Raw genomic sequence first — 57,671 nt, forward strand, 5'->3', positions numbered from 1 at the left:
AAAATTTTGTCTTCGTTAAAATACGAATGGAGGGCAACTGAACTGGTGGGATATAGCATGAGATATTACACCTGTCCTATCAGTAGCGCTCCATAGTGATACCCATTCTCGGTATACCTTCCACTTATCAATCCAGATAAGAAGCACTATGGCAGTGCTGCCTCTATTCGATGACAGCCCCAGCGGCAAGCCTTGATCAACTCCACCACTTCGGCACCAAATCCTTTCATATTCGCTTAACGGCATCACCCTAACGAATACTACTGATATTTAATGCACCTCTACGTCTCAGGACGCCTGCCAATGTCACTATCGGCAAACGTGAGGCACATAAAAACACAAGCGGCTTTAAGGACGCTACCTCAAAGCCGCTCCATGTGATCTATATCACACTATATTTTAGATGAACACCAAAGTGCTCACCAAGCATTTACATTTTATTAAAGAAGTTCGAGTAGCTTAGGCACTGCCTCGAACAGATCCGCTTCCAGACCATAGTCGGCTACCTGGAAGATAGGCGCTTCTGGATCTTTGTTGATCGCCACGATCACCTTAGAATCTTTCATCCCCGCAAGGTGCTGGATGGCACCCGAGATACCCACGGCGATATAGAGATCCGGCGCGACAATCTTACCCGTCTGACCCACCTGTAGATCGTTTGGCACGTAACCGGCATCAACCGCGGCGCGCGATGCACCCAGTGCCCCGCCCAGCTTATCGGCCAACTGCTCGAGAATCGCGAAGTTCTCGGCGCTGCCCATGGCGCGGCCACCTGAAACCACCACAGAGGCGGCGCCTAGATCGGGACGCTCTGACACTGACAGGGTCTGAGTCACAAACTCAACATCGCCGCTGTATTCGTTGTCCAGGGTCTGCACCGAGGCGCTACCGTCCTGGGCTACCGCATCGAAGGCGCTGGCGCGAACCGTCATCACCTTGATGTTGTCAAGGCTCTGAACCGTCGCCATGGCGCTACCGGCATAGATAGGACGCACGAAGGTGTCTTCGCTCACCACTTCGACCACTTCAGAAAGCTGCGCCACATCCAGAAGCGCCGCCACACGAGGCAGCACATCTTTACCTACGCTTGAAGCCGCAGCCAGGATGTGTTGATACTCGCTGGCCACTGAGACGATCAGCTGTGACAGGTTTTCGGCGATGGCATTGGCATAAACGCCGCTATCGGCAACCAGTACCTGACGCACACCGGCAAGCTGCTTGGCGCTTTCGGCCGCGGCGCCACAGTTATGACCGGCTACCAGCACATCGACTTCGCTGCCGATAGCCTGGGCACAAGCCACAACCTTGGCGGTATCGAGTTTTAAAGTCGCATTATCATGTTCTGCTATTACTAGAATCGCCATTTAGATCACCTTCGCTTCATTCTTTAGCTTTTCCACCAGCTCCTCGACAGAAGCCACCATAATACCCGCTTGACGCTCGGCAGGCGGTGTCACCTTGAGCACCTTCTGGTGCTGCTTCAGGGTCACGCCCAGGCTGTCTACCGTCACGGTATCGAGCGGCTTACGTTTCGCCTTCATGATGTTAGGTAATTTGGCATAGCGAGGCTCGTTCAGACGCAGGTCTGTGGTGACAATCGCAGGCAGTGGCATCTTAAGGGTCTGCAGGCCGCCGTCGATTTCACGGGTCACCACAAGTTGTTCGCCCTCAACCTTCACCTCAGAGGCAAAGGTAGCCTGAGGCAGTCCAGCCAACGCCGCCAGCATCTGGCCAGTCTGGTTGTTGTCGCCATCGATTGATTGCTTACCCAGCATGATCAGCTGAGCCTGTTCATTGGCTTGAATCGCATTAAGGATCTTTGCAATAGAAAGCGGCGCAAGCTCTTCGTCGGTTTCAACATGAATACCGCGGTCGGCGCCCAGCGCCATCGCCGTGCGTAGCTGCTCTTGCGACGCCTTAGGCCCTATGGTTGCTACCACAATCTCGGTCGCAATACCTGCTTCTTTCAAACGTACCGCTTCTTCTACAGCAATCTCACAAAATGGGTTAATGGCCATCTTCAGATTTGCGGTATCGACATTTGTATTGTCAGCGTTAACCCTGACCTTCACATTAGCATCGACGACGCGTTTAACTGGCACCAATACTTTCATAAGGCTTCCTTCTTACGTCTTTATTCTGGATAACAAATAGTGCATAGCGAAACTATCACCAACTTATGCCACTTTACGTGCTGTTGACGTTAACGTCAACAGGAAGTCATCAGCATCTTTGTATCAGATCAAAAACAGCGTGTTTAGGGGGAAGTAAAGGGTCAAAAAGGGGCGAAAATAGAGAAGCTGAAATAAAATTTACATTAAAGCGTCAAATATTCATTTAATTCGTTTGATAAAACCTTTTTTAGTTTCTATTATTAGCCCTGTAATCCTATTTACTATTTTATTTTTAAGCAGGACATAATTAATATGAGCGAATTTCTAGATATATTGACGCATGGTCGTCGCTTTAAAGCTGCTGTTAAAGATTTGTCGGTAGAAGATTTAAAAGATGTAGCGGTTAAGCTTGAAAAAATCATCACCGAGAAAGAGAAGCAAGCAGAAGAAGAAAGCGCGGTTATGGCCGAGCGCAATGCAAAGATAGAAGAGATTCGCCAACAAATGGAAGCTGTTGGTTTATCAATTGACGATTTAGGTACAGTGGCTGCTAAGCCAGCTCCTAAAAAACGTGCTCCACGCCCACCAAAATATAAAATTGAAGTGAATGGCGAAACGATCACTTGGACGGGTCAGGGTCGCACACCAACCGTATTTAAGAATGAATTAGATAAGGGTCGTTCACTCGAAGACTTCCTTATCTAAGCCTAAACGCCCCACTTAGGGCGTCGCAAGCAAAAGCCAACCTCAAGGTTGGCTTTTTTATTTCTACTCTTTATTTGTGATTAAGCGCGTTTTGCCCTTTATGTCGCTCATTTGCCTTGGCCATCTCTAGAGTATTTTATCTATCCTTATTTAGGTCATTCATTTAGGTCATGCTTCCGGCCATTATTCCTTGCAACTATTTCCGTCAAAGTTAGCCAATCAATAGCCTATCCTTTCGGATAACACCTGCCCTATGGTTTGACATAAACCGATACAGTTCCGCCCTTGGAAATTGTTCATGATATGGGATAATCTTGGGCTACTTTTGATCCCAGCCAATAATAATTAAACTCTATGCGAATCCATTTTCTCTCTGTGAGCGCGAATCTGGCGGCCTGTCTCTTGGCGAGTCCGTCCGCGATAGCGAATTCTCAATTAACTGATAACACGCCAAAATTAACAGCGCTGTCCCACGCCACCCTGATGATCGCCCCCGGCGAAACCAGGCAGGATGCCACACTGTTAATTGAAGATAATAAAATTAAAGCCATTATCCCCAGCGACAAAATACCCGAGGATGCCTATGTCATCGACATGACGGGTAAGTTGATATATCCCGGCTTTATCGATCCCTACACCAATTACGGTATCGACTTTAAATATGACCAGCAGAAAGTGGCTCGCCCGGTATATGAAATTAAGCGTATCGGTGGCAACGCCGATAATGGTGCCGTGCACGCAGAGAAAGAGTGGTTTAACTATATTTATCCCGACCAGGAAGCGGCGAAGCAATGGATAGATAATGGATTTACCAGCGTACAAACCGGCATGTTGGATGGGATATTCAGAGGCCGGGCGGCGACTGTCTCGCTGGCGCCGTTAAAAGCCAATGACATTATTTATCGCGCAAAATCCAGCCACCTGCTCGCCTTCGATAAAGGCAGTTCGATTCAGGATTATCCCAACTCCTTGATGGGCAGTATCGCCCTTATTCGGCAAACTCTGGCCGATGCCAACTGGTATCAGGCCAATATCGATAAAGCCGACTCGGCCACCCAAGAGAAGAACATAGAGTTTAATATCGCGCTCGAACGCCTGGGTGATATAAGCAAGGGCCCTACGGTATTTGAAACCAAGAATTTAAATAACTTACTGCGCGCCGCTCACTTATTAAACGAGTTTAAATTGCCGGCGACTCTGGTCGGCAGTGGCCGAGAATATGCGCGACTCGATGAGGTGAAAGCCAGCGGCTTTAGCATTATTGCGCCGCTCAATTTTCCTGCTGCGCCCAATATTAAAGATGGCGATAAAGAGAGAGAGATAAGCCTGGCTCATCTACGCCACTGGGAACGCGCGCCGAGTAATCCTCATGCACTGGAAAGCGCCGGTATTCCCTTTGCCTTTACCCAACATGGCATCAAGGCCGACGCCTTCTGGCCTAGACTCAGACAGGCGGTCAAGCAGGGGCTGAGCCAAGAGACGGCATTGGCGGCGCTCACCACAGAGGCGGCAGAAATTGCCGGCATCTCAGCCTTCAGCGGCAAGCTGAAACCCGGCTTCATGGCAGATCTTGTGGTCACCGACGGTGACATCTTTACCCAAGGCAAGATAGTCAGCGTCTGGCTGCAAGGCAGCGAGACCCAAAAGGTACCCCGCGACAGACACTGGCTAAGCCAGGGCTATCAGCTGACCCTGGGCGAACTCACCCTAGATCTGGACTTGGTCGATGACGACAAGCTGAGCGGCACCCTGGCCAGCGGCGAGCAGGAGATCAAACTTAGCGATCTTAAGTATGCCAAGGAGCGTCTCACCTTCAACGCCGATCTCGGCGAGGCGGGTTACCCTGGCATCAGCCGTTTCACCCTCTGGTTCGACACCCAGGGTATTCACGGCCGCATGCTGGATAAGGGCAATCGCCAACACCCCATAGCTGGTGTGGTGATAGCAAAAGAAACAGCCCCAGAAGATAAAGAGAGCGAGTCACCAGCCCCAGAACTTATCTCTAAGCTGACCAAACCCAACACCGCCTATGGCATCGCTAAGCAGCCCAATGCTGAGCGCCTGCATATCAAGAATGCCACACTATGGACCTCGAGCGAGCAAGGGGTACTGGAAGGCTATGATCTGCTTATCCGCGACGGCCGTATCGAAAAGATAGGCCAATCCCTCAAGACGCCATCTGGCTACCAAACCCTGGATGCCAGGGGTAAACACCTGAGCGCGGGTATTATCGACGAGCACTCCCATATCGCCCTTAACGGCGGTACCAACGAAGATACCGACGCCGTCACCGCCGAGGTGCGTATCGGCGATGTGATCAACCCAGACGATATCGCCATCTACCGCGCTCTGGCGGGCGGGGTGACCACGGCGCAGATCCTCCACGGCAGCGCCAACCCTATAGGTGGTCAGGCCCAGGTGATCCAGATGCGCTGGGGCGAGAGCGCCGAGGCGATGAAACTCAAACAGGCCCCCGCCAGCATCAAGTTTGCCCTGGGGGAAAACGTCAAGCAGGCCAACTGGGGCGACAACTACAACCGCCGTTTCCCCCAGAGCCGCATCGGGGTAAAGTCGCTGTTTGAGGAGGCCTTCAACGAGGCGCTCGCCTACGAGAAAGCCCTGGTCGACTATGATCGCCTACGCAGCAGTCAGCAACGCAAGCAGGTAGCGCCCAAGCCAAACTATCGACTCGAGGCGGTAGCCGAGGTGCTACGTGGCGATCGTCAGGTACACATTCACTCCTATGTGCAATCTGAGATCTTGATGTTCCTGCGCCTCGCCGAGGCGTACAAGTTTAAGGTCGGCACCTTCACCCATATCCTAGAGGGCTACAAGGTGGCCGAGGAGATGGCTAAGCATGGCACCTACGCCTCCACCTTCTCCGACTGGTGGGCCTACAAGTTCGAGGTCTATGATGCTATTCCGCAAAACACCTGTCTGATGCACAACAAGGGGGTGCTCACCAGCATCAACTCGGACGACTATGAGATGCAGAGACGCCTCAACCAGGAGGCGGCAAAATCCATGATGTATTGCGACATGTCGCCAACAGACGCCTGGAACATGGTCACCATCAACCCGGCCAAACAGCTGGGGATCGACCAGCTGACCGGCTCATTGGAGGAAGGCAAGCAGGCCGACCTGGTGCTCTGGAGCGACTCTCCCCTCTCCGTCTATGCCAAGGTGGAGAACACCTGGGTGGGCGGTCGTCGCTACTTCGACCGCCAGCAGGATAAACAGGCGCAACATGAGGTGGAGCAGGAGCGCGCCGCGCTGATCCAGGCGGTGTTGACCCGGGATAAACCCGAAGTCCCCGGCGAGACGCCAGAAGAGAAGAGCGAGCCCCAGTGGCACTGCGATACCCACTACAATGCCTGGGGCAATACAGCCCTAAGCGAAACAAAAACCAAAAACAGCGCCCACAACCACGCATTCATGGAGGCATTCTAATGAAGCAGACACTCTTTGCCCTTAGCCTAGGCCTCTTCTCCTGCGCTGCGCTTGCCCACGACATGGTACCCGCCAGTACCCAGAGTCAACCGATACTGATCCACAACGCCCGCGTGCACACCGCCCTTAACGGTGTGCTGGATGCCACCGACGTACTGTTCGACAAGGGCAAGATAGTCGCCATAGGTCAACAGCTTGCCCAAGCAGGTGCCAAGGTGATCGATGCCAGCGGGCAAGATCTCTACCCTGGGCTTATCGCGCTAGACACCTCTATCGGCATCGTCGAGGTAGAGATGATGCGCGCCAGCAACGACGCCTTCGAGGTGGGTGACAGCAACCCGCAGCTGCTGGCCGTCAGCGCCTTCAATCCCGACTCAGAGCTTATCCCAACCATCAGGGTCAACGGTATCACCCATGCCCAGGTGGTACCCCAGGGCGATGCCCTGGCCGGTCAATCCTCTCTGGTCTCCCTCGACAGCTGGACGATAGAAGATGCTCTGGTAGCTACCGCGCCCCAGTTCCATCTCTACTGGCCCGCCATTCGTTATCTCTCCAAAGATAAAGAGGTCGCCGCCAAGCAGCTCAAGGCGCGGGATGAACAGATGACCCGATTAGCTGAGCAGCTCGAAGATGGCTATCGCTACTATCTGGCGGACAAGGCTGGAACTGTGCAGAAACTGGATAACCGCTGGCAGGCGGCGCTGCCCCTGTATCAGGGCAAGGCGAGCCTGTTTATCCACGCCAATCGCAGCGAAGAGATAGAGCGCGCCATCGCCATGACCCGCCCCTACGGCTTCAAACTGGTGTTTGTCGGCGGCTATGACGCCTGGCGCCTGGCGGAGCAACTGGGTGAGATCGGCGCCTCGGTGATCTACAATCGCACCCTCAGCCTGCCGCTGCGCAAGGATGAGCCGGTAGAGATGAGCTTTAAGATCCCAGCCCTGCTGAAACAGGCGGGCGTCCCCTTCGCCATCGGGTTTAGCGGCGACTGGAACGCCCGTAACCTGCCCTTTGCGGCCGGTCAGGCGGCGGCCTATGGCCTGAGTAAGGAAGAGGCGCTTAAGAGCATCACCCTGGATGCGGCCAAGATCTTAGGCGTGGATGACATGGGTGCCATCGCCGTGGGCTACCGCGCCAACCTGGTGCTCTCCAAGGGCGACATACTCGACCCCGCCACGAGCAAGATAGATGCTGTGTTTATCGACGGTCGCCAAATAGATCTCAATAATCGCCAACAACAACTTTATCAAAAGTACCTAAAGCGTTAGACTTTTGCTTCTAAACGACTCAAAACTGGCCGGTTATTGGCCAGTTTTGAGCTCTCTTCCTAATACAGGCCCAAATCATGACTAATTCCGACCTGACCACTGCTTTGAAAATGGCTCCTAAGTCTATCCTGCTGCTCTCTGCCCTGCTGCTCGGTGGCTGCGCGGGCGAATACACCTTCAACAGCAATTTAGATGGTCAGGCCATCGACGACTACTTCAAGGCCGGTGAGGTCCAGCTGTTTCAAGAGACTCAGCCAAAGGGTCCTTATGAGCTCAAGGGAATGGTCGAGGGCGAATCTTGTCAGGAGCGCGCCCAAGATGTGCCGGCATCGATCAGCGAGGCCCGCACCATGGCCCGCCGCGCCGCCGCAGATAAAGGCGCCAACGGGCTGATCATCAAGCGCTGCGCCCTCATCGAGGAGCCGAGCAAGGCCTGTGTTAGCCAAGCCCTGTGCGTCGGTCAGGCCATATTGTTGCCCACCACAGAAAAGTAGTTTTAGCGCCCTGCGCAATAGCGTGAACATAAGTCTTTACCATGACACTCAAGCGTGAAATTGAGGCGGTGGCTATCTGCCGCACTCCCTATAAGCAGAAATTTGGTATTCCCAGACAGCCGGGGCTGGTCACCGCCGCCCGCGGCTTCGTCGAGCTGCAGCCTCCCTATAACCATATCGATACCGTGCGCGGCCTGTCCCAGTACTCGCACATCTGGCTGCTGTTTACCTTCCATGAAAACCTGAGCCAAGGCTGGAAGACCACGGTCAGACCGCCGCGCCTGGGCGGCAACGAGAAGCTGGGGGTATTTGCCACCCGCTCCACCTTCCGCCCCAACGGCATAGGTCAGTCAGTGGTTAGGCTGCACGCCATCCACCAGCGTAAGGGCAAGGTGGAGCTCGAGATCTCCGCCATGGATCTGCTGGACGGCACGCCGATCCTGGATATCAAGCCTTACATCCCCTTCTCCGACGCCATCGAGGGAGCCATAGGCGGCATTGCCCATGAGGCGCCTGTGCTGATCGATGTGCGATTTAGCGATGCGGTGCTGGGACAGCTAGACAAGCTTTCCAAGGACAAGTACCCCAACCTAAAGGCCATCATCGAAGGGGTGCTGGCGCAGGATCCCCGCCCAGCCTACAAGAAGGCCAAGGAAGATCCTAAGCATTATCAGGTCGCCCTCTATGATCTGGATATCCTCTGGCACGTGGATGAGACAGGGATCTTGGTCGATGCGGTGCGCCCGGTGCAGCCAGACGCCCTTAGGGAAGCAGATTAATCATGCAAACCCCATTAGCTAACCAAGTAGACTACCGAGAGCAACATAAGCAGCGCCTGGCCTACATGCCCTGGCTCTACTTCTCCTTGAAGCCCAAGCATCTTCTCTGGGCCAAGCCCTGGCAAGAGGAGATACAAGCGCAGTTGATGGCCGTTGAAACCGTGAGCATAGGCGACGAGTGCTTTGTTGCTCCCCAGGCGAAATTGTTTGCCGAGCCGGGCCGAGATATTCTAATCGGTGATCGCTGTATGATCGCCGCCGACAGCTTTCTGCACGGCCCTATCGTCATTGGTAACGAGGTAGCTATCAATCATGGCTGCTCCCTGGACGGCGGGCGCAGCAAGATAGTGATTGGCGATCAGACCCGCATCGCCAACAATGTCACCATCTACGCCTTCAACCACGGCATGCACCCAGACACCCCTATCTATCAGCAGAGCAGTCAGTCGAAGGGGATCGTCATAGGCAGAGATGTGTGGATCGGCGCCCAGGCGGGGATAGTCGATGGGGTGACCATAGGTGACTGCGCCGTGATCGGCATGGGCTGTATCGTCACCAAGGATGTCCCCGACTACGCCATCGTCGCCGGTAATCCGGCCCGCATCATAGGCGACAGGCGCGATAAGAAATAAACGGCCGCACTATTTAGTCGCACCATCACCGTGGATCAGCTTACCGGTACCATGGAAAATCACGTTGACGACTCCGCCGCCTAAGTCCTTATCTTCCACGCGATTATCCGGATTATTGGGCCGTGACTCGGCGCTTTTCTTAACCCCATCGTAAAAGGCCTGATCGAGAGATTTATTGCTGGCACAGCCGCTCATAAATCCTAAGCTGACACTTGCCATCAGCACGATTATTGTAGCCTTCATCGTCTTTTCCTTACCCCAAGTGACTTTCATCGTCATTCCCTGAATCCACTAACATGAATAGCGCCAAACAATGGCACACTTACATTCACCAATAGCTTAAAGCTAAAGCAGATTTTTTTAACAAGCAAACAAACTTAACAGATCTTTGCCCCGCTCACTCTGCCACGCTTGCATCTGCCTTTCTGATGCACATATGATGATAATACCAATCGTAGTAAATAACTGAACATGCTAGCTTGTTAAAACGTCCGATAACGGCGTTACTATTTTTGATTGTAGAATAACTACTTATCGAAAAATCATACCTTGTTCTCGAGCGTTTTTCCTAGGCTACTTCTGATCACTTACTTACCCTGATTGGTATTGATCGTTTGCCATTACCCATGGCAGCGAGCACCAGATAATAAAACAAACATCACAAAAGGAAGTCGTCTGTGAATACCCCACGCCTCTTGGGCTTACTCGGCCTGTTGCTCCTACCGGCCGCCAATGCCGCCCCCTTCGTCTTTGACCAACAAAGCTACCGTCAGGATGTGCAAACCCTCGCCAGCGATGAGTTTGAGGGCCGCGGCCCCCTCTCACAGGGCGAGACCCTCACGGTGGAATATCTTGAGAATGCCTTCAAGAAGATGGGGTTAGCACCAGGTTTTGGCGAAAGCTATCGCCAGAGCGTGCCCATGGCCAAGATCACCGCCGATCAGAATATGCAGCTAAAAGTAGGCGAGCTGGTGTTTAACAATGGCAGCGACTTCACCGCCCGCACCGAGCAGATCCAGCCGAGCATCACGCTGGATAACAGCGAAATCGTCTTCGTCGGCTATGGCATCAACGCCCCCGAATACGGCTGGAACGACTACGCCGGTATCGATGTGAAAGGCAAGACGGTGATCCTCATGGTTAATGACCCAGGCTTTGCCACCCAAGACCCAGAGGTGTTCAAGGGCAACGCCATGACCTACTATGGCCGCTGGACCTATAAGTATGAAGAGGCCGCCAGACAAGGGGCCAAGGCGGTATTTATCATCCATGAAACCGCTCCCGCCGCCTATGGCTGGAACGTGGTGCAAAACAGCAACACCAATACCAAATACACCCTGGTGGACAAGGAGAAGAACCGCTCACACATAGGCGTCATGGGCTGGATCCAACACGAGGTGGCGCAGAAGATCTTCAGCGCCGCGGGCCTGGATTACGACAAGCTCAAGCTCACCGCCGCCAAGCCAGGCTTTAAGTCGCGATCGCTAAAACTCAAGGCCAACCTAGAGGTGAAAAACGATATCGAACTGGCCACCTCCTATAACGTTGCAGGTCTGCTGCCGGGCAAGACGCGCCCGGACGAGTGGCTGGTGATGCACGCCCACTGGGATCACCTGGGTAAGACGGTCCATGAAGATCAGACCCGCATCTACAACGGCGCGGTAGACAACGCCTCGGGCGTGGCCGGTGTACTGCAGCTGGCGCGTCACTTCAAGGACCTAAGCGCTACTCAGCCGCCTGCACGCTCCATGCTGTTCAGCGCCTTCACCGCCGAGGAAACAGGCCTCATCGGCGCCCAGTATTTCGCCGAGAATTCACCTGTGCCCACCAAGCAGCTGGTCGCCTTCCTCAACATAGACGGCATGAATGTCGGCAAGGGAGTAGATTACATACTTCGCTATGGTGAAGGGGTCTCTGAGCTGGAAAACTACCTGGACAATGCTGCCAAAGCTCAAGGGCGCTGGGTCAAGGCCGATCCGCGGCCGCAAAATGGCCTGATGTTCCGCTCGGATCATTTCGCCCTGGCCAAGCAAGGAGTCCCCGGCCTGATGTTCATGAGCCTGGGAGATACCGACCCTGATTATATCGCCCACAAGTATCATCAGGGCGCCGATGATTATGATCCAAGTTGGACACTCGGTGGCGTCGAGCAAGATTTGGCGCTCATCAGCGATATCCTAGAGAAACTAGCCAACAATAACGACTGGCCAAAGTGGCTCGAGGCATCAGATTTTAAGACCCGCCGCGCCCAGGACGGCCGCTAGCCATAGCCGTGATACTTACCGACAAAAGGAGGCCACCGCCTCCTTTTTCATATTGTTTTTATTGAATAAAACTCTAGTTTCACCTTTCTATCTATCCCCCATTGCCACCTTAGTTCTTTAGTCTATAAACGCCATTCTTTGCTTGTGAGAAACCTCACACTTTGAGTAGTGTGTCTTCAGACCGCTATCGACACACCCTATGCACGGAGGCTCTATGTCTGCTGTAACGACATTTGCAACTGAGAACCAATTTCCCCTACAACTGAGCCAATTTGACGGCGACACCAGCACGCCGCTCATCGAACAAACCATAGGCGACTACCTGGATCAGATGGCCGCCAGCCACCCCGACCAACTCGCCATCGTCATGCATCATCAAGGGATCCGCTGGAGCTACCAGGAGTACCAGTCCCATATCGACGAACTGGCCGCCGGCCTGCTGGCCATCGGCATCAAGCCCGGCGATCGCGTCGGTATCTGGTCGCCCAACAATATCGAGTGGTGTCTGACCCAGTTTGCCACCGCCAAGATAGGCGCCATCATGGTGTGCATCAACCCGGCCTATCGCCCAGAGGAGCTACAATATGCCCTCAACAACGTGGGATGCCGCGCCATCATCTGCGCCGAGAAATTTAAGTCCAGCCACTACCTCTCCATGCTCAACGAGCTGGCCCCCGAGTTGAAGCAGTGCCTACCAGGACAGCTTGAATCGGCCAACCTGCCGAGCCTGGAGTTTGTGATCCGCATGGGCGATGAAGCCTCGCCCGGCATGCTCAACTTCAACCATCTCAAGCGTCCGCTCACCGAGAGCGATCGCAAGGCGCTCAAAGATACGGCAGCTCAGCTCTCCCCCTTCGATGCCATCAATATCCAGTTTACTTCGGGTACCACAGGCAGCCCCAAGGGCGCGACCCTGAGCCATCACAACATCTTGAACAACGGCCTGCTGGTCGCCAAGGCGATGCGCTTAGGGCTTGAAGATAGACTCTGTATTCCCGTGCCCCTGTATCACTGCTTCGGCATGGTGCTGGGTAACCTCTCCTGCATCTCTGTGGGCGCCTCGGCTATCTATCCGAGTGACTCCTTCGATCCTCTGACCACCCTAGAAGTCGTCGAGGCCGAGCGCTGCACCGCGCTGCATGGGGTACCGACCATGTTTATCGCCCAGCTGGAGCATCCCGAATTTAAGCGCTTCGATCTCAGCTCGCTGCGTACCGGCGTGATGGCGGGTGCCACCTGCCCCGAAGAGGTAATGCGCAGGGTGCAAGATCTCATGTATATGAAAGAGGTGTTGATCGGCTATGGCCAGACGGAATGCAGCCCCATCAACAACATGACGGAGATAGGCTCGTCACTGGAGAAACGCGTCACCACCGTAGGCCGCGCCCTGGCTCACACCCAGGTGAAGATAGTCGATGAGTTCGGCGAGGTGCTCCCCGTCGGCCAACCCGGTGAGGTGTGCAGCCGCGGCTACTGCGTGATGCAGTTCTACTGGAACGATGCCGAGAAGACAGCCGCCACCATAGACAGCGAAGGCTGGCTCCACTCGGGCGACCTGGGTGAGATGGACAGCGAAGGCTATGTGAAAATCGTCGGCCGCATCAAGGATATGATCATCCGCGGCGGCGAGAACATCTACCCGAGAGAGATCGAAGAGAAGCTCTACACCCACCCGGACGTGCAGGACGCGGCCATCTTCGGTGTGAAGAGCGAGAAATATGGTGAAGAGGTGTGCGCCTGGATCAAGGTGCAACCAGGCGCCAGCGTCACCGAGGAGGAGATACGTCACTTCCTCACCGAGAAATTTGCCTACTTTAAGGTCCCGAGATATATCAAGTTCGTCGAGCAGTATCCCATGACGGTGACCGGTAAGATCCAGAAGTTCAAGATGCGCGAGATGATGTATCAAGAACTGTATGAGGCGATCAACTGCAACTAGCGATCCCAGCTAGCCCTTCGCCAGCCTATTCCTTAAACAGGCTGGCATTTTTTTGCCCGGCATCAGGTGCCTAGCATCAATTTAAAATGCTGATATCAGAGACTCAGCAGCTGGGCGCCCACCTTCTCTACCCGCTTCTCGTTGCGGCTGATCACATAGCCCTGGTCGATATAGTCGTCGATACAGGCTTGATATTTGCTGTCCGACAGGGAGTCGCCAAAGCCAAGCCCGGTCCAATTCACCTCGCACTGCACCGTCTCCCCCTTGTCGTTACTCAGGGTCGCCTTCTGATAGGTGGTCTCTAGCTTAGGCACCACAAACAAGGCGCCTAGAGTCAGTCCGATGACGATAATAAATTTTGCTTTCATGGCTATCCTTAAATAACTGCGCTTAAAACAACGGCCTAAATAACTACTTTTAAAATAACTGGCCTTAATGACAGATGACTAGCGCCTGCACTTTCCGGCGCCATAGGCCGGACTAGGCTCACGCTAGCTGTATCCTGACATCACGGGCACCGGCGCTCAGGCCAAGCTCCATCAGGCAGCGCTCCTCGACCTCAGACAGGCCGCCCTCACACATGGCCATCGGCTGGATAACCAGTGTTGGCCGCTTAAACAGCCCAATGCAACCCAGCTCTTTCAGGCCTTGTTTGAAGCACTGCTCGGCAGGGGAAAAATTGCCCACCAGCAAACGCCGAGTAGTAAATGGCGTACTCGGCGACAGGGCCGTTTGCCGCTCGCCATGACTCATCACGATACGGTCGGGATAGATCTGTGCGATCACTTCCATGTAAATATTTACCTTTAAGCTGACAGTAGCTTATTACGAAAAACCCAATACTTTACGCGATTTATCCCTGTTGATCACTAGGGGTTGTTTATGTTTAAGGTTAAATTCTGTTTAATCTCAGCCCGATTTGCTCACCAGCCGAGCAATGAAGTGGCCAGTGAAGCAAGCAGTGAGCTGGCTAATGTTGTGAATAGTGCGATAGCCAACAGAGCACAGTGAGTAACGTCTATTGCACGCGCTTGCACACAATAAACCTGCGCGCGTTACCTGCCCCTTGAGATCGCTTTTATCGGTCCTTTCTTCGGGCTTATCACTCGTTTGGGCAGAAGAACGGCACCACGCTAGCCCTACCCTGTATAAATCGCCAACACCTTGCCATAAAAGCAAACAGTAGAGGTCTGAAGCCGCCTGCTTGCCGATACAAATCTCCCGCGGCTACTGGCCAACAAACTAGGTGACATCAAACGTCAGGGTGCTAAAATGTCGACCTATTTCATCACACAACTGGATATTGGGAATGCGAGTTAGCAAGTACCTGCTTTCAACACAAAAAGAGACCCCAGCAAACGCTGAGGTGGTCAGTCATCAATTAATGCTGCGCGCCGGCATGATACGTCGTAACGCTTCTGGCCTATACAGCTGGTTGCCGTCAGGCTTACGTGTGCTGCGCAAAGTCGAAGCGATCGTTCGCGAAGAGATGAACAATGCAGGTGCTGTTGAGATCTTGATGCCCATGGTACAACCGGCGGACCTTTGGGTTGAAACCGGCCGTTGGGAGAAATTTGGCCCAGAGCTGCTACGTTTCCAAGACAGACACAACCGCGACTTCGTACTGGGCCCAACCCACGAAGAGGTGATCACCGACATCATTCGTAAAGAGGTCAGCTCTTACAAGCAGCTGCCGCTGATCCTGTATCAGATCCAGACCAAGTTCCGCGACGAGGTACGTCCCCGTTTCGGCGTGATGCGTTCACGCGAGTTCCTGATGAAAGATGCCTACTCTTTCCATCTTGATCAGGAAACCATGGATGATACCTATCAGGCCATGTACACCGCCTACAGCAACATCTTAGGCCGTATGGGTCTGGCCTTCCGCCCGGTATTGGCCGACACTGGTTCTATCGGTGGCAGCATGTCACACGAATTCCACGTGCTGGCCAACAGTGGTGAAGACCTGATCGCCTACTCAACCGAGAGCGACTACGCCGCCAACATCGAGAAGGCCGAGGCGCCAATGCCTACCGAGCCTCGTGGCGCCGCCACCATGGAAATGAGCGTTATCGACACGCCAAACGCCAAGACCATCGAAGAGTTGGTTGAGCAGCACGGTATCGCCATCGAGAAAACCATCAAGACCATTATCGTTAAGGGCGCCACCGAAGAGGCACCTCTGGTAGCCGTGATCGTTCGTGGCGACCATGAGCTGAACGAAGTCAAAGTCGAGAAGCTCGATGCCGTACTGGCACCATTTGAGATGGCCGGTGAAGCCGAGATCCGCGACGCACTGGGTGCAGGCCCTGGCTCACTCGGCCCAGTTGGCATGACCATCCCTGTGTATGTGGATCACAGCGTTAACGTGATGAGCGACTTTGCCGCCGGTGCCAACCAAGACGGTAAGCACTATGTGGGCATCAACTGGGAACGCGACCTGCCACAGGCAGAGGTTGCCGACCTGCGTAACGTTATCGAAGGTGAGCCTAGCCCATGTGGCAAGGGCACCATCGGCCTGCTACGCGGCATCGAAGTGGGTCACATCTTCCAGCTGGGCACCAACTACTCGAAAGCCATGGGCGCCAGCGTACTGGACGAGAACGGCAAGGCACAGACACTGCTGATGGGTTGTTACGGTGTTGGCGTGAGCCGTATCGTGGCCGCAGCCATCGAGCAGAACCACGACGATCGTGGCATCATCTGGCCAGCTGCCATCGCACCGTTCAAGGTAGGTATCCTGCCGATGAACATGCACAAGTCACATCGCATCAAAGATATGGCCGAGAAGCTCTATAGCGATCTTTGTGATGCCGGCATCGAAGTGCTGTTCGACGACCGTAAAGAGCGTCCAGGTGTGATGTTTGCCGACATGGAGCTGATTGGTCTGCCGCACGTTATCGTGATTGGCGAGCGCAACATAGACAACGGCGTATTCGAATACAAGAACCGTCGTACCGGCGAGAAGCAAGAGATCCCATTCGAGGAGATCGTCGACTTCATCAAGTCTGCCAAGTAAGACGCTTACAGAACTCGAATATAAAACGCCCGGCATATGCCGGGCGTTTTTATTGCCCTTATAAGGGCTTATATGTGGTATGTGCTATCTGATAATGCTATCTCACCAATTATGCCGCCTGCTGCGTCTTTAAAAATGCGGCGCGTGCCTCGAGATACTGCTCGCAGGGCTGGGTCCACTGCGATTGAGGCAGAGGCTGAGACCACTCTGCTACCGCATCAGGCCAGGGTCTCACCACGGCGAGGCGCAAATACCAGGCTGAAACTGAGTAAGGTAGCTGCCACCAAGACAGCAGATGAAACAGATAATAGGCGCCCATAGTCAACCAGGACTCGCTGTAATCGCGCAGATTAATATGCAGCCAGCGCTTATTGGGATTGGCCTTAAAGCGCTGCCACAGGTCACGACGGCTGCGGCTAAAGCCCTGACTATCGGGTAAGGGGTCCACCCTTAGCCAATTCTCCTTTGGCTCCTCCATGAACCGGCGGATCGCCTCCCAATTTTCCAGAGAGAAGTTCACTACCATGTAGCCCTCCCCCTGATAGAAATTATGCAGCGACCCGTCGTGCACCTGATACTCCGCCAGGCGCAGGCTGTGATCGTCCATCTTTATCTGTCGGCCAATGGCCGTGGCGCCCAGTGCCGTGCCGCCATGAACATAGGCCACCACAGACTCCCAGGGCACGAAACGCGGCGCGCCACTGACAGCATCTCGATAGCAGAGCTCGCGCCGCTGACGATTAAAACGTATCGTTGGCCTACGTCGCCGGCGAACCACCTGCCAGCCAAACCCCATAAGGGCCGACAGCATTACAATCGATAATAGTGCCAGGGTTAGCATGAGCGCTAAGCTGTCCAGCTCACCATCTTGCATGCCCGCCGCGATAAATATTACGCCGAAGAGATACAAGATAAAAATGACGAAGCGCGTCTGAAATGCAAGGTCTCTGTCGGCCTTACCCTGGCCGAGATCCAGTGTCACCTCATCGTGTTGCAGAATCAGCTCAGGGGGAAGCAAGGGGTCATCGGGGAGTGACATCACGGGCAGCGGCGAAAGAAAATAAACCGGTCGACCGTTTAGCATCACGCTATCGCCCGCGCGCGGCGCAGATTCGAGGGGAATATTCATAGACTAAAGACTTCTTCGCCACCCCATCTAGATACGTACCACGACGGTTTTACCGATAAAATCGTGCACCGCACGACGCATATCGTTAAACAACATGGTGACAAACTCTGACAGATCCCACGTCACCGAGATAAGGGCAAAACTAATCACCACGAATGACAAGCCTAGGCTAACCTTTCCGCTGGATGTCATCACAAGCTGATAGGCAAACAATATCAAGACCGATAAAATACATAGCGCTAAGTTTACCGACTCTCTTCTAAACGCCTGCCATAAATCTATATCGGTTTCACTCTGATGATCTAATACCTTAACCCCCATGACCATCTTGCCAATTGTCTGCCCGAAATAGCCATGCATCAACAGGGAATAAACGGCAAATAACACCCCATTTAATGCCTGCACCTATTTATCGTCATTAGTGAGATCAATGCCAAAGACCAGGCGTTCAACGATCACTATCAAGCCCAAAATCAGGCTATCTATGACTGCCGCCCAGAAGCGCGGCCAAAAGGTTGCGTATTTATTAGCTTCAACACCAATTGCATCCTCGGTCTGCTCTTTTTGCCAGCGGTCGGGATCCTTGAGCAGCTCTACGACTCTATCGTAACGTTCAGGATACTCCTCTCGGTTTATGTACCTTTTGGCCTCTAATAATTCCTTGTAAGAGTATGTTGAAAAATCCGGTGCGTAGTCCATTAACTCACTCATTCCCTATCTATGATGTAGTTTTTGTTGCGCTGAAATCATAACGATAAGCGCACGAAGCATACCGTTTTAGCTCAAATGGAACAATGTGAGAAGCGGATTTACTGCAGGCTTAAGCTATCTATCAATCTGTGAATAGCGACATAAAGCTATGAGGGTGAATTATCGGATTCATCTACCCGCTTAAAATTAGTTATAGCGGATAAGAACACGAAGGTAGTTATCAACTGGGCGACAGCAGAGGAATCAACAACACCCATCTTTGCTAAAAAAGGCGCAAATATTTTTATTTGAAGAAAAGTAACTGGTACCCAACCAATTAAAAAATATTTCCAATTCAAAGAATGTCTAATCTTTGCACTGCAATGAGGGCACTCCTTTACCATCTTGATTGAAAGATTCACTTTTGAAAAATAATTTATGGTGCCTTTACAAGCGGGGCAATGCATATTACTTCCTTTTAAACTCAAAGAACTACAACTACACCTGTTTAACTTTAGCGCAGTTTCGTGATCTTCTTTTCCCTAAGTACCATATGACTTCGGCCAATACTAGACGCTTTGATCCCCAAATAGCAATGACACAGTTACAGGCAGATTAAACTCCTACAGCACTCATCATTTATCTATTTTAGATATGTTAACGATTAAAGCTCGAATAAAGGCCTCCGGGTTATCCACGCCGAGATACACCTTTTCTAGCTGACCGATTGGCTCACTTAAGCTAATTTCGACGTTGGGAATGCCAGCAAAGTTATAACGTTTAATCTGTGTTGCTCGCTTAACGAAGGCCTGGTTTGACACCACGTGCGATATATTACCAAGGGGGATCACCAAGGGCGAATAGAGACCGAAGCGGATCACGAGATCATTTTGACTAAGTGAAATAGGCCGTCTGGACAGCGCGCGATATTCGGCAACAAAGAAGACTAAACTCAACAGCGTAAGTAGGCTAATAACATTAGCCGCCATGGGCGACCAGAGATAATGCAGCAGGAGGTGCATCAGAGGCGCCTCAAAGGCAATCACTAAGATAAAACCCAGCAGGTTGCTCTGAGCACCATCCTTTTGATGATAACTAAAGTGCTGCGCGCCGTTAAATTGCCGCCTATCGATGCGAGAGGCAAACAGCGCATAGGTCCAGGTGCGGGTCTCGAAACGCAATAAAGAGGCAATAGCGCCGCCTCCAAGCAATTTTGTTATTGGCTCATCGATCGCCAAATCAGGATCCCTACCCTGAGCGAGCGCCGATCGGATGGCTAAGATAACACTGGCTATCGCCACCACCTCAAAAAGCACCATCACTGCGACGATCAGATAACGCCCCTGCTCCAGGTGATGCCAGATGAACTTGTTCTGCTCAGGCACGATAAAACTGCCAAACAAGACCCCGAGACAGATAAGCGCCAGCGCCTTAATGAGCGCATCCTTCCTCTCCTTAATACAGAAGAAACACAACAGCGGCGCGACCACTAAGGCATCAAGCAGATAAAACCATTCGAAGTTAGCCCTGCCATAGTCATTGAACGGGCCATTACTCTGGTAATAAAACGCCCACCAGACAGAGACACAAACAAGAAACAGCAGAGGTATTTTTGATTTTACTGACACGCTTAACATTATTAGGTTCCCTCCATCATCAGCCCTGACAATTGTCCATTTCCATTATCTATTTATACTGTTGAGCCACTCAGCGAGACGCTAGGAAATGGCCGCATATTCAAACACGGCGATATACATAGGCAGAAAGAGCAGCATCCCTACCAAGCAAAGTACCTTAGTGGCTTTAGGGCCTATTTGACTCACGGCATAATCGACCTTTGCCGATTTAAATAGCGCGATGACAGACCAGAGAATGGCAATGACTAACCAGGCGTACCAAAGCATGGGATTCGCCACACTATTGTCAGCATAAACATATCCCCAAAATGCGATAAGCCCTAAAAAATGAAATATCGCATTGGCTTGCTCTTCGATGACTGCAGCCACGGGGCGTTTATCCTTTCCCATCACCAAGGCACCGACCTTAAAGGGAAAAGGAATCAACAGATACGCTGCAGTGATCCAAAACATGACCACCCAAATCGTACTCTCTGCAACCCTTTCTTCAAACATAGATATCACTCCTTGATAATCCGCTGATTTTTAACACTAGTCCTCATCACGCCGTAGACATTGACATGATGCAAAGACCTCAACACTTTGCTAAATTGCGCCGCCAGGCATTAATTTGAGCAACTTGTTAACTGCTGAATTCATCAACCCACTCTTGGTGCTGCTCGATGAAATTTTGCCAATAATACTTTTCGCCAGATATATCCTGCAATTTACGCTCAATAGCGGCGAGCTCCTTAGGGTCTGTAACTGTATTCTCATCTGGGTCTATTCGTGCAAAATCCTGCTTACTAATGTCGTTTAGATAAGAAAGAGCATCAAGGAAAGAGACCAGCGAATTAGATACCAACTCCGCACTCCATTCGCCCATACCGTGCATTGCAGTATATACAGGTAGCGATGCTTCACTTGTATCTACGAAGAAAGGGTCGCCTACTTCGGTATCGGTTCCAATAACTATCCAGTTTTTCTGCCAATCACCTTCATGAGATCCACTTATATCACCGCCATCGGAATCCACGCTGTAACCTAGTTGAAAGTCATTTATATTTTCTTCATCGGCAATATTAAAGCCATTAGAGCCAAAGAAAACTTCCCTCAGTTTTTTGGATTTTATTGCTTCTATAATTTCGCGCACCGAAATATCCTAAAGCAGTTAACGCCCCATTCAGGGGCTTTTAATTGTTGGCTAAAATAACGAACGCAGTGAGAACAGAAAACAAGTAAAAGTCCCGCACTACAATGGCTTGTTATGTTTCTAACTCACCAATCTCTTTTTTAACGGACTCAATATTTACGTGTTTTGCAACTATTGGCCACTGCTTAATTGTGGAATCCAAATACATAGATAAACCGTAAATAATTCCCGAGAAAGATGCAATTGCAGGTAAATAAATACCATGCAACTTTTGAAAATACAGTAAAAAGCTTATAACGAATCCTAACCAAGCAACTACAGTTAAAACTCTACTTTTCTTGGTGAGTTTAGCTAAATGTTCATCAGGGTTTTCGATGGCAAAAGCTAACGACTTTAATGATTTGAGCATTCTAGAATTATCCACGTACCTTCCTTGAAACATAACAACTTATTAGTGAGACCTTGCAAGGTACGCTACCTTGTAAGGTAGGGGATCTTGCATGGATAGACACACTAGTAAGACATGAAAAAATTCAGTAAATCATACAGTAAAGTAAATACTATCTCAGTGCAATGCGAACAGAGTGATAGCCGATGGCAAGCCTTAGAAAGAACCTATTGAGTGGAGCAACATTCTTACTGACAGTCGAAAAGCACTACCAAGACTGGCTAAAGAGTGAGTATCCGTTACTCGCTCAAAGCCGCCATTAGCATAATTACGTTAACAGACTTTGGGGTAAACAAAGTCAGCTTTCACGCCCTAAACACACCAACACCGCCAAATCGAAGAGACGTTGAATACCGAGTGTAGATACGCCGGTGAGCTTCCGAAACAGGGATGTTTCGGTAGAGCCTATAGGGATATATTCACGGCGTCTCACAGGCGTATCTGCACATCCCTCGCCGGGCAGGCGATTAATAACAGCAAGGGTTAAAGCGCATGATAGCTTGCCAACAACAATTCCGGCAGACGCTAAACAACGGATACAAAATCAATCCCCAATAACAAAAATACCCAACCTCATCCAAGGCCGGGCATTACCCTCAAAGTCAGGCTAGATAATGACTAGACCATTATCTTTGATCCTCAATCACCACCCCATCATCCGCCAGGGCGCCTGGCGCCACCAGCGCCACCTCGCCCGACAATTGAGTCTCGGCGCGGATCGACGCCTGCACCGCGGCGATATCCACCTGTGGCCGCATCGCCTCATCCACCTCGCACAGCAGACGCATCAGATCGTTTTCCTGCTGACGGGTGACCACCAAGCGCACCTTAGCGATACCGGGATGACGGCGGCGAATTCGCTCCACCTGCTCAGGATGGACAAACAATCCCTTCACCTTAGTGGTCTGATCCGCGCGTCCCAGCCAGCCCTTGATACGCACATTGGTGCGACCGCAAGAACTCGTGCCCGGCATAATGGCCGACAGATCGCCGGTGGCGAAGCGTACCAAGGGATAGTCGCGGTTAAAGCTGGTGACCACCACCTCACCCACCTCGCCTTCGGGCACAGGGGTTAAGGTACCGGGCCGCACTATCTCGACGATAATGTCTTCGGCGACCACCAGGCCCTCACCCGAGACGCTCTCGAAGGCGATGAGGCCAATATCGGCGGTGACATAGGCCTGCTTGACGTCGATATCCGCCGCCTCGAAGCTGGCCTTGAGGGAGGGGGTTAACGCCTCGCCCGACACCAGCGCCTTAGTGATGGAGCTGGTGTCCTTACCCAGGGCCTTGCCCTTCTCCAGCAAGATATTAAGAAACGAGGGGGTGCCGCAGTAACCATTTGGCTTAAGCGAGGCGATAAGGTCCAGCTGCATCTCGCTCTGCCCAGGCCCTGCCGGGATCACGGTGCAGCCGCAGGCCCTGGCGCCCGAGTCCATAATAAAGCCCCCCGGCGTCAGGTGATAAGCCAGGCAGTTCTGCACCAGGTCGCCTGCTCGAAATCCGGCGGCGAAGAAGGCCTGACCCATGCGCCACCAGTCATGACCGTCACATTCGGGATCATAGATGGGCCCGGGCGACTGAAAGATACGCCCGCTGGGCTTGCTTGGCGTCATGCCGGCAAAGGGCGGCTGCTTGGCCTGCAGGGCGATAAGGTCTGCCTTACGGGTGATAGGCAGGGTCGCCAGCGCCTCTCGGCTATCGACGCTGCTCACCTCGATATCTGCCAGTCGCTCGGCGTAATAGCGACAATTTGCCTTGGCGTAGCTCAGCTGCTCGGGCAGCGCCCCCATCAGCTGCTGCTCGCGCTGCTCGGGCGCAAGCGCCTCTTCGGGTTTAAAATACTCGGCCATATTGCCTCTCTACAGCCAACGCTTACGGCGTTTGTACGACTTTAGGTTCTTGAAGCTCTTACGGGTTTCGTTGCCGCCCCCCAGATAGAACTCCTTCACATCTTCGTTGTTGAGCAGCTGCGCCTTGGTGCCGTCGAGTACGATTTTGCCTGACTCCATGATGTAACCATAGTTGGCCGCCTTGAGGGCGTAGTTGGCGTTCTGCTCCACCAGCAGCATGGTAATACCCTGCTCGCGGTTGATCTTCTCTATGATGCCAAACACCTCCTTCACCAGCAGAGGCGACAGCCCCATGGAGGGCTCATCCAGGCAGATCATCTTAGGTCTGGCCATCAGGGCGCGGCCAATGGCCAGCATCTGCTGCTCACCGCCCGACAGGTAACCCGCCAGCCCGGTACGCTCCTTGAGGCGCGGGAAGTAGTTGAATACCATCTCGATATCCTGATTCACCTGACCGTCGCGGCGGGTATAGGCCCCTAATTTCAGGTTTTCGATCACCGTCATATCCTCGACGATGCGGCGCCCCTCCATCACCTGAAACAGGCCGGAGCGCACCACGTCATCGGCGTTCTTCACGTCGATTCGCTCGCCCATGAAGTGGATGTCGCCGCGAGACACCTCGCCATTTTCTGTCTTTAGCAAGCCGGAGATCGCCTTGAGGGTGGTGGACTTACCGGCGCCGTTGGGGCCCAGCAGGGTCACTATCTCGCCCTGTGGCACCTCTATGCTCACGCCGCGTAGCACCTGGATCACATCGTCATAGATCACTTCGATATTGTTGATAGCGAGAAGTGGTGTCTCGGGCTTTAACTGCACTGCTTGTGTCATAACAACTCCAAGGTCAAGAAGCGGGCCGGGCAAGACGGGCTTACCCGGCGCAGGGAAAAGAGATTAGTAGCCTAACCAGTCGACGCGGCGCTCGAGGGTCACCTGACTGACCTTCTCGACCTTGATATCGCCATGGTTAAAGTTACCCTTGTAGATGTTGACCTGGTTGATACCGCGGTGATCTTCCGGCGTCCAGGTGGCGGCCAGGCAGACGCCCTCTAGCCCCTTAGGCACCCAGTCTTTGTGCACATACATGCCCTTCTTGACGTTCTCACCTGTGATGCCGCCGTGCGCCTTGGCCCACTCCATCGACTCCTTCATAAAGTAGGTCGAGCAGACGCCGCGGATATAGTGGTGCAGACGCTCCTCTTTGCCCGTGCTGTCAGACATCTTAGAGATCTCGCGCACTAGCTTCATGCCCGGCACATCGTCGGTCCAGAACGGCGTCATGGTCGGGAAGATGTAGTTCTTCACCCCTTCACCGGCGGCCTTGAACACCAGCTTGTCGCCACCCCAGATGTTAGACATGAACTGGATATCGGTGCCGACAGTATCGCAAGACTTGATCAGTGACTGCACCGAGCCCCCCAGGTTGCCGATATAACCATAGTTGGTGCCTGAACTCTTTAGACTCAAACACTGGGCCTTAAAGTCACCCGGCTTCATAGAGATCACTACAGATGGCTGCACATCGAAGCCCAGCTCGGTGGCGTACTCGGCGCAGGCCTCTTTCGGCGCGTTAGGGAAAGGATGGTTGGCGCCGATATGGGTAAACTTAGGCTTGCCCTGTCCGCCCTTGGCCTTCCAATCTTCAGCCGCCCACTGCACCAGGCCGCGACAGGCGTCAGAGTAAGACGCGCCGTAGAAGAAGTTATATGGCGCCGGTTTAGTGGTATTCGGGTTCTTGCCCTGAGGATCGGTCAAATGGCCAGAGTAAGAGGCCGAGAAGATAGGCGTCTTATCCTTGGCGGCAAAGGAGATCAGCGCTTCGGTATCGGCCGTGCCCCAACCCTGCATGGCCACCATGTTCTTGCGCGACAGCCATTTCTTGTATGAGGCGATCGCCTGAGGCACTTTGTAGGCATAGTCTATGGTCTCATATTCCAGCTTAGTGCCATCGATGCCGCCGTGGGCATTGATATAGGCCAGGGCATCACGCACACCATCGGCATAAGGCTTACCCACGAAGGCCGTGGGGCCAGACATGTCGGCCAGGTGGCCAACAAAAACCGTGTCTTCGGCCTGGGCAGCGCCCGAGGCGAAGGCGAAACAAGCAAGCGTGGTGCTAAGTAATATTTTTTTAGTCATCGTTATCTTCCTTCAACATGATCCAGATAGATTGAATGCGGTTAACGCAGCGCTACAGCCAGGATCAACGCTCATTGCTATTCAAACTGTGTCGGTTTTACATCAATTTCATTAGCCCTCGACTTAATAGGCGAAGGGGTAACACTTCCAATAGTTCTTAATTTGTCCCCAGCGATGGGCCAGTCCCTCGGGTTCGAAGATGAGGAACAGGATAATCACCAGGCCGATAGCCATCTCCTTGATATAGGCCAGACCGTCGGTGACCATAGGCAGGTTGCCGTAGTCGGTATACTTCATCAGTCCCACCATGCCCTCTAACACCTCGGGCAACAGCACCATGAAGACCACGCCCATCAGGGTGCCCTTGATAGAGCCCAGACCGCCGATGATCACCATGGCCAGGAACTGAATCGACATTAAGATGGTGAAGCCCTCGGAAGAGACATACCCCAGGTAGTGGGCATACAGGGCGCCACCTATGCCGGCGTAGAAGGAGGAGATGCCGAAGGACAACAAACGATACTTGTTGAGCTTAACCCCCATGATCTCGGCCGACAGATAGTGGTCGCGCACCGCCACGAAGGCGCGGCCGTCGCGGCTACGCATCAGGTTGCAGCCCCAGATATACATGAACACCAGGGCAAACAGGGCGATGAAGTAGAAGCTCATGTCGGTATCGAAATCGAAACCAAACAGGCTCACTGGCGCCGCCATCGCGCCAGACGAACCACCCGAGAACCACTCGGCGCGGCCGAAGAAGTCCTGAATGATGAACTGGGCCGCCAGGGTAGCAATCGCCAAATAGAGCCCCTTGATCCTTGCCGCCGGCATGCCAAACATCATGCCCACGCCCATAGTGAGAAAGCCCGCCAGCGGAATACAAAACACCACAGGGATGTTAAAGCTGGTGTTGAGCCAGGCCGAGGCGAAGGCGCCGAAGCCGAAGAAGGCGCCGTGGCCTAAGGATATCTGCCCGGTAAAGCCCACCAGGATATTCAGCCCCAGGGCGGCGATGCCTAAGTATGAGATCTGAATAAACAGGGTCAGAAAATAACCATCCAATACCAGGGGCGCGGCGCAGGCCAGCGCGATCACCAGACAGGTCACTAGGCGTATGGTCTTGGTTTCAAAAATCGTGTTGTCAGCCTTATAGCTGGTGCGAAAATCCCCGCACGGGCGCATCGCTAAACTAGACATAGAAAACTCCTTGAACTGCAATAGGGTCGAACGCAATTAGCTGTGTCATGGCAATGCTCCTTAAATTCGCTCGATATCACGGGTGCCGAACAGGCCGTAAGGCTTGAACCAGAGGATCACCAGCAAGACATAGAAAGGCGCGATGTCGTACATGTTGCCGATATGCAGCCACTGGCTGTCGAAGAACTCGGCGATGTTTTCCAGCACACCTATCACCACGCCGCCGACGATGGCACCGACGATGGAGTCCAGCCCCCCTAGGATCACCGCGGGGAACACCTTGATGCCTATGGTGGAGAGCGAATCAGATACGCCGTTGACCATGCCGATCACCACGCCTGCGGTGGCCGATACTGTGGCGGCAATGCCCCAGCTCATGGCAAACACCTGCTTGACCGAGATCCCCAGGCTCTGAGCCACCTGCTGGTCAAACGCTGTGGCGCGCATCGCCAGGCCGTGCTTGGAGTATTTAAAGAAGAGGAAGAAGCCCGCCATGATGAATATCGCGATCACAGTACTCATCAAATAAGCCAGCTCTATGTTCAGGCCGAAGATGGCGATGGACTGGGTGTCGAACACCTGAGGGTAGCTCTGGGGCGACACGCCGAATATCCACTTGGTCAGCGACTGGAAGAAGATAGACAGGCCTATGGTCACCATGATCACCGAGATGATCGGCTCACCTATCATGGGGCGCAGCACTATCATCTGTAAGAGCACGCCAAACACCGCCATGAAACAGAGGGTGAAGAGGAAGCCGACGAAAAAGGGCAGCTGGAAATAGGTCAGGAACGCCCAGCAGACCCAGGCCCCTACCAGCAGAAACTCCCCCTGAGCAAAGTTAACGATCTGGGTCGACTTGTACACCAGCACGAAACACATGCCCACCACGCCATACAGCAGGCCGACGATCAGGCCGTTGATAATTAATTGAATCAAGAGTTCAAAATTCATGATGCTCTCCTTTGACTCGCCTCGCCCTCGATGGACTGACGCGGGGCGATCACGGTCGCCACCTTGACTTGAGTTTGGATGCGCGACTTAGTGCCATCCTGGAAGGTGATCACTGTGTCGATATCCACATGGGACTGGTCGCCATAGATGGCCTCGATGATCTCGCCATACTTGTCGGCTATCACCCCACGCCTCACCTTACGGGTACGGGTCAGCTCGCCGTCATCGGCGTCCAGCTCCTTGTAAAGCAAGATAAACTTGTTGATCTTCTGCGCATCGGGCAGGGTCTCGTTCACCCGCTCCACCTCGGCCTGTAGCTGCTGATACACCTCGGGCAGGCTCGACAGGTTGGTGTAGTTGGTGAAGGCCAGTCCCTGCTGCTCGGCCCACTTGGAGACGATGCTGAAACGAATACAGAGGATGGCCGACAGGTAGGGCTTATCCTTACCTAAGATCACTGCCTCACCGATGAAGGAGGAGAACTTAAGCTTGTTCTCGATATATTGCGGCGAGTACTGAATGCCCTGGCTGGTCTTGGCCAGGTCTTTGATGCGGTCGATCACCACCAGGTGGCCCGAGGGCTTGAAGTAACCGGCATCCCCCGTATGCATCCAGCCATCTTTGACATCTTCATCGAAAGCCGCCTGATCGCCCAGATAGCCGTTGAACATGCCTACGGTTCTGGCGATCACCTCGCCTACCCCTTCGCTGTCGGTGTTGATCACCTTCAGCTCGGCGGTATCGAAGGCCACACCGACCGTGTCGTAATCCACGTCGTGTTCGTCGTGTATGGTGTAGGCGCCGCACATCTCGGTCTGGCCATAGAGCTGACGCAGAGGCACGCCAATCGCCTGGAAGAACTTGAAGGTATCCGGCCCCATGGCCGCGCCGCCGGTAGCCGCCGACTTGAGGAAGGAAAACCCTAGACGGTCGCGCAGCGCCTTCATCAAGATGATGTCGGCCAGCTTAGAGCGTCTGCCCTCGGCTAGCCGCTGCTCGGCGCGCTTCATGGCAAAGTCGAATAACTTCTGCTTGAGCGGGGTCGAGTCCATCATGCGCGCCTTCACATCGGCGAGGATCCCTTCCCACACCCTTGGGGCCAGCAAGACGAAGCTAGGGCCAATCTCGCGCAGATCCGCCATCATGGTTTCCTGCTCTTCGACGAAGTTGACGATCTGACGAGCGATAAGCGCCTGACCTACGGCGTAGACCTGCTCCATGATCCAGGGCAGCGGCAGTACCGAGACATAGTTGTCCCCCGGCGCGCGGGGATCGGCCCGCAGATAAGAGCAGCAGTGATCGATAAACTTGCTGCCCTGCAGCAAGACAATCTTGGGCTTAGAGGTGGTGCCCGAGGTGGTGCAGTAGATGGCGATGTTCTCGGCCTTGCCCGCATCGACCAGGTTGTCGTAGTGGCGCGGCTGGGTGTTATCCACCTCCTGGCCGAGACGATAGATCTCCTCGACGCTGATAAGGCGTGGGTCGTCGTACTTGCGCATGCCGCGCGGGTCACAATAGACGATATATTTCACCGAGGGGATACTGTCGCCCAGCTCCAGCAGCTTGTCGCACTGCTCCTCATCTTCGGCGACGATCACCTGGGCCTCGCTGCGGTTAAGCAGGTAGGCCACCTCTTCGTGCAGCGAGTCTTGATAGATCCCCAGTGAGAAGCAGGCCAGCGCATGGGCCGCCACTTCGCCCCAGACCCACTCTGGGCGGTTCTCGCCCAGCAGGGCTATGGTGCTGTTGGACTTGATGCCCAGATGGTCGAAGGCCAGCGCCATCCACTTCACCCGGTTGTGATAATCTTGCCAGCTGAATTCGGTCCAGATGCCGAACTCCTTCTCGCGCATGGCAATCTCTTTGCCCCAGTTAGCCGCATTGTGGCGCAGGATCTTGGGAAAGGTATCGAGTGAACCCATGTCGAAGGCCCGCGCCGTCGACGCATTATTTACCTGAGTCATTAGCCAACCTCTTGTAATTGCTCGTCATCTTCAAGGCCGAGATAGGCCTGTCTCACGTGCTCGTCGGCCATCACCGCTTCGGGCAGGCCAGAGATCAATTTCTTACCGAAATCGAGCACCATCACCTTATGGGAGATATCCATCACCACCCCCATGTCGTGTTCAATCATCACCACGGTAATACCGAACTCTTCGTTGAGATCCAGGATATAGCGGGCCATATCCTCCTTCTCTTCGAGGTTCATCCCCGCCATCGGCTCGTCGAGCAGAATTAGCTTAGGGTTGAGCGCCATGGCGCGGGCCAGCTCGACGCGCTTACGCAAGCCGTAAGAGAGAGTGCCGGCGATGGATTTGCGCACATGGGAGATGTCGAGAAAGTCGATGATCTCCTCCACCTGACGGCGATGGGCCAGCTCCTCTTTCTGCGCCGGTGAGGCCCAGTAGAGGGGGCCGGTGAGCCAGTTGTTTTTCATCAGGTGATGACGACCCACCATGATGTTGTCCAGCACCGACATGTGGCCAAACAGGGCCAGGTTTTGAAAGGTACGGCCTATGCCGAGATCGGCACGGGCATTGGGTCTGAGATGGGTGACATCCTGATTATCGAAATGAATTGTCCCCTTCTGCGGACGGTAGCGACCCGAGATGCTGTTAAGCATTGAGGTCTTACCCGCCCCGTTAGGACCGATAATCGAAAACACGGCGCCGCGCTCGACCTCGAAGCTCACATCGGTCAGGGCCTTTACCCCACCAAATGCGAGCGAGATCTGATCGACAGTTAAAATGGTATCTTTCACAACCCTACTCCTTTAAACGGCTCTGCCTGGGTGTCTCGGCGGTGAGTGCCAGGGGCCCGGCCCCTGGCGAAACTAAACGGGTAAAAAAAGTGGGGAGGAAGCCCTCCCCCAAGAGCACTTACAAGGCGTAACGCATTGAGAACTGTGCGTAGTTAGAATCAACTTTCTGGTCGTCCAGGGCGAAGTTACCCACTTCGATGCCCACGGCCAGAGCCGGTGTCAGATTCTGGAACAGGTTGACGCTCCATTGGCTGCGATCGGCATCTGACTTATCTGTTTCGATGCGGCCATAGAGGAAGGTGCTGCGCAGGGTATCAGTCCAGTAGTGGCGGTAGGCGGCGAGGTATGAGGTACTGGTTTCCACCTCTTCACCGATAAGATCTTTAGTCACCCCCAGGCCCACGTAGCGGCCCACTTCCCCTTGGTGGAACTGGAAGCGCAGGTCATCTTTGCCGAAGGTATTGATGCGACCGGCAATCGAGCCACCGAAGGCCGTTTCGCTGTTGCCGCCCAGGGTGTTGAGCCTGCGACCCAGCGCCGAGATGGAAACGTTACCCCAGTCGCCCTTGAAGTTATAACGGGCTACCACATCCGGCAGATCGTCGTTGGCGGTATCGCCGCCGTCACTCTCAGGGTTCTCGATAGAGACCTGGAAGCCGCCCATGTCGTAACGGATCTGGCCCTGACGCACGAAGGCCAAACCAACCGTGGCACCGGCGAAATCGGCGGTTTCCGGGATGGCACTGGTGTTCATGAAGGTGGTCCAGGTCTGACCCACGGTTAAGTCTTTGTACTTGATGAAGGCGTGGCGCAGACGCGGATGAGCCGAGTTAGACACCACCTGGTTGCCGCCACCGCCGAGGAAATCCATCTCGATGAAACCCATCACGTCGCCGTGAACATACTTGGTATTGAAACGAGACTCGTTGGCGAAGATACGGAACTGTGACGCGCTCTCTTCGAGCGGCGTGCCGGTACCGATCCAGAAGTCGCGATAGGCGACATCGCCGTTAACATAGCGGGCATCGACCTTGAGGTAGCCGCCGAAAGACAGCTTGCCGTCGTCGCCGACGTTAAAGTCATAACCTGCCATGGCAGAACTGGCCATCAGACCGAGTGAAGTTGCGAGTGTGAGTTTTTTTATTGTTGATGTGAGCATCTTGATTATCCCCTTTTGTGGTTGCCTCCAAGATGGAGAAATGCCTCCTTGGCCTCAATTGGGAATAGGTAGTAATGCAGCGGTAGTAGGCCATAGGGCGCAATACCCGAGGATTAGGCAGTAAGCACTAATACTTAAGTCGATGGCCGTAAATGCCGACTTTCACCTTAACTGTGATATGTTGGCTTGAATAACAAAATAAAAGGAGCAAGCCGGGATGGCGAGATAAGCTCCTGAAAAGATAGGATAAGTGACAGATGTTCCCAAACTGGCTATTGGTTGCCATCAGCATCAGCTATATCGGCCTGCTGTTTTTAATGGCATTTCTGGGTGACAAGTACCGCGGCAAGTGGTTTGCCGGGCAGCACACCATCATCTACTCCCTGTCGCTGGGGGTCTACTGTACCTCCTGGGGCTTTCTCGGCACCGCCGGACAGGCCGCCAACAACTCCTTCGCCTATCTGCCGGTTTATATCGCGCCTATCTTACTGTTTATCTTCGCCTGGCCCTTTATCCAGCGGGTGATCCGCGTCTGTCTCAAGCTCAACATCACCTCGATTGCCGATCTGCTGGCGGCCCGTTTCGGTAAGTCGCCCTTGCTAGCGGTGGTGGTCACCTTCGTCGCCCTGTTTGGCACCCTGCCCTATATCGCGTTGCAGCAGAAGGCTATCGTTAACTCCTATGAGATCTTACGGCAAGATCACCTGCTCTCCTCCTGGCAGCTGGGCCTGGTGGTGAGTCTGATCCTCGCCGGTTTCACCATAGTCTTCGGGGTGCGCGCCATCGACGTGACCGAGCGCCATCCGGGCATGATGCTGGCCATCGCCTTCGAGTCCTTCGTGAAGCTTATCGCCTACCTCACCATAGGCATCTTCGTCTCCTTCTTCCTGTTCGACTCGCCCATGGATATCTGGCGCCAGGCGACGGAGATCAAGCCCCTAGAGGCGGAGTTTAACTACCCCAACTTCATCTCGCTGTTTGGCCTCTTGATTATCGTGATGTCGGCGTTTCTCTGTCTGCCTAGACAGTTCCAGGTGCTGATCGTCGAGCTGAAATCACAAAAGCATGTGCTCTGGAGCCGCTGGACCTTCCCCCTCTATGTACTGGTGTTTGCCTTCTTCGCCACGCCATTGGGTCAGGCGGGTAATATCCTCTACGGCGACTCGCTACAGAGCGACGCCTATGTGCTGTTTCTGCCGGTCTTCAGCGGCGATATCTGGCTGGGGCTGTTTAGTTTTCTCGGCGCCATCTCGGCGGCCAGCTCCATGGTGATCATCTCCACCATCGCACTGAGTACCATGCTGAGTAACGAGATCGTCTTCCCAACCCTATTTAAGATCAACAACATACAGAGCAATGACTTCCACAAGTTCCGCTCGCACCTGCTTAATATCCGCAAGGCGCTGGTGCTGCTGGTGATCTTCATGAGCTATGGCATGTTCCTGATCGCCCCGCCCGATACCCTAGCATCTTTAGGTGAGGTGGCCTTCGGCGCCATCGCCCAGATAGGCCCCGCCCTGTTTGCCGCCTTCCTCTGGCGCCGGGTCACACTGATCGGCGTATTGGTTGGGATCTCCAGCGGCTTCGCCCTCTGGCTGGTGCTTAACCTGTTACCGCAGCTCGGCCTGTACGGCCACCCCTTCGCGGGCAGCGGTTACTCGATGACCACTATGTCGACTCTGGTGGGCCTGTTTGTCAACGTGATGGCCATCTGGCTGGTCTCCTCCTTTACCCGCCAGAGCGTGCACGAGCAGATGCAAATAGGTCACTTCATCGAGCGCCCAGAGCTCGACAAGGCGCTGCCCGAGGTACCCAAGCATGTGAACCCGACCGAGCTTGAGCTACTAGTCGCCCGCTTCGTGGGTAAGGACAAGGCCGCCCAGGGCTTCTACTCCTTCTTCTCCTGTCAGCCCCAGCCAATTCAGGACAAGAATGCCCACAATCAGGCGTTGATCTTCTTTACCGAAAACATGCTTGCCAGCGTCATGGGCTCGGCCTCGGCGCGGCTGGTGCTCTCCTGCGCCCTCCATGGCCGCGACATCGCCATCGAGGATGTGGCCCAGCTGGTAGAGGAGGCCTCCAGCCATCGCAAGGAGTTCAGCCGCAGCGTGCTGCACAGCGCCATCGAGAACGCCAGCGAAGGGATCTCTGTGATCGATAAAGACCTCAACCTGGTGGCCTGGAACCAGCAATATCTCAGCCTGTTTAACTACCCGGATGACCTGGTCTACATCGGCTGCCCGGTGCGGCAGCTGATCGAGTACAACCTCAAGTTCGGCAAGGGCTATATTCCCAACCTGGATGAACAGGTAGAGCGGCGCCTCAACTTCCTGCGCCAAGGGAGCCGCCACGCCACCGAGCGCATTCAGCCAGACGGCAAGACGATTCGCATCCAGGGCAATCCCATACCCGGCGGCGGCTTCGTGATGATCTTCTCCGACATCAGCATGTACCGTGAGGCGGAGAAACTGCTGAAAGAGAAAAACTTAGACTTGGAAGCCAGGGTATTTGAGCGCACCAAGCGACTCGAGCAGGCCAACCTGCAGCTGGCCAAGTCCAACGAAGAGCTGGCCGAGGCGCTACAGAAGGTAGAACAGGCGCACCAGAAGAAGAGCCAGTATCTCAAGGCCTGTAGCCATGATCTGCTGCAGCCACTGTCGGCGGCGCGCCTCTTCTCCTCCGCCTTCGTCCAGGGCGGTCAGCTATCCAACAAACAGAAACAGCAGATAGGCTATATCGACAACGCCCTGCAGGTGGCCAACGAGCTGCTGCTGGATCTCAATGAGGTGTCGCGCATCGAGGGCGGCACAGTAGTGCCCGAGATCACTGAATTTGCCTTGCAGGAGGTGCTCGACTCCCTGGTGGAGGAGTTCAGCGCCATGGCCAGCACCACACAGGCGGAGTTTAAGTGCATCAAGACTAAGCTCTGGGTGTGCAGCGACAAGGTGCTGCTCAGACGCATACTGCAGAACCTGATCAGCAACGCGTTTCGTTACGCCGGTGGCGGCCGTATCCTGCTGGGTTGTCGCCGCCACGGCGACACCATCGCCATTCAGGTGGTGGACGATGGCCCTGGGATCCCCGCCGATAAGCAGGCGGTGATCTTCGAGCAGTTTACCCGTCTGCAGCACTCGGGCCATGAGGGCGTCAACGGCCTGGGACTTGGGCTGAATATCGCCCAGGGCCTAGCGGAGCTGATGCAGCATCGGCTTACCCTCTCATCACAGGTCAATCAGGGCAGTATCTTCAGCCTGAGCCTGAATGTCGCCCAACCTAAACTTGTGGAGGAGCAGACCAGCCAACCGGATATCCTCACCCTCAACGGCGTCAAGGTGCTGTGCGTCGATGACGACCCCAACGTGTTGGCGGGCATGGAGGAGCTATTGAAGGGCTGGAAGTGTCAGGTGCATACCGCCTCCTCGGCGCAGCAGGCCAAGGCCTGTGTCAGCCAGTTTGCCGGCAAGCTGGACATAGTGCTTATGGACTATCAGCTGGATAACAATCAGAACGGCCTGGATCTCATGGCCGAGCTACAGGCCCTCTCCAGCCGCCCCATTCCGGCGATTCTGATCACCGCCACCATAGACGAGGAGGTGGTGCAGCGCACCAAGGAGCTGGGTTATGGCTATCTGCGTAAGATCATCAAGCCCATCGCCCTGCGCGCCGTGATGAGCGCCACCCTGGCCAACAGCCTGCACAACAACTATTCGGCCCAGCCGAGCCCCCACTTTAACCTGGTGGACCCGCTGACCGATTAAAAGCAAACGCCCCGCTGCGGACATAAACCGCTGCGGGGCGTTTTTAATCAAATGTGAGAAACCTTGTTCGACCTAAAGCCGATTACGACTAGACCTCTTCCACCTCTGCGGTCAGCGGCGTCTTGTCCAGATAGAGCTGACTCATGGCGATCACCGCCTGAGTGCGGGTATGTACCCCAAGCTTGAGGAAGATAGCGCTGGCGTGGGCCTTGATGGTGGCCTCTGACAAACCTAACTCATAGGCGATCTGCTTGTTGAGCAGGCCGTCGGCAAACATCATCAGGATCTTGTGCTGACGCGGTGACAGGCTCGCTATCTTGCTGCTCATGCTGTCCAGGGTCACGGCGCTAAGGTCCTCACACCCCGGCGGCATCCACTGGCGTCCGGCCATCACGGCATTGATCGCCTTAACCATCTGCTCGACCGGCGAGGACTTGGGAATAAAGCCCGCCGCGCCGAAGGACATCGCCTTGCCCACAGTGACTTTATCTTCCTGGCCGGAGATCACCACTATCCCTATGTGGGGATAGCTGTTACGAATATTGACTAAGGTATTGAATCCATGGGCATTGGGAATATTCAGATCCAATAAGAGCAGGTCTGCATCCTGATGCTGGGTTAAGATCTCATCCAGTGCCGTCACCGTTTCCGCCTCAAACAGCATAGGCTGATCGAACTGAGTGGTTAGGGTGTTAACGAGTGCTTGCCGAAACAGTGGATGATCATCAGCTATTATTATTTTTAGTGGCTGTAACATGTTTGATCCCTCATATGTACTCATTTCCAGTCTACGCGAACCTTAGAGATTATCAAACAGGCCCAAAACCCATGGTCGAGGGACAGCTTGTCAGTTAACATTTACATTACAAGTAGATAGCGGCATTGATACGTCAAAAGCGGCCACAGAGGCTTGAGTCAATATAGACTTATTATCTAGGTCATCACCCTATTATTTGTGCTAGAGATGACGTATCGAGGCCTAATCGCAGCTTGTTAATCCCAAAAGGCCCTAGAAGCTGCGCCGCAGGGGCGAGAAAATCATCCAGGGACACTGGCTTGAACATGGCTCACGGCTCACATATTCTAATCAATATCGGCCTCGGCCATTGCAAGCGAGACAGCGCTAAGGGACGTATCCAATTGCAGGACATTGCTTACCAGGCAAAAACCTATAAAAAAGACAGGCTGGTCCAGGCCAGCGCAATCTCAAGACTTGCCGCCAGGCGCGACACAATAGTATTCATTCAGAGGGAACTCAGTTGCCAGATAAGACAGCATTGGTGTTAGGGGGCGGCGGTGCGCGCGCCGCTTACCAGGTCGGGGTACTCAAGGCGATAGTACAATTCTATCCCCGTAACCACGGCGTGCCCTTTAAGATCATCTGCGGCACCTCTGCCGGCGCCATCAACGGCACCTCTATCGCGACCCATGCCTCCTGTTTTCATCTCGGGGTACGTAAGCTCGAGTGGGTCTGGCGCCACTTTAGCACCCACAAGGTCTACCGCTCCTCTTTTGGCGGCATCTTCTCCCACCTGGCGCAGATGGCGCTGATGGGGCTACAGGATGTGAAAATCAACACCGAAGCCGGCAGCCTGTTTGACAACCAGCCCCTGAGAAACCTGCTGAACAACCTGATTAACTTCGAGCGGATCGACCGCAACATCGCCAACGGCGCCCTGCATGCCCTGAGCGTAGACACCTCCTGCTACAACTCGTCACGCTCGGTGAGCTTCTTCCAAGCCGCCAAGGAGATTGATGAGTGGAACCGCGCCCGTCGTGGCGGCCAGCGCACTCATCTGCATACCGAACATCTGCTGGCCAGCGCCGCCATTCCCCTGGTGTTTCCCTCGGTGAAACTCAATCGCGGCTATTACGGTGACGGCTCTGTGCATCAGCTGGCCCCCCTGAGCAGCCCGATTCATCTGGGGGCGGAGAAGATCATGGTGATCAACCTGGAGAGCCCCCATAAGCAGGTGCATAAGGAGTTCGAGCATCATCCCAAGACGGCAACTATCGCCGGTCATCTGCTCGATACCATCTTCTCCGATACGTTAAACAGCGATCTCGAACGTCTTCAGCGGATCAACAGCACACTCAATCTGATCCCCAAGGATCGCAGACATGAGGCGTCGCTCAAGACCATAGACACACTTGTGATAAAACCTAGCGAGGATCTGAGTCTCATCGCCGCCCAGCACTATCAGGATATGCCGATGGCGGTGAAGGCCCTGCTGCGGCTAATCGGCATCAACCAACAATCTGACTCGAGTATCGTCTCTTACCTGCTGTTCGAGCAGTCATACTGCAGCGCGCTGATCAACCTGGGTTATCAGGATGCCATGTGTCAGATAGATGAGATCAAGGCCTTCTTCAATATCCGCTAGAAGACTATCAATAGACGTTAGGTAGACTGGATGGGTCGCCTATAAGGTGACAGCACCGAGGCGGGCTAGGATCGCCTGACTGGCGCATTCCGCCCACAGACGATAACTGGCCGCACTGGGGTGAAAGCCATCGCTGGCCAGGGCTTCTGGCGTCAAAGGTAGCATGAGGGACAGAAGCTGACAGGCCCCTTGGCCCTGGCAAAACTGCTCTAGCGCCCGATTAAAGCACGCCTCCCGTCGCCGCAACACACCGGCGAGAGGCTGAGAAAATCTCGGAAAGTCCCCAAGGGGTGGCAGCGGCGTCAGCAGCACCCTTGCGCCGGGTGAGGCCTCAAGTAAACCGCCTATCAGCGCACCAGTCGAGGCAAGCCAGCGCTGCACGCCTATGGGCGAGAGCAGATCGTTGACCCCCAAAGAGATAAGGATGACATCGACACTATTTGGTGCCTGCTGGATAAGCTTGAGCGTCTGGGCCGTGGTCATGCCCGACTTGGCAAGTAAGCACCAGTTGAGTCGATAGTGAGGCGCCAGCAGACGAGTGAGCTGACCGCTCAGGGCGTCATTCTGGTGGGTGACGCCGACGCCCGCCGCTGCTGAGTCCCCAAGAATCAAGAGCCTAAGCGGCTCCCCCTCACCCATCTCGCCACTGCGCTCACCATCGGGCTCTGGTAGCCTTGGCGTGCGCCACTTGACCCACAGCGCCTGCATCAAGAGCAGCGGAGAGAGCACGATTAACAGGGCTGGTCGAACCATAGCGCTTTTCCTCTCTCTTATCCGATTAGCCTTGAAGCAGGTAATGCTCGGCCTTCTCGATGCGCCGCGGCTTACCCAGGATGATGAGGATATCCCCGGGACGGATCAGCCAGTCAAGCTCAGGGCTTTCCACCTCGGCGCCGCTGCGACGCACCGCCCTTAGCTCCACCCTGAGCTTGTCCCAGGGAATGGCCGAGAGCGGCTGGCCCACCACTTGGGCGCCTTTGGGCAGGGCGACCGCGTGCAGCAGCTCCAGGGTAAAGTCTGTCTCCTCGCCGGAGAAGAAGCCATGCAGATATTGATAGTGATTGCGCCGTTCATACTCGAGGCGCTTGAGGATCCGGGTCAGGGGCACGCCGCACTGATAGAGCACCTGAGACACCAACATCAGGCTGCCCTCCAGAGTTTCCGGGATCACCTGACTGGCCCCCGCCTCCTCCAGCGCCTCCATGCCCTCGTCGTCGCGGGTTCTCACCAAGATCTTGGCCTCGGGTGCTAGCTGACGGCACAGGGGCAAGACCTCATCGAGCACATGACTGCTGGTAAAGGTGAGCACGATCAGCTTGGCATGTTTGATCTGCGCCTGCTTGAGGATCGCCCGCTTGGCCACATCGCCAAAATAGACAGGCTCTCCCGCCCGGCGCGCCTCGCTCACCCTGGTGGGGTCCCGGTCGAGCACCAGATAGGGGATCGCCTCCGTCTTCATGAAGCGGGCTATGGTCTGCCCCACCCGGCCATAACCTAGAATCAACACCAGGTCACTACTCTGCTCCGGGATGGGAATAGTCTCATGGCCGCCCTGCTTAACCGACTTGACCCCATGCAGGCGTCTTGCAATATCTACGCTGTGACGCACCAGCCAGGGAGCCACCGCCATCGACAGCACAGCCACCATCACCAATTTAGTACTGACGGTGATCTCCAGCAGCTGATAGTTGACCGCCAACGCCAGCACCACGAAACTGAACTCCCCCACCTGCGCCAGGCTGATGGCGGTAGCGACAGAGGTGCGAAACGACTCCTTGGCTGCCCTGAGCAGGCCAAAGACTATCAAGGCCTTGGCGATAATCACCGCCACCACCAGCAGCAGTACCTGCCACCAGAAGGTGATCACCAGGCTAAAATCGAGCAGCATGCCGATAGAGATGAAGAAGAGTCCCATCAAGAGATCCCTGAAGGGGCGAATGTCCGCCTCCAGCTGGCGTTTGTATTGGCTCTCCCCCAGCAGCATACCGGCGATAAAGGCCCCCAGCGCCATGGAGAGCCCCAGCCACTGGGTCAAGGCGCCTGTGACCAGCGCCACTACTAGAGTAGAGAGCACAAACAGCTCGTTGGAGCGCGAGCGCGCCACCTCATCAAACACCTTAGGCAGCGCCCACTTACCCACTGCCATCAGGGCGATGAAGGCTAATACCCCCTCCCCCATGGCGAGCAAGATCTGGTGCCAGCTCAGCATCTCACCGTCTGAGGCCAGCAGAGGCATGAGGATCAGCAGGGGCACCACGGCCAGGTCCTGAAACAGCAAGACACTCACCGACAGCTCACCGTGGCGCCGCCTGAGCCAGCCGCGCTCGTTGAGCAGCTTGAGTACGATGGCGGTAGAAGAGAGAGCGATGGCCGAGCCCACCACGATGGACTCACTCAGGTTAAGCCCCAGTAGCATGCTGATGCACATGGTGAGGACGGCGGTGACAAACACCTGGGCGCTACCCAGGCCAAATACGGTGCGGCGCATGGCCCAGAGCCTGGGCAGCGAGAATTCGAGACCTAGGGAGAACATCAGCAGGACCACCCCCAGCTCGGCCACCGAGTGGATCTGCTGCTGAGTGAACCAGTTGAACACAGAAGGGCCGCTGATCACCCCGGTGATCAGATAGGCCAGGATAGCCGGCAGGCCCGCCCGCCTAAAGAGGGCGATCGCCACTATGGCCATCATCAACATCAACAGGATCTTAATCAGTATGCTGTGTTCCATTACCGCTGCGCTCTCCTCTGCCTGCCCTCAAATACGCTCTTCCCAAAACTGTGTGCCCAAAACGGTGTGCCCAAATGGGCCTGGACACGAACTCTAGCGTCAAGTTTCTTGCCCGAGTCAAAATACTGTCACCGACTAAGCCCCCCTTGCCCAGACTAACTCAATGACATATATAGACAAACTCATCATTTAGTATTAGGCACGTTTTTTGCTTTATATAACCTATCTCGGGTCCGTTACATTGTGGAGTAAAGATTATGGACTTTGCCTTAGCGACAGAATTTTCGTTTGACGAATATCGCTATCAGCCAGATCACCATCACAATACAGTCGGTGCGCCTAATCTGGTCACCGTCATGCAGCAGCTGCATGAGAGCCTAGATCCACGGACGGTATTTGCCTGCTACGGCAAACTCATGGGACAACACTTGCCAGTGCTGGGGATCACCCTGTGCTATAAAGAGTATCAGCTAAGCTGGGGCGGTGAGCAAGGTTTACTAATAAAACAAAACCTTAGCCATGATGGGGTGAGCATCAGCATCGCCTATCGTCTGTCGGCGCCGCTGATCAAGCCACAGACAGAGCTGCTGTATCAGTTGCAGTCACTGCTGCTGAGCCCTTTAGTGAACGCCATCGCCTACCAGCAGATGGCGAAACAGGCGATGCATGACTCACTCACCCATCTGGGCAACCGTCGCTACTATGAGCAGAGCCTTAAGCAGGTACTGGCCCGCGCCCAGCGCCATGGGGATGCGATCACCTTAGTGGTACTGGATCTCGATAACTTCAAGAGCCTGAATGACAAGTATGGCCACCTGGTGGGCGATGAGGTGCTGAGTCAATTCGGCCACACCCTAGAGCAGGCGATTCGCGACAGCGACCAGGCGTTTCGTATCGGCGGTGATGAGTTTACCCTGCTGATCGAAGGCGATACCCAGGCGGCCAGCGTGCTGTGTGAGCGGATCCTCGCCATGATGGAAGGCGATAGCCTGCTGACCAAGTTTCAGGTGCAGACCAGCATGGGCCTTGCCCAGTGGCAGCTTGGCAATGACGCTGAGACCCTATACCTCAGGGCCGACAAGGCCCTCTACCGCGCCAAGGCGGCCGGACGTCGCTGCTACCGCGTCGATTAGAGTGGCATCCGAGTCAAAGGCGAGATCGAGTAGAGCTTAAAAGGGCTTTAGAACAGGTTTAGCGAAGGATTAGAGAATAGCCGATTTGAAAAATTGCCCGGCAGGATAGCGCCATCCTGCCGCCTAGATGTTAGGTATTGGGTGATTGATATTAGAAGTTAGGAATTAGATATTGGCTATTAGGTATTGCCATTAATCTCGGCAAGGCTGAACTGCCAGCCGCCCTCGCCTTCAGCGGCCAGGTAGCGTTTATCTACCCAGAGTCCCACAGCCGCAACTAATTGCTCGCCCGAAAAGATAAGCGGAATACGCCCTCGCTCCCAAGGCGGCACGGCAAACTCTTGCCACAATTTCTTAAGCTCCCGCCCCTTGTCCCGACCATGGGGATGACAACGCAGGCTACCCGAGGCGCCAAAACGAAGCGTCACCTCGTCTGCCTTTTCTAGACGTAGCCTAGGGCCCGTCATGCTCCAGTTCGCCACTAGCAGGCTTTGGCTATCCATAGGCCAGCTTAACGTCGAGCCTTGGGAGCTCACATCCTCATCCAGGCCTTGCAGCACTTGCTCATGTCTGGGGTCAACCTCGACTGAGTCCAGGTAGAGGGCGTGTTGAAAACGTCTCAGCACCATAGATCTGATGCGGATCGTCACCTGAGCATCGGCCTTGGCCTCGAGCTGCGCCAAAATATCCCCCAGCTGCGCCGCCGAGGGTAAAGGGAAGCCGCGATGCTCGATAAAGCCCCGCAGCAGATGGGGACGCCAGCGCCCTGGCTGCTCTGCCAGCGCCTTCAGATCCAACACGGCCGCCTGGCTATGGGGCACGCTTAGCAGCATGGCAGGTAAACGAAGACTCACCTCCTCGTCGATCAGCGCCTGCTGCTCGGCGCACAATTGAGCGCTGCGACTGGCGGTGGCGGCAAAGGCTGGCCAGCGCGCCGTGAGGATCGGCAGCACCTCATTGCGCAAAAAGTTGCGGTCGAAACGACTGTCCTTATTACTCTCATCCTCGATATGGCTAAGCCCCTCGGCCTTAGCGAAGGCTTCTATCTGGGCGCGGGATGTGGTCAGCAGAGGCCTGAGGAGTGGATTATCAGGGGTAAAGGACTGCACCTCTCCCATGGCCGCCAGCCCTTTGGGCCCGAGGCCACGCTTGAGGGCCAGTAATAGCGTCTCTAACTGATCGTCCTGATGATGGGCAGTGAGCAGGATATCGCCGGGGGCTAACTCGCTTCGCAGCGCATCGTATCTCGCCTCGCGGGCTGCGGCCTCGAGGCTGATACGGGCGCCGCTAACCACTGTCACCCGCTTGACGCTGATCGGCAAGCCATACTCGCGGGCGCGGCGCTCACAGTGGCTCTGCCAGCTATCAGCATTGGCGCTGAGGCCATGATGCACATGCACCAAAAGATATTGATACTCGGGATGCGCCTTAGCAAAACGGCTCAGGCCATGGGCGAGCACCTCTGAGTCGACGCCGCCACTGTAAGCCAGCACTAACTTCATAGCTGGCTTAGTACGTGACTTAATGCCAGCCGCAGGCTTCACCCGCGCTAGTAGCTGGGTCAGGGCATCAAATGGACAGAAGTTGTCGGGCGCCATCTAGAAGAGGATCCTTACCTTATCAGACCCGGTCAGTGTCTCCAGCGCCAGCATCAGCTCGTCGGTCGGATTCACCCGCCACTCATCCCCCAGCCTGAACTGGGCCTTGGCGGTAGGCTGGGCATAGTTGATCACCAAGGGCACACTGCCCGCCTTCCAGGGCTCGACCGCCTGTTGGAACTGCCCGAGCCACTCTGGTGTGATACTAGCGCCGTCCAGGTCCACCTCGACCGCGTGGGCGAAGTGACTGCGCGCCTCACCCATGTCGATGATGTTGCGGGCCGTCATGCGATTGCCGCCGGAGAAGTCATCGAAACTCACCTCCCCTTCGACGATCAAGATCCTGTCTTTCTCCAGCAGATCACCAAATTTCTCAAAGGCCTCGGTAAACAGCATCACCTCCAAACGCGCACTCTTATCGTCCAGGGTGACCAGGCCCATCTTGGAGCCGCGTTTGGTCATCATCACACGGGTCGCCACCACGAGCCCGGCGGCCTTGGTGGTCTTGCCCCGCTCGGTGGGATGCACATCCTTGAGCCTGCCCGAGGTGTAATGCTTGAGCTCCTTGAGGTACTGATTGATCGGATGACCAGTCAGATACAGACCTAAGGTCTCCCGTTCGCCCTCGAGCCACACCTTGTCCGGCCAAGGTGTACAGTGCACAAACTGCTGCTTGTTGTCTTCCGGCTCGCTGTTGAGCAGGCCAAACATGTCGTGCTGACCAATCGCCTCGGCCTTGGCATGCTGATCGGCGGCGCGAATTGCCTCTGGCAGAGTCGCCATCATGGCAGCGCGGTGCGGTCCCAGGTTATCCAGGGCGCCGGCGCAGATCAGTTTCTCGATGACTCTGCGATTAAGCTTCTTGAGATCGACCCGGGCGCAGAAATCGAACAGGTCCACGAATGGCCCATCCTCACGCGCCTTCAGAATCGATTCCACCGGGCCTTCACCCACGCCCTTGATGGCGCCGATGCCATAGACGATATTGAGGTCGTCATCCACGGTGAAACGGAACAGGCCCTTGTTGACGTCCGGCGGCAACAGCGGCAAGCCCATGCGCTCACACTCGTCCACCAGGGTCACTATCTTGTCTGTGTTGTCCATATCCGCCGACATCACCGCCGCCATAAACTGCGCCGGGAAGTGGGTCTTGAGCCAGAGGGTCTGGTAGGACACCAGGGCGTAGGCGGCCGAGTGCGACTTGTTGAAGCCGTAACCGGCGAACTTCTCCACCAAGTCGAAGATCTTCATCGCCAGCTCGCCGTCGACGCCGTTCTTGACCGCGCCCTCTTCGAAGACACTACGCTGCTTGGCCATCTCTTCGGGTTTCTTCTTACCCATAGCACGGCGCAGCATGTCCGCGCCGCCCAGGGTATAGCCCGCCAGCACCTGGGCGATCTGCATCACCTGTTCCTGGTAGAGAATGATGCCGTAGGTGGGCTCCAGAATCGGCTTGAGGCTCTCGTGTTGCCACTGTTGGTCCGGATAGGAAACCTCTTCACGGCCGTGCTTACGCTCGATGAAGTTATCTACCATGCCCGACTGTAGAGGCCCGGGACGGAACAGGGCCACCAGTGCGATCATATCTTCGAAACAGTCAGGCTGTAGGCGCTTAATCAGATCTTTCATGCCGCGGGATTCCAGCTGGAACACGGCGGTGGTTTCATAGCGCTGCAGCAGACGGAAGGAGGCAGGATCATCCAAAACGATCGCCTCGATACGCACTGGCTCTTTGCCCTGCTTCGCCAGATGCGGATTGATCATCTGCAGCGCCCAGTCGATGATGGTCAGGGTCCTCAGACCCAGGAAGTCGAACTTCACCAGACCGGCGGTTTCCACGTCGTTCTTATCGAATTGGGTAACCGGGTTGTGACCCTCGGCGTCACAGTAGAGCGGCGCAAAGTCAGTGATCACCGTCGGCGCGATCACCACGCCCCCGGCGTGTTTACCCGCGTTACGGGTGACCCCTTCCAGCACCCGACACATGTCGATGAGGTCTTTCACCTCTTCATCGGCGTCATAGGCCTCGGGCAGCGCCGGTTCGGCCTCGAACGCTTTGGCCAGTGTCATGCCTGGCTCGGCCGGGATCATCTTAGAGATGCGGTCGACGAAGCCATAGGGGTGGCCCAGCACACGGCCCACGTCACGCACCACGGCCTTAGCCGCCATGGTACCGAAGGTGATGATCTGAGACACGGCGTCGCGGCCATAGAGTTCGGCCACGTGATCGATCACCTCATCGCGTCTGTCCATGCAGAAGTCGACGTCGAAGTCGGGCATGGAAACACGTTCTGGGTTAAGGAAACGTTCGAACAGCAGGTCGAATTCCAGTGGGTCGAGGTCGGTGATCTTAAGCGCATAGGCCACCAGAGAACCCGCTCCCGAACCACGGCCGGGACCGATAGGGATACCGTTGTCTTTACCCCACTGGATGAACTCCATCACGATGAGGAAGTAGCCGGGGAATCCCATGTTGTTAATTACCGTCAGCTCAACATCGAGACGCTCGTCATACTCGCCGCGGCGCTCGGCGCGCTGTGCCTCATCGGGGAAGAGGAACTCTAGACGCTCCTCTAGGCCCTTCTTGGAGACCTCGACCAGAAAATCTTCGATGGAGAGATCGCCGGTGGGGAAGTTAGGCAGGAAGTATTCACCGAGTCTCACCGTGACGTTACAGCGCTTGGCGATCTCCACACTGTTTTGCAGCGCCTCGGGGATATCGTCAAACAGCTCACACATCTCATCCTGGCTGCGGAAATATTGCTGCTCGCTGTAGCGGCGCGGCCGCCTTGGGTCGGCCAGGGTGAAACCATCCGAGATGGCCACGCGGATCTCGTGGGCCTCAAACTGCTCAGGCTGTATAAATACCACCTGGTTGGTGGCGACCACGGGCAGGTCTTTCTCGCCCGCCAGCTCCACCGCCATATGCAGATAACGCTCCTCGTCGGGGCGCCCGGTGCGGATGAGCTCGAGATAATAACGGTCGGGGAAATGGGTCTGATAGAAGGCGACCAGTGAGTCCACCTGGCCCTGGTTACCCTTGAGCAGCGCCTTGCCCACGTCGCCATCTTTGGCTCCGGAGAGCAGGATCAGCCCTTCGCTGTAGCGCTCCAGCCAAGCCTGGTCGATCACCGCCCTGTCTTTTACATGGCCACGCAGATAGGCATCACTGATCAGCAGGGTCAGGTTCTTATACCCCTCGTTATTCATCGCCAGCACGGTCAGGGAACAGAACTCATCCTCGAATCCCGGCACCAGCATGAAGAAGTCACAACCTACGATGGGCTTGATCCCAGCGCCGTGACAGCCGCCATAAAACTTCACCAGGCCGCAGAGGTTGGTGTTGTCGGTCAGGGCCAGTGCGGCCATCTGATCTTCACTGGCCTTGGCGAGAATGGGCTTGACCTTGGCGAGGCCATCAGACATGGAAAAATCACTGTGTACGCGCAGGTGCACGAAACGAGGTTCTGACATAAGAAGATTCTGATTTAGTTAGCAAATTTTCTAATATTTATGCGGCGAACTATTCCCGTGAAAGAGTCGCCTTGAAGGAGTCGCCTTGAAAAGTCACCTTTAAAGAGCAACCTTGAAAGAGTACCAGAGTCACACACTGGGCACCAGTCACAGGCGCCCCCGCGCGGGCGGTTTAACAGGCCTCCAGACGCTCCTTGACCGGCCTGAAACTCTTGCGGTGCTCGGCCAGTACGCCATGGGCCTCAAGCGCCTCAAAATGCGCCTTGGTGGGATAGCCCTTGTGCTTGGCGAAGCCATACTCGGGATAACGCTCATCCAGGGCTTCCATCTCTCTGTCGCGCACCACCTTGGCAACGATAGAGGCGGCGCTGATGGCCGGGATCAGGCCATCGCCCTTGATCACCGCATGACCCTCCAGGGTCTCATCGACGAAGGCAGGCACCCGATTGCCGTCGATCAATACTCTGTCAGGGCGGGCGCGCAGTCCGGCGACGGCGCGCTGCATCGCCAGCATGGTCGCGTGCAAGATGTTGAGCTCGTCAATTTCGCTCGGCGAGCAGCGTCCGACGCTGACATCCAGCGCCTTGGCGAGGATCTCCTCATAGAGGGCGTCGCGCTTCTTCTCCGACAGCTTCTTGGAGTCATTTAATCCTTCGATAGGATTGTTCGGATCCAGCACCACGGCGGCGGTCACCACATCGCCCACCAAGGGGCCACGGCCCACTTCATCAACGCCGGCGTAGAAGCCGCTACAGAGTGCCTCGACCTGTTCGGCGGTAATTTGTTTATAGATAGCCACTATTTTGTCTCCACTAGCTCAATAACCGCCTGGGCCGCGCGCGCACTGGCATCGCACCTTAGCTGTTGATGCAGCGTCATAAAGGTCTCCATCAACGGCTTATGATCGCCATCGAGCTGATTGGACACGGCGTCGACTATCTTATCTGGGGTACAGTCGGCCTGAATTAACTCAGGGATGATCTCCCTGCCCGCCAGCAAATTAGGCAAGGAGTAATGAGAAATCTGCATCATTCCCTTGGCGATACGATAGGTGATCGGCGATACCCGGTAGGCCACCACCATGGGGCGTTTCACCAACATGGCCTCCAGGGTCGCGGTGCCGGACGCCAGCAAGATAGCATCGGCCGCAGCCATCACGGTGCGAGACTGTCCCTCGACCAGATGTATGTCGAGATCCGGCGCATGGGTCTTGAGGGCCTGTTCAAACTGGGCCCGGCGCTTGGCATTCACCAGCGGGGTGACAAACTTAAGGTCCGGGTAGCGCTGGCGCAACTTTACCGCCGCCTGGACGAAAGGCTCGGCCAGCTGTTTGAGCTCGCCGCCCCGTGAACCGGGTAAGATGGCGAGGTATTCGGCGTGGGGATCTAACCCCAGTGTCTCGCGGGCGCTGAGCTTATCACTCTCTAGTGGAATATCGTCCGCGAGTGTGTGGCCGACGAAGGTACAAGGCACATCGTGCTTGTCGTAGAAGGCCTTCTCGAAGGGCAGTAGCGACAGCACCATGTTGGTCGCCTTGGCGATCTTGAAGATCCGCTTCGGGCGCCAGGCCCACACAGAAGGGCTGACATAATGAACCGTCTTAATCCCCTGCGCCTTAAGCTTCAGTTCCAGGCCGATATTGAAATCGGGGGCATCGATACCGATGAAGCAATCTGGCTTTAGGGCGGTCAGCTCGTCGATCAGTGTTTTACGCACCTTAAGCAGGCGCGGCAGGCGCGACAGCACCTCGACCAGGCCCATCACGGCCAGCTCCTCGAAAGAGAACAGGGACTCAAACCCCAGGGCATCCATCTGCGGGCCGCCGATACCGACGAAGCGGGCATCCGGGTATTGCTGTTTCAAGGCCTTGATCAGGCCAGCGCCGAGAATATCACCGGACAGCTCACCCGCCACCATGGCGAATACTTTTTGATTGCTCTGATTCATCTTCTGTTACTTGCTTACTGAAAATAAAAAAGCCCGTGAACACGAGCTTTTCTTCGATAGCTAAACCAAATAGCTAAACCGATTAAAGAAACCGATTAACGAATAATGCCTCGGCTCGAGTTGACCACAAAGTCCATCAGCAGCTTAACCTGCTCGTCCTCGGCATCCTCACCCAAGGCGGCAACCGCTTCTTCTATGGTCAAGCCCTTGCGATACAAGGTCTTATAGGCACGGCGCACCGCCAGTTGACTCTCCTTGGAGAAGCCGCGGCGTTTCATGCCTTCGCTGTTCAGTCCCCTTGGAATAGCAGGCTGACCCGACGCCATCACAAATGGCGGCACATCTTGTAAGATCAGCGAATAACCAGCGGTAAAGGCATGGGCACCGATATGCACAAACTGATGCACACCTGTCATGCCGCCTAGGATCGCCCAGTCGCCCACATGGACGTGGCCGGCGATAGAGGCGTTGTTGGCCATGATCACATTGTTACCCACCACACAGTCGTGGGCGATGTGCACGTAAGCCATAAACAGGTTGTTAGAACCGATACGGGTCTCACCGTTATCCTGCACCGTGCCGCGATGTATGGTGACAGATTCGCGGATCACATTGTTGTCGCCGATGATCAGTCGGGTTGGCTCGCCAGCATACTTCTTATCCTGGCAGTCTTCCCCTACTGAGGCGAACTGAAAAATACGGTTACCCTTGCCGATAACCGTAGGGCCCTTGACCACCACGTGAGAGCTCAGATGGCAATCGTCGCCGATCTCGACATCTGGGCCGATATAGGTCCATGGGCCTATGGTAACATTGTTACCGATTTTGGCATCTGGGTGTACAAATGCTAATTTATCAATCACTTGGCAATCTCTCTGCGGGCACACATGATCTCTGCCGAACAAACTAGTTCGCCATCGACCTTAGCTTCACCTGTGAAGACGCCAATCCCGCGGCGTTCTTTAATCATCTTAACTTCGAAATGAAGTTGGTCGCCTGGCTCGACCACACGCTTGAAGCGAGCGTTATCGATACCGGCAAAATAGTATAAGGCATCGTTAGATGGCTCATCGCTCATGGTTTTAAACGCTAACAGACCGGTCGCCTGGGCCATCGCCTCTAGGATCAATACACCTGGCATCACCGGAGCTACAGGGAAATGGCCCTGGAAGAATGGCTCGTTGATGGTGACATTCTTGATCGCATGCAGTGTTTCACCTGGCGTAAAGTCGAGGACTCTATCGATCAATAAAAACGGATACCTGTGAGGTAGGAACTTTAGGATCTCTTTGATATCCATCGTATTTAATTGATTTGACACTCAATAACTTCCTTAGCTGCCCTCGGGCAGTTAATCATCTGATTTAACGTTTTTTTCAAGCTGTTTGACGCGTTGGAACAATTCATCAAGTTGTCTGAATCTGACGGTATTACGTCGCCACAACTTGTTTTCCATCGCAACGGTAGCAGAAGAGTATACACCAGGCTCACGAATAACACTCGTCACATTGGTGCCACCCGAGATATGGGTACCGTCGGCAATCGACAGATGCCCTGCCACGGCGCTGCTGCCGCCTATGATACAGTATTTACCTATGGTACAGCTGCCGGCAAAGGTAGAACTACCGGCCAGCGCGGTGTTTTCACCTACCACCACGTTGTGTGCAAGTTGCACCTGGTTGTCGATAATAACGCCATCGTGGATCTCTGTGTGATCCAGGGCGCCGCGGTCGATACTGGTGCAGGCACCTATCTCGACACGGTTACCGATACGCACCCCACCGGTTTGTGGGATCTTGATCCATTGACCACGCTCGTTAGCATAACCAAAACCATCAGAGCCGATCACTGTGCCCGAATGCACGATACAGTCTGTACCCAGCTGCACATCATGGTAAAGGGTCACGTTGGCCCACAGGATAGAGTTTGAGCCGACGGTAACATCCTGGCCAAGCACACAGCCGGGACCTACCTGAACATTCTCGCCTAAGATAACCTTGGCGCCGATCACCGCATTGGCCCCTATGGCGACGCCTTCACCCAGCTGGGCGCTAGGGTCAATAACCGCACTGGGGTGAATGGCCTCGGCGGCCTTAGGCGTGGTATCGAGCAGCTGAGCGACTCTTGCAAACCCCACATAGGGGTCGGCCAACACTATGGCGTTGCCGCTATAATGCTCGGCCATCTTGGGCGAGAGCAACACGGCAGAGGCTGCCGTGCCTTCTAACTGACTCTGGTATTTTGGATTCGCCAGAAAGGAGATCTCCCCCGCCTGTGCCTTCTCCAGCGTGGCGACACGGTGAATAGTCACCGTCTCGTCACCCTTGACCTCGGCATTCAGATGGGCGGCGATCTCACTTAGGGTATAACTTGTCATCAATGCTTAGCCTTTGCTCAGAGCTTCAACCACTTTGCTGCTGATGTCTGATGTCGGCTTCACGTAGATCACGGCGCCGCGCTGTAGCACTACGTCATACTTCTCTTTCTCGGCGATAGCGCTGATGGCTTTTTGAACTTTAACCAATAGCTTGTTTTGCTCTTCACCGTTACGACGACGCATATCTTCGTCCAGCGCCTTGCCCTTGAGCTGTAGCTCTGCCTTGAGAGACTCCATCTTGCGCAGCATCTCAGTCTTCTGCGTTTCGCTCATCAGGGCCGCGTCGCGTTGCTGCTTCTCTAGCATGCCGCGAAGCTCTTCCTGCATCTTCTGTACGCCAGCCACACGATCGCCGAATTCGGTTTTCAGTGTTTTGCTGACTTCTTCGCGCTGTGGTAGCTGCTCAAATACCGCCTGCATATCGACAACGGCGATCTTTTCAGCTTGTGCCGCGATAGGTGCGCCTAACAGAACCAACACCATCATTGCGCGATTAAACATCTTATTCAAAATAAACTCCTTATAATCAGCAAAACTTGCCGATGACTTTTTATTTAAATTAGTTCTACTTTAGAAAGTTTTACCAATGTTGAACGAGAAGATCTCTGTGTCATCATCTTCATATTTTTTGATTGGCCATGCAAGACTAAATACCATAGGTCCCATTGGCGACAACCATTGAACGCTCATCCCCGCCGAGGCGCGGATACGCCCTGGGTCGGAATAGTCAGACAACTTGTCAAACTGCTCAGCCGGCAGGAAGCGATATGAGTCGTAATCGAACTCGGTATCCCAGACGTTACCCGCATCGACGAAGAAGCTGGTACGAACCGAATTAGTATAGGCCTCATCCAGGAATGGAGTTGGCACTATCATCTCGACACTCGCCGTCGCGATGGCGTTACCACCGATAGAGCGACCACCGCTCACAGTGACACGGTTAGGATCCCCTGGCAAGGTACAAGTATCCCCTGCTGGATCTGGCGAGCAGGGCTCACTACCACGATACAGGTAGAATGAACGTGGACCCACAGAGTTAGACTTGAAGCCACGCAGTGAGCTGCTACCACCCGAGTAGTAGTTCTCCCAGAAAGGTAGGATCTGGTCGTTGTCGTTGTACTGACCATAACCGTTACCATAACCCAGACGCGCCTTAGTCAGGAGCACGAAGCTGTGGCTGCGATTGACTGGCCAGTAGAAGCTGGTATCGAAATCTGTCTTAAAGTACTGCAGATCCGAACCTGGCACCGTCATCTTGCCGCTCAGACGCTGTGACGAACCATCGGTTGGGAAGGTGCCGCGGTTAAGCGTGCTGCGGTACCAGCCGAGGGTCAGCTCGAAGTTATCGAATGACAGGTCGGCGTTAGGATCGTTGGCGTCACGATAGATGTTGTAGAAACGCAGGGCCTGCTCGTAGGCCGAGATCTCCGAGATACTGTTGTGACGATAGCCGATACCGCCGTTGATACGGTTGTATTCGTTGATCGGGAAGCCAGAGTTGACCGCAATACCGTAAGAACTGTTCTTATAGCGTTCGAGGTTCGCTTCCTGAGCGTCAAACTCGTTCCAGTAGATGCTACCACCCAGGCTCACGCCATCTTTGGTGAAGTAAGGATCTGTGTAGTTGATGTTGACGTTCTTCGAGTACTTGTTGGTATTAAGGTTGATACCCGCCTGGTTACCTGTACCCAAGAAGTTACTCTGCTGCACACCAAACTGTAGGCTCAAGCCCGACTCGGTACCATAACCCACACCCGCGTTGAACGAGCCTGATGGCTGCTCCTTCACGGTGAAGTCGACGTCCACCAGGTCATCTGTGCCCGGCACCTGAACCGTCTGAGTATCGACGGTTTCGAAGTAACCCAGGCGGTTCAGACGCGCCTTGGATTGCTCAACCTGGGCCGAGTTCAGCCAGGCGCCTTCCATCTGACGCAGCTCGCGGCGCATCACCTCATCTTTGGTAACCTGGTTACCGGTAAAGTTAATGCTACGCACATAAACGCGCTTACCCGGCTTGATGTTGACGTTGAGGGCGACCTCTTTAGTCTCATCATCGATCTCAGGATAGGTCTTCACCTCAGGGTAGGCATAGCCGAAACGGCCCAGATACTTGCCATACATCTCTTCGGTAAAGGTTACGTCTGCGCCGTTATAGGTATCGCCTACCTTGATCGGCAGAATCGCCTGCATCACCTCTTCGCGGCCCATGAGGTCGCCAGTCAGGTTAACTTCTTTAACCTTGTACTGCTCACCCTCATCGACGTTGATGGTGATGTAGAGACCCTTACGGTCAGGCGTCATCGCCACCTGAGTCGAGGTCACCTCGAAACGGATATAACCGCGATTGTGGTAGAAGGTCTTGATGGTTTCAAGGTCGGCCTGCAGCTTCTGCTTCTGATAACGACGCTCGCCGAAGAGATCCCACCAGGCCACATAGTCTTTCAGCTCCAGCATGCCGATCAGTTCGGCGTCGCTAAAGACAGTGTTGCCCACCACGTTGATCTGACGAATCTCTGCCGCCAAACCTTCGGTAAACTTAAACTTCAACTCGACACGGTTACGCGGCAGGTTGATCACCTGAGCCTCAACCTTGGCGCCATATTTACCCACGCCATAGTAGAAGTCCTGCAGGCTCTTCTCGATGCCGCTGAGCATGGTACGATCCAGCGACTCACCGGCCTTGACGCCACTGCCGTCGAGACTCTCTTGCAGCTGCTCGTCTTTAATGTCCTTGTTGCCTTCAAAGGTCACGACGCTGATGGTAGGCCTTTCTTTGACCGTTACCACCAAGACGCTGCCATCGCGGCTCACCTCGATATGCTCGAAGTTGGTCGAGGAATACAGGCTCTTAATCGCCTGCTGCAGACGCATCTCGTCGACCGTGTCTCCCACCTTGATAGGAATATTCAACAGCGCCGCACCCAGTGCAACACGCTGCAGTCCCTTAACCTGGATGTCGGTCACTTCAAAAGGCTGGAATGTATCGGCCCAACCCTTCCCTGATAAAGACGCACCGACTAATAACATCGAGGCAAAAATTTTATTCAATCTCATAGAGCACTTCTAATTATGTGTGTGTCCTTGCTCAGAGTCGGGAAAAATCATTGAAAAGGGCGATACTCATCAATATTAGCAGCAAGGCTGCCCCAAATCTGAATCCAATTTCCTGCACCTTTTCCGGTACAGGCCTGCCTGTGATCACTTCGATGAAGTAATATAACAGATGCCCGCCATCAAGCACGGGTAAAGGCAATAAATTAATAATGCCTAAATTCACGCTGATTAATGCCAGGAATCCCAAAAAGTAAACTAAGCCATAGTTGGCGCTGTTTCCCGCGCCCTGAGCGATAGAGATTGGGCCGCTCAGATTCTTCACCGACACGTCACCGGTGAATAACTTGCCGATCATCTTAATGCTGACCGATACAAGTTGCCATGTTTTATCGGCGGCGACCATGAGGGACTCGCCGACACCGTATTCCAGTTGCAGACGCATCTCATCGGGCCAAGGCGCCTGGGTCGGTGCCACGCCAATCACGCCCTCGACCTTACCGCCGTCAATAGTGCGCGCTTTAGGGGTGACATTGAACTTGAGCTGCTCACCATCGCGTCTGATGGTCACGCTGATAGGCTTGTCGGCCGATGCCTTGATCTTGGCAACAAACTGATCCCAATCGCCATAAGATTTGTTATCAACGGCGACTAAGGTGTCACCTAGGCGCAAACCCGCCGCATAGGCGGCGCCATCTTCGGCCACAAAACCCAACTTAGGGGTGATGGCAGGCCTAAAGACATTGAGGCCCAGCGAAGTAATGGGCGACTCAGTCTCAGGATTAAACTTCCACTTGCGGGTATCTAGCTTATAGGTGCGCTCCTCGCCCATCACGCCCGACAAGGGCGCCAGCGTGACGTCGATGGCATCATCGCCTATGTGACCGACCAAGGCATAGGTCACCTCTTCCCAATTACGCACGCTACGATCGCCAACGGCAATCACCTGCATAGGCTTCTTGACCTGAATCACCGCCGCCGGCGAGCCGGACTGTGTCGACTCAATCACAGGTTTAATCGAGGGCACCCCGATAAGGTACATGATGTAGAGGGCGAAAATGGCGAACACGAAGTTGGCCATGGGGCCGGCACCGACGATGGCGATGCGCTGCCAGACAGATTTACGGTTAAAGGCTTGGGGCTTTAGCTCGTCGGCAACGGTATCGACCCGTTCGTCGAGCATCTTCACGTAGCCGCCGAGGGGGATCATGGCCACCACGTACTCGGTACCATCGGCGCCGATCTTACGCCAGATGGCCTTACCGAAACCGATAGAGAAACGCTCAACTTTCACGCCGCAGCGTCTGGCCACCCAGAAGTGACCATATTCATGGGCCGTGATGAGAATTCCAAGGGCGATAATGAATGAGCCCAAGTTCCACAAAAAGTCTAGCATTCCTCTCCTTATCTCTGCTTATCTTTGCTTACGTAAGCCACGAAAGCCTTAAAACGAGCTGGCGCGAGCCTTACAGCTTGGCGACCTGCTCCTGCGCAGCGCGCCGTGCCAGGCCGTCCAGCGCCAAAATATCTTCTATGGTGTCTAAGCTACGCTGCTCGACATGACTCAGGCAATACTCGTTTACCCGTGCGATATCGGTAAAACGTATCAATCCTGCCAGGAAGGCCTCGACCGACACTTCGTTGGCCGCGTTCAATACCGTGGTGGCTTCCTGTCCCTGCTCGCAGGCATCTATGGCCAACTTCAGACAGGGGAAGCGATTGAAGTCGGGTTCAAGAAAGCTTAACTGTCCGACTTTGAAAAAATCTAAAGGTTCAACGCCCGCCGAAATTCTTTGCGGATAGGCCATGCAGTGCGCTATGGGGGTGCGCATGTCTGGGTTGCCCATCTGGGCCAACACGCTACCGTCCTTATACTGCACCATAGAGTGGATCACGCTCTGGGGATGCACCACCACCTTGAGTTGCTCTTTAGTGGCGTTAAACAGCCAACGGGCCTCGATATACTCGAGTCCCTTGTTCATCATGCTGGCAGAATCGACCGAGATCTTACGGCCCATGGACCAGTTAGGATGTTTGCAGGCCTGATCCGGCGTCATCTGACTCAAACTATCGAGATCTGAGGTGAGAAAAGGTCCGCCCGATCCGGTCAACAGAATATGAGAGATGCCGGCACCGGCCAGGTCGCAGGCACCAATGGCTTGCTGAGCAGGCTCTGGCAGACACTGGAAGATGGCGTTGTGCTCACTGTCTACTGGCAACACCTCGGCGTTTGAGCCCTGCATCGCATCGATAAACAGACGACCCGACATCACCAGCGACTCTTTATTGGCCAGCAGCACCCGCTTACCCGCCTTAACCGCCGCCAGTGTGGCAGGTAGACCAGCAGCACCAACGATGGCCGCCATGACGCAATCCACCTCGGGCAGAGCGACGATAGCCGCCAACTCATCTTCGCCCGAAGAGACGGCAATCGCCAAGTGCGCCGGCAAACGACGCTGCAACTCGGCCGCCGCCTGTGGGTCGACCATATGGGCTATCGATGGATTGTACTTGATACACAAGTCGAGCATCTTATCGACGCTCTTATGGGCGACCAGGGCAAAGGCCTTGTAGGCCTCAGGATTTTGCTCGATAACGCTCAGGGTACTGGCGCCGATAGAACCTGTGGCGCCTAGAATCACCATTTTCTGCATGGTTACATCCAAAATGCGATATAAATTAGGGTAAAGATGGGCAGCGCCGCCGTCAGGCTGTCGATGCGGTCAAGCACCCCACCATGACCCGGCAATATGGTGCCCGAATCTTTAATGTCGGCCACACGCTTAAACATACTTTCCGATAGATCCCCAAGGGCCGAAACCAGGGCGACAAACAGGGTCACGCCGATCACCAGTCCCAGCTCCTGTTCTGGCGAGACCATCATCACGCCCGCCACGACCACCATAGTAGTCACCAGGCCACCGAGTAGCCCCTCGACGGTTTTCGCCGGGCTCACGTTAGGCATCAGCTTGTGCTTGCCCAGGGCCTTACCGGCGAAATATGCTCCAGAATCGGTCGCCCACACGGTGAGCATCACCAGGAATACCAAGGCGCCGCCATAGTATGGCATGCTTGCCGTGCTCAGGGCCTTTAGCGCGATCAAGGCGGTAAAACAGGGCACTAAGGTCAGCTGGCCAAACATGGATTTCAGCATGTGGCTCTTACCCCAGAGGGCGGCGCTTTTAGGATAGCTGAGTACCAGGAATAACGAGATGACCCACCACATGGCACCAATCAGTGTGATGGCGAGATAGACAGGATGAAGCTGTCTCTTAAACCAAACCTCTTCGGTGGGCACCAAGAGGTTTAACGCCACCAGTAAGATGCCTATGGTCAGGGTGAAACTCCACTGGGTCACATTACAGCGCTTGTCTATGATGCGTCCCCACTCTTTGGCGGCGATCAGGAACACAGCCACCAAAGCCCATGAAAAATACTCCACAGGGAAAAAGAAAATGGCT

At 54.7% G+C, this 57,671-nt stretch carries 47 protein-coding genes and 1 riboswitch (1 of these 48 running past the window's edge); of the genes, 12 read left to right on the top strand and 35 right to left on the bottom strand.

What is annotated here, in order from left to right:
- Positions 1-75 precede the first annotated feature (75 nt).
- A riboswitch (Lysine riboswitch) is annotated at positions 76-292 on the bottom strand.
- 148 nt (positions 293-440) lie between these two features.
- A complete protein-coding gene (locus K0I63_RS13385) occupies positions 441-1,364 on the bottom strand; it encodes an electron transfer flavoprotein subunit alpha/FixB family protein (protein ID WP_220078713.1) in 924 nt (307 codons plus the stop codon).
- Positions 1,365-2,114, bottom strand: a complete 750-nt coding sequence (locus tag K0I63_RS13390; RefSeq protein ID WP_011866381.1) for an electron transfer flavoprotein subunit beta/FixA family protein — start codon at positions 2,112-2,114, stop codon at positions 1,365-1,367.
- Positions 2,115-2,426: 312 nt separating this feature from the next.
- Between K0I63_RS13390 and K0I63_RS13395 the strand changes: the two genes are divergently transcribed.
- The 6 genes from K0I63_RS13395 (at position 2,427) to K0I63_RS13420 (ending at position 9,442) form a co-directional block, all read left to right on the top strand.
- Positions 2,427-2,819 carry an H-NS histone family protein gene (locus tag K0I63_RS13395; protein ID WP_011866382.1) on the top strand — a complete coding sequence of 131 codons (393 nt, stop codon included), beginning with the start codon at positions 2,427-2,429 and terminating at the stop codon, positions 2,817-2,819.
- Positions 2,820-3,173: 354 nt separating this feature from the next.
- Positions 3,174-6,269, top strand: a complete 3,096-nt coding sequence (locus K0I63_RS13400) for an amidohydrolase family protein (protein WP_220081359.1) — start codon at positions 3,174-3,176, stop codon at positions 6,267-6,269.
- Positions 6,269-7,537, top strand: coding sequence for an amidohydrolase family protein (locus K0I63_RS13405; RefSeq protein WP_220081360.1), 1,269 nt, complete (start codon positions 6,269-6,271; stop codon positions 7,535-7,537). Before K0I63_RS13400 ends, K0I63_RS13405 begins: the two co-directional genes overlap by 1 nt.
- Before the next feature lie 77 nt (positions 7,538-7,614).
- Complete coding sequence (rcsF, locus tag K0I63_RS13410; RefSeq protein WP_220081361.1) at positions 7,615-8,031, top strand: Rcs stress response system protein RcsF; 417 nt, start codon at positions 7,615-7,617, stop codon at positions 8,029-8,031.
- Positions 8,032-8,072: 41 nt separating this feature from the next.
- Positions 8,073-8,810, top strand: a complete 738-nt coding sequence (gene tsaA, locus K0I63_RS13415; protein ID WP_220081362.1) for a tRNA (N6-threonylcarbamoyladenosine(37)-N6)-methyltransferase TrmO — start codon at positions 8,073-8,075, stop codon at positions 8,808-8,810.
- 2 nt (positions 8,811-8,812) lie between these two features.
- The gene (locus tag K0I63_RS13420; RefSeq protein WP_220081363.1) at positions 8,813-9,442 is read left to right on the top strand and encodes an acyltransferase; all 630 of its coding nucleotides are present in this window, start codon (positions 8,813-8,815) and stop codon (positions 9,440-9,442) included.
- Between the two features lie 9 nt (positions 9,443-9,451).
- On the opposite strand, the gene K0I63_RS13425 is transcribed toward K0I63_RS13420, so the two are convergent.
- On the bottom strand, positions 9,452-9,685 hold the full coding sequence (locus K0I63_RS13425) for a hypothetical protein (RefSeq protein WP_220081364.1): 234 nt from the start codon (positions 9,683-9,685) through the stop codon (positions 9,452-9,454).
- 467 nt (positions 9,686-10,152) lie between these two features.
- Between K0I63_RS13425 and K0I63_RS13430 the strand changes: the two genes are divergently transcribed.
- Complete coding sequence (locus K0I63_RS13430) at positions 10,153-11,706, top strand: M28 family metallopeptidase (RefSeq protein ID WP_258407013.1); 1,554 nt, start codon at positions 10,153-10,155, stop codon at positions 11,704-11,706.
- A 214-nt stretch (positions 11,707-11,920) separates the two neighbouring features.
- The gene (locus K0I63_RS13435) at positions 11,921-13,645 is read left to right on the top strand and encodes an AMP-binding protein (RefSeq protein ID WP_220081366.1); all 1,725 of its coding nucleotides are present in this window, start codon (positions 11,921-11,923) and stop codon (positions 13,643-13,645) included.
- A gap of 95 nt (positions 13,646-13,740) precedes the next feature.
- Here the strand turns inward: K0I63_RS13435 and K0I63_RS13440 are convergent, their stop codons facing one another.
- Positions 13,741-14,013 carry a hypothetical protein gene (locus K0I63_RS13440; protein WP_011866391.1) on the bottom strand — a complete coding sequence of 91 codons (273 nt, stop codon included), beginning with the start codon at positions 14,011-14,013 and terminating at the stop codon, positions 13,741-13,743.
- A gap of 118 nt (positions 14,014-14,131) precedes the next feature.
- Entirely contained in the window at positions 14,132-14,437 is a 306-nt protein-coding gene (locus tag K0I63_RS13445) for a hypothetical protein (protein ID WP_220081367.1), read from the bottom strand.
- Between the two features lie 517 nt (positions 14,438-14,954).
- Here K0I63_RS13445 and K0I63_RS13450 point away from each other — a divergent pair.
- On the top strand, positions 14,955-16,664 hold the full coding sequence (locus K0I63_RS13450; protein WP_220081368.1) for a proline--tRNA ligase: 1,710 nt from the start codon (positions 14,955-14,957) through the stop codon (positions 16,662-16,664).
- Between the two features lie 109 nt (positions 16,665-16,773).
- Here the strand turns inward: K0I63_RS13450 and K0I63_RS13455 are convergent, their stop codons facing one another.
- The 15 genes from K0I63_RS13455 to K0I63_RS13520 form a co-directional block, all read right to left on the bottom strand.
- A complete protein-coding gene (locus K0I63_RS13455; RefSeq protein WP_220081369.1) occupies positions 16,774-17,793 on the bottom strand; it encodes a hypothetical protein in 1,020 nt (339 codons plus the stop codon).
- 27 nt (positions 17,794-17,820) lie between these two features.
- Complete coding sequence (locus K0I63_RS20000; RefSeq protein WP_258406869.1) at positions 17,821-18,198, bottom strand: RDD family protein; 378 nt, start codon at positions 18,196-18,198, stop codon at positions 17,821-17,823.
- Positions 18,199-18,504 carry an RDD family protein gene (locus tag K0I63_RS20005; RefSeq protein ID WP_258406870.1) on the bottom strand — a complete coding sequence of 102 codons (306 nt, stop codon included), beginning with the start codon at positions 18,502-18,504 and terminating at the stop codon, positions 18,199-18,201.
- 614 nt (positions 18,505-19,118) lie between these two features.
- On the bottom strand, positions 19,119-20,120 hold the full coding sequence (locus tag K0I63_RS13465) for a hypothetical protein (protein ID WP_220081370.1): 1,002 nt from the start codon (positions 20,118-20,120) through the stop codon (positions 19,119-19,121).
- An 81-nt stretch (positions 20,121-20,201) separates the two neighbouring features.
- Complete coding sequence (locus tag K0I63_RS13470) at positions 20,202-20,615, bottom strand: hypothetical protein (protein WP_220081371.1); 414 nt, start codon at positions 20,613-20,615, stop codon at positions 20,202-20,204.
- Positions 20,616-20,742: 127 nt separating this feature from the next.
- The gene (locus K0I63_RS13475) at positions 20,743-21,252 is read right to left on the bottom strand and encodes a hypothetical protein (protein ID WP_220081372.1); all 510 of its coding nucleotides are present in this window, start codon (positions 21,250-21,252) and stop codon (positions 20,743-20,745) included.
- A 112-nt stretch (positions 21,253-21,364) separates the two neighbouring features.
- Positions 21,365-21,676: a hypothetical protein gene (locus K0I63_RS13480; protein ID WP_220081373.1), complete on the bottom strand. Its 312-nt coding sequence runs from the start codon at positions 21,674-21,676 to the stop codon at positions 21,365-21,367.
- Between the two features lie 650 nt (positions 21,677-22,326).
- On the bottom strand, positions 22,327-23,553 hold the full coding sequence (locus K0I63_RS13485; protein WP_220081374.1) for a phenylacetate--CoA ligase family protein: 1,227 nt from the start codon (positions 23,551-23,553) through the stop codon (positions 22,327-22,329).
- 9 nt (positions 23,554-23,562) lie between these two features.
- A complete protein-coding gene (locus K0I63_RS13490) occupies positions 23,563-24,381 on the bottom strand; it encodes an ABC transporter ATP-binding protein (RefSeq protein ID WP_220081375.1) in 819 nt (272 codons plus the stop codon).
- A gap of 63 nt (positions 24,382-24,444) precedes the next feature.
- Positions 24,445-25,689: an ABC transporter substrate-binding protein gene (locus K0I63_RS13495; RefSeq protein WP_011866404.1), complete on the bottom strand. Its 1,245-nt coding sequence runs from the start codon at positions 25,687-25,689 to the stop codon at positions 24,445-24,447.
- Positions 25,690-25,812: 123 nt separating this feature from the next.
- Positions 25,813-26,886 (bottom strand): branched-chain amino acid ABC transporter permease, encoded by a 1,074-nt coding sequence (locus tag K0I63_RS13500; RefSeq protein ID WP_011866405.1) that lies wholly within the window; start codon positions 26,884-26,886, stop codon positions 25,813-25,815.
- Between the two features lie 60 nt (positions 26,887-26,946).
- Complete coding sequence (locus K0I63_RS13505) at positions 26,947-27,840, bottom strand: branched-chain amino acid ABC transporter permease (RefSeq protein WP_220081376.1); 894 nt, start codon at positions 27,838-27,840, stop codon at positions 26,947-26,949.
- Positions 27,837-29,804, bottom strand: coding sequence for a long-chain fatty acid--CoA ligase (locus tag K0I63_RS13510; protein WP_220081377.1), 1,968 nt, complete (start codon positions 29,802-29,804; stop codon positions 27,837-27,839). The genes K0I63_RS13505 and K0I63_RS13510 overlap by 4 nt, the downstream gene beginning before the upstream one ends.
- On the bottom strand, positions 29,804-30,601 hold the full coding sequence (locus K0I63_RS13515; RefSeq protein WP_220081378.1) for an ABC transporter ATP-binding protein: 798 nt from the start codon (positions 30,599-30,601) through the stop codon (positions 29,804-29,806). The genes K0I63_RS13510 and K0I63_RS13515 overlap by 1 nt, the downstream gene beginning before the upstream one ends.
- Positions 30,602-30,719: 118 nt before the next feature.
- Positions 30,720-31,760 carry a DcaP family trimeric outer membrane transporter gene (locus tag K0I63_RS13520; protein ID WP_011866409.1) on the bottom strand — a complete coding sequence of 347 codons (1,041 nt, stop codon included), beginning with the start codon at positions 31,758-31,760 and terminating at the stop codon, positions 30,720-30,722.
- Positions 31,761-32,017: 257 nt separating this feature from the next.
- Here K0I63_RS13520 and K0I63_RS13525 point away from each other — a divergent pair, with 257 nt between their 5' ends.
- Positions 32,018-35,518, top strand: a complete 3,501-nt coding sequence (locus K0I63_RS13525; RefSeq protein WP_220081379.1) for a PAS-domain containing protein — start codon at positions 32,018-32,020, stop codon at positions 35,516-35,518.
- Between the two features lie 88 nt (positions 35,519-35,606).
- Here the strand turns inward: K0I63_RS13525 and K0I63_RS13530 are convergent, their stop codons facing one another.
- Positions 35,607-36,275 carry a response regulator transcription factor gene (locus K0I63_RS13530; RefSeq protein ID WP_144200326.1) on the bottom strand — a complete coding sequence of 223 codons (669 nt, stop codon included), beginning with the start codon at positions 36,273-36,275 and terminating at the stop codon, positions 35,607-35,609.
- A 502-nt stretch (positions 36,276-36,777) separates the two neighbouring features.
- Between K0I63_RS13530 and K0I63_RS13535 the strand changes: the two genes are divergently transcribed.
- Positions 36,778-37,902, top strand: a complete 1,125-nt coding sequence (locus K0I63_RS13535; protein ID WP_220081380.1) for a patatin-like phospholipase family protein — start codon at positions 36,778-36,780, stop codon at positions 37,900-37,902.
- A 39-nt stretch (positions 37,903-37,941) separates the two neighbouring features.
- On the opposite strand, the gene K0I63_RS13540 is transcribed toward K0I63_RS13535, so the two are convergent.
- Positions 37,942-38,655, bottom strand: coding sequence for an SGNH/GDSL hydrolase family protein (locus K0I63_RS13540; protein WP_220081381.1), 714 nt, complete (start codon positions 38,653-38,655; stop codon positions 37,942-37,944).
- Between the two features lie 25 nt (positions 38,656-38,680).
- Complete coding sequence (locus K0I63_RS13545; RefSeq protein WP_220081382.1) at positions 38,681-40,630, bottom strand: monovalent cation:proton antiporter family protein; 1,950 nt, start codon at positions 40,628-40,630, stop codon at positions 38,681-38,683.
- A 257-nt stretch (positions 40,631-40,887) separates the two neighbouring features.
- On the opposite strand from K0I63_RS13545, the gene dgcS reads away from it, so the two are divergent.
- Positions 40,888-41,763: a diguanylate cyclase DgcS gene (gene dgcS, locus K0I63_RS13550; RefSeq protein ID WP_220071897.1), complete on the top strand. Its 876-nt coding sequence runs from the start codon at positions 40,888-40,890 to the stop codon at positions 41,761-41,763.
- 179 nt (positions 41,764-41,942) lie between these two features.
- On the opposite strand, the gene tilS is transcribed toward dgcS, so the two are convergent.
- The 12 genes from tilS to K0I63_RS13610 all read right to left on the bottom strand — a co-directional run.
- Positions 41,943-43,361, bottom strand: coding sequence for a tRNA lysidine(34) synthetase TilS (gene tilS, locus K0I63_RS13555; RefSeq protein ID WP_220081383.1), 1,419 nt, complete (start codon positions 43,359-43,361; stop codon positions 41,943-41,945).
- Positions 43,362-46,835 carry a DNA polymerase III subunit alpha gene (gene dnaE / locus K0I63_RS13560; protein ID WP_220081384.1) on the bottom strand — a complete coding sequence of 1,158 codons (3,474 nt, stop codon included), beginning with the start codon at positions 46,833-46,835 and terminating at the stop codon, positions 43,362-43,364.
- A gap of 172 nt (positions 46,836-47,007) precedes the next feature.
- Entirely contained in the window at positions 47,008-47,634 is a 627-nt protein-coding gene (gene rnhB, locus K0I63_RS13565; protein ID WP_220081385.1) for a ribonuclease HII, read from the bottom strand.
- Positions 47,634-48,782, bottom strand: coding sequence for a lipid-A-disaccharide synthase (gene lpxB / locus K0I63_RS13570; protein ID WP_220081386.1), 1,149 nt, complete (start codon positions 48,780-48,782; stop codon positions 47,634-47,636). Before lpxB ends, rnhB begins: the two co-directional genes overlap by 1 nt.
- A gap of 95 nt (positions 48,783-48,877) precedes the next feature.
- Positions 48,878-49,645, bottom strand: a complete 768-nt coding sequence (lpxA, locus tag K0I63_RS13575; RefSeq protein ID WP_220060302.1) for an acyl-ACP--UDP-N-acetylglucosamine O-acyltransferase — start codon at positions 49,643-49,645, stop codon at positions 48,878-48,880.
- A complete protein-coding gene (gene fabZ, locus K0I63_RS13580; protein WP_011866421.1) occupies positions 49,642-50,103 on the bottom strand; it encodes a 3-hydroxyacyl-ACP dehydratase FabZ in 462 nt (153 codons plus the stop codon). Before fabZ ends, lpxA begins: the two co-directional genes overlap by 4 nt.
- Positions 50,104-50,133: 30 nt before the next feature.
- Positions 50,134-51,159: a UDP-3-O-(3-hydroxymyristoyl)glucosamine N-acyltransferase gene (lpxD, locus tag K0I63_RS13585; RefSeq protein WP_220081387.1), complete on the bottom strand. Its 1,026-nt coding sequence runs from the start codon at positions 51,157-51,159 to the stop codon at positions 50,134-50,136.
- A 6-nt stretch (positions 51,160-51,165) separates the two neighbouring features.
- Positions 51,166-51,660, bottom strand: a complete 495-nt coding sequence (locus K0I63_RS13590; protein ID WP_011866423.1) for an OmpH/Skp family outer membrane protein — start codon at positions 51,658-51,660, stop codon at positions 51,166-51,168.
- Between the two features lie 69 nt (positions 51,661-51,729).
- Positions 51,730-54,213 (bottom strand): outer membrane protein assembly factor BamA, encoded by a 2,484-nt coding sequence (gene bamA, locus K0I63_RS13595; RefSeq protein ID WP_220081388.1) that lies wholly within the window; start codon positions 54,211-54,213, stop codon positions 51,730-51,732.
- A 31-nt stretch (positions 54,214-54,244) separates the two neighbouring features.
- Positions 54,245-55,606, bottom strand: coding sequence for a sigma E protease regulator RseP (rseP, locus tag K0I63_RS13600; RefSeq protein ID WP_011866425.1), 1,362 nt, complete (start codon positions 55,604-55,606; stop codon positions 54,245-54,247).
- Positions 55,607-55,676: 70 nt separating this feature from the next.
- Positions 55,677-56,864: a 1-deoxy-D-xylulose-5-phosphate reductoisomerase gene (gene ispC / locus K0I63_RS13605; protein WP_220081389.1), complete on the bottom strand. Its 1,188-nt coding sequence runs from the start codon at positions 56,862-56,864 to the stop codon at positions 55,677-55,679.
- A gap of 2 nt (positions 56,865-56,866) precedes the next feature.
- Positions 56,867-57,671: the 3' portion of a phosphatidate cytidylyltransferase gene (locus K0I63_RS13610; protein WP_220081390.1), read on the bottom strand. 53 nt of this gene lie beyond the right edge of the window; 805 of the gene's 858 nt are visible here — the last part of the coding sequence; the start codon falls outside the window, past its right edge — the gene reads right to left on this strand; it ends in the stop codon at positions 56,867-56,869.

Origin of the sequence: Shewanella rhizosphaerae (assembly GCF_019457655.1) — a bacterium.
Classification (GTDB): Bacteria; Pseudomonadota; Gammaproteobacteria; order Enterobacterales; family Shewanellaceae; genus Shewanella; species Shewanella loihica.

Excerpts from the sequence above, each read along its gene's own strand:
- K0I63_RS13445 (WP_220081367.1), bottom strand. The coding sequence starts at position 14,437 with ATGGAAGTGATCGCACAGATCTATCCCGACCGTATCGTGATGAGTCAT.
- rseP (WP_011866425.1), bottom strand. The coding sequence starts at position 55,606 with ATGCTAGACTTTTTGTGGAACTTGGGCTCATTCATTATCGCCCTTGGA.
- bamA (WP_220081388.1), bottom strand. The coding sequence starts at position 54,213 with ATGAGATTGAATAAAATTTTTGCCTCGATGTTATTAGTCGGTGCGTCT.
- K0I63_RS13540 (WP_220081381.1), bottom strand. The coding sequence starts at position 38,655 with ATGGTTCGACCAGCCCTGTTAATCGTGCTCTCTCCGCTGCTCTTGATG.
- K0I63_RS13500 (WP_011866405.1), bottom strand. The coding sequence starts at position 26,886 with ATGTCTAGTTTAGCGATGCGCCCGTGCGGGGATTTTCGCACCAGCTAT.
- K0I63_RS20005 (WP_258406870.1), bottom strand. The coding sequence starts at position 18,504 with ATGAGTGAGTTAATGGACTACGCACCGGATTTTTCAACATACTCTTAC.
- tilS (WP_220081383.1), bottom strand. The coding sequence starts at position 43,361 with ATGGCGCCCGACAACTTCTGTCCATTTGATGCCCTGACCCAGCTACTA.
- K0I63_RS13385 (WP_220078713.1), bottom strand. The coding sequence starts at position 1,364 with ATGGCGATTCTAGTAATAGCAGAACATGATAATGCGACTTTAAAACTC.
- K0I63_RS13395 (WP_011866382.1), top strand. The coding sequence starts at position 2,427 with ATGAGCGAATTTCTAGATATATTGACGCATGGTCGTCGCTTTAAAGCT.
- lpxD (WP_220081387.1), bottom strand. The coding sequence starts at position 51,159 with ATGACAAGTTATACCCTAAGTGAGATCGCCGCCCATCTGAATGCCGAG.
- K0I63_RS13510 (WP_220081377.1), bottom strand. The coding sequence starts at position 29,804 with ATGACTCAGGTAAATAATGCGTCGACGGCGCGGGCCTTCGACATGGGT.
- rcsF (WP_220081361.1), top strand. The coding sequence starts at position 7,615 with ATGACTAATTCCGACCTGACCACTGCTTTGAAAATGGCTCCTAAGTCT.
- K0I63_RS13425 (WP_220081364.1), bottom strand. The coding sequence starts at position 9,685 with ATGAAGGCTACAATAATCGTGCTGATGGCAAGTGTCAGCTTAGGATTT.
- K0I63_RS13590 (WP_011866423.1), bottom strand. The coding sequence starts at position 51,660 with ATGTTTAATCGCGCAATGATGGTGTTGGTTCTGTTAGGCGCACCTATC.
- K0I63_RS13495 (WP_011866404.1), bottom strand. The coding sequence starts at position 25,689 with ATGACTAAAAAAATATTACTTAGCACCACGCTTGCTTGTTTCGCCTTC.
- K0I63_RS13505 (WP_220081376.1), bottom strand. The coding sequence starts at position 27,840 with ATGAATTTTGAACTCTTGATTCAATTAATTATCAACGGCCTGATCGTC.
- K0I63_RS13440 (WP_011866391.1), bottom strand. The coding sequence starts at position 14,013 with ATGAAAGCAAAATTTATTATCGTCATCGGACTGACTCTAGGCGCCTTG.
- K0I63_RS13400 (WP_220081359.1), top strand. The coding sequence starts at position 3,174 with ATGCGAATCCATTTTCTCTCTGTGAGCGCGAATCTGGCGGCCTGTCTC.
- K0I63_RS13525 (WP_220081379.1), top strand. The coding sequence starts at position 32,018 with ATGTTCCCAAACTGGCTATTGGTTGCCATCAGCATCAGCTATATCGGC.
- K0I63_RS13485 (WP_220081374.1), bottom strand. The coding sequence starts at position 23,553 with ATGGCCGAGTATTTTAAACCCGAAGAGGCGCTTGCGCCCGAGCAGCGC.
- dnaE (WP_220081384.1), bottom strand. The coding sequence starts at position 46,835 with ATGTCAGAACCTCGTTTCGTGCACCTGCGCGTACACAGTGATTTTTCC.
- K0I63_RS13465 (WP_220081370.1), bottom strand. The coding sequence starts at position 20,120 with ATGTTAAGCGTGTCAGTAAAATCAAAAATACCTCTGCTGTTTCTTGTT.
- K0I63_RS13455 (WP_220081369.1), bottom strand. The coding sequence starts at position 17,793 with ATGAATATTCCCCTCGAATCTGCGCCGCGCGCGGGCGATAGCGTGATG.
- lpxB (WP_220081386.1), bottom strand. The coding sequence starts at position 48,782 with ATGAATCAGAGCAATCAAAAAGTATTCGCCATGGTGGCGGGTGAGCTG.
- K0I63_RS13435 (WP_220081366.1), top strand. The coding sequence starts at position 11,921 with ATGTCTGCTGTAACGACATTTGCAACTGAGAACCAATTTCCCCTACAA.
- K0I63_RS13390 (WP_011866381.1), bottom strand. The coding sequence starts at position 2,114 with ATGAAAGTATTGGTGCCAGTTAAACGCGTCGTCGATGCTAATGTGAAG.
- K0I63_RS13520 (WP_011866409.1), bottom strand. The coding sequence starts at position 31,760 with ATGCTCACATCAACAATAAAAAAACTCACACTCGCAACTTCACTCGGT.
- K0I63_RS13470 (WP_220081371.1), bottom strand. The coding sequence starts at position 20,615 with ATGTTTGAAGAAAGGGTTGCAGAGAGTACGATTTGGGTGGTCATGTTT.
- tsaA (WP_220081362.1), top strand. The coding sequence starts at position 8,073 with ATGACACTCAAGCGTGAAATTGAGGCGGTGGCTATCTGCCGCACTCCC.
- K0I63_RS13450 (WP_220081368.1), top strand. The coding sequence starts at position 14,955 with ATGCGAGTTAGCAAGTACCTGCTTTCAACACAAAAAGAGACCCCAGCA.
- K0I63_RS13530 (WP_144200326.1), bottom strand. The coding sequence starts at position 36,275 with ATGTTACAGCCACTAAAAATAATAATAGCTGATGATCATCCACTGTTT.
- K0I63_RS13405 (WP_220081360.1), top strand. The coding sequence starts at position 6,269 with ATGAAGCAGACACTCTTTGCCCTTAGCCTAGGCCTCTTCTCCTGCGCT.
- K0I63_RS13490 (WP_220081375.1), bottom strand. The coding sequence starts at position 24,381 with ATGACACAAGCAGTGCAGTTAAAGCCCGAGACACCACTTCTCGCTATC.
- dgcS (WP_220071897.1), top strand. The coding sequence starts at position 40,888 with ATGGACTTTGCCTTAGCGACAGAATTTTCGTTTGACGAATATCGCTAT.
- K0I63_RS13545 (WP_220081382.1), bottom strand. The coding sequence starts at position 40,630 with ATGGAACACAGCATACTGATTAAGATCCTGTTGATGTTGATGATGGCC.
- ispC (WP_220081389.1), bottom strand. The coding sequence starts at position 56,864 with ATGCAGAAAATGGTGATTCTAGGCGCCACAGGTTCTATCGGCGCCAGT.
- K0I63_RS13420 (WP_220081363.1), top strand. The coding sequence starts at position 8,813 with ATGCAAACCCCATTAGCTAACCAAGTAGACTACCGAGAGCAACATAAG.